At 31.1% G+C, this 55,632-nt stretch carries 47 protein-coding genes and 1 tRNA gene (1 of these 48 cut by a window edge); 19 read left to right on the top strand and 29 right to left on the bottom strand.

Annotated elements, in window-relative coordinates; translation table 11 throughout:
* Nucleotides 1–26 precede the first annotated feature (26 nt).
* Entirely contained in the window at nt 27–512 is a 486-nt protein-coding gene (locus tag ASC41_RS01525) for an Mpo1 family 2-hydroxy fatty acid dioxygenase (RefSeq protein ID WP_055434873.1), read from the bottom strand.
* A gap of 86 nt (nt 513–598) precedes the next feature.
* Between ASC41_RS01525 and ASC41_RS01520 the strand changes: the two genes are divergently transcribed.
* The 3 genes from ASC41_RS01520 to ASC41_RS01510 all read left to right on the top strand — a co-directional run bounded on the left by ASC41_RS01520 (nt 599) and on the right by ASC41_RS01510 (nt 3,134).
* Nucleotides 599–1,480, top strand: coding sequence for a sterol desaturase family protein (locus ASC41_RS01520; protein ID WP_055434872.1), 882 nt, complete (start codon nt 599–601; stop codon nt 1,478–1,480).
* On the top strand, nt 1,477–2,352 hold the full coding sequence (locus ASC41_RS01515; protein ID WP_083477111.1) for a DUF547 domain-containing protein: 876 nt from the start codon (nt 1,477–1,479) through the stop codon (nt 2,350–2,352). The genes ASC41_RS01520 and ASC41_RS01515 overlap by 4 nt, the downstream gene beginning before the upstream one ends.
* A gap of 92 nt (nt 2,353–2,444) precedes the next feature.
* Complete coding sequence (locus ASC41_RS01510; protein WP_055434871.1) at nt 2,445–3,134, top strand: TIGR04283 family arsenosugar biosynthesis glycosyltransferase; 690 nt, start codon at nt 2,445–2,447, stop codon at nt 3,132–3,134.
* A gap of 58 nt (nt 3,135–3,192) precedes the next feature.
* Here ASC41_RS01510 and ASC41_RS01505 read toward each other — a convergent pair whose 3' ends face one another.
* The 5 genes from ASC41_RS01505 to ASC41_RS01485 form a co-directional block, all read right to left on the bottom strand.
* The gene (locus ASC41_RS01505; RefSeq protein ID WP_055434870.1) at nt 3,193–4,458 is read right to left on the bottom strand and encodes a BamA/TamA family outer membrane protein; all 1,266 of its coding nucleotides are present in this window, start codon (nt 4,456–4,458) and stop codon (nt 3,193–3,195) included.
* A gap of 6 nt (nt 4,459–4,464) precedes the next feature.
* Complete coding sequence (locus ASC41_RS01500) at nt 4,465–5,190, bottom strand: hypothetical protein (protein WP_055434869.1); 726 nt, start codon at nt 5,188–5,190, stop codon at nt 4,465–4,467.
* Nucleotides 5,187–6,191 carry a glycoside hydrolase family 113 gene (locus tag ASC41_RS01495; RefSeq protein ID WP_055434868.1) on the bottom strand — a complete coding sequence of 335 codons (1,005 nt, stop codon included), beginning with the start codon at nt 6,189–6,191 and terminating at the stop codon, nt 5,187–5,189. Before ASC41_RS01495 ends, ASC41_RS01500 begins: the two co-directional genes overlap by 4 nt.
* Before the next feature lie 90 nt (nt 6,192–6,281).
* Nucleotides 6,282–7,202 (bottom strand): hypothetical protein, encoded by a 921-nt coding sequence (locus tag ASC41_RS01490; protein WP_055434867.1) that lies wholly within the window; start codon nt 7,200–7,202, stop codon nt 6,282–6,284.
* 29 nt (nt 7,203–7,231) lie between these two features.
* Entirely contained in the window at nt 7,232–7,948 is a 717-nt protein-coding gene (locus tag ASC41_RS01485) for a DUF547 domain-containing protein (RefSeq protein ID WP_055434866.1), read from the bottom strand.
* Between the two features lie 255 nt (nt 7,949–8,203).
* On the opposite strand from ASC41_RS01485, the gene ASC41_RS01480 reads away from it, so the two are divergent.
* From ASC41_RS01480 to ASC41_RS01445, 7 genes are all read left to right on the top strand, one after another.
* Nucleotides 8,204–9,511 (top strand): NAD(P)/FAD-dependent oxidoreductase, encoded by a 1,308-nt coding sequence (locus ASC41_RS01480; protein WP_055434865.1) that lies wholly within the window; start codon nt 8,204–8,206, stop codon nt 9,509–9,511.
* Nucleotides 9,512–9,520: 9 nt separating this feature from the next.
* On the top strand, nt 9,521–11,161 hold the full coding sequence (locus tag ASC41_RS01475) for a 4Fe-4S binding protein (protein ID WP_055434864.1): 1,641 nt from the start codon (nt 9,521–9,523) through the stop codon (nt 11,159–11,161).
* Between the two features lie 36 nt (nt 11,162–11,197).
* Nucleotides 11,198–11,689, top strand: a complete 492-nt coding sequence (locus tag ASC41_RS01470) for a toxin-antitoxin system YwqK family antitoxin (RefSeq protein ID WP_055434863.1) — start codon at nt 11,198–11,200, stop codon at nt 11,687–11,689.
* A gap of 416 nt (nt 11,690–12,105) precedes the next feature.
* Complete coding sequence (locus tag ASC41_RS01460) at nt 12,106–12,798, top strand: glycosyltransferase family 2 protein (RefSeq protein ID WP_055434862.1); 693 nt, start codon at nt 12,106–12,108, stop codon at nt 12,796–12,798.
* A 56-nt stretch (nt 12,799–12,854) separates the two neighbouring features.
* Nucleotides 12,855–14,288 (top strand): cellulose synthase family protein, encoded by a 1,434-nt coding sequence (locus ASC41_RS01455; RefSeq protein ID WP_055434861.1) that lies wholly within the window; start codon nt 12,855–12,857, stop codon nt 14,286–14,288.
* 148 nt (nt 14,289–14,436) lie between these two features.
* Complete coding sequence (locus ASC41_RS01450) at nt 14,437–15,867, top strand: MptA/MptB family glycosyltransferase (protein WP_083477110.1); 1,431 nt, start codon at nt 14,437–14,439, stop codon at nt 15,865–15,867.
* Between the two features lie 73 nt (nt 15,868–15,940).
* Nucleotides 15,941–16,705: a hypothetical protein gene (locus tag ASC41_RS01445; RefSeq protein ID WP_055434860.1), complete on the top strand. Its 765-nt coding sequence runs from the start codon at nt 15,941–15,943 to the stop codon at nt 16,703–16,705.
* A gap of 86 nt (nt 16,706–16,791) precedes the next feature.
* Here ASC41_RS01445 and ASC41_RS01440 read toward each other — a convergent pair whose 3' ends face one another.
* The 12 genes from ASC41_RS01440 to ASC41_RS01385 all read right to left on the bottom strand — a co-directional run bounded on the left by ASC41_RS01440 (nt 16,792) and on the right by ASC41_RS01385 (nt 28,862).
* The gene (locus ASC41_RS01440; RefSeq protein ID WP_055434859.1) at nt 16,792–17,163 is read right to left on the bottom strand and encodes a hypothetical protein; all 372 of its coding nucleotides are present in this window, start codon (nt 17,161–17,163) and stop codon (nt 16,792–16,794) included.
* Nucleotides 17,164–17,302: 139 nt separating this feature from the next.
* Complete coding sequence (locus ASC41_RS01435; protein WP_055434858.1) at nt 17,303–17,620, bottom strand: hypothetical protein; 318 nt, start codon at nt 17,618–17,620, stop codon at nt 17,303–17,305.
* A gap of 58 nt (nt 17,621–17,678) precedes the next feature.
* Complete coding sequence (locus ASC41_RS01430; protein WP_055434857.1) at nt 17,679–19,217, bottom strand: carbon-nitrogen hydrolase family protein; 1,539 nt, start codon at nt 19,215–19,217, stop codon at nt 17,679–17,681.
* Complete coding sequence (locus ASC41_RS01425) at nt 19,217–20,191, bottom strand: deoxyhypusine synthase family protein (RefSeq protein ID WP_055434856.1); 975 nt, start codon at nt 20,189–20,191, stop codon at nt 19,217–19,219. The genes ASC41_RS01430 and ASC41_RS01425 overlap by 1 nt, the downstream gene beginning before the upstream one ends.
* Nucleotides 20,181–21,119 (bottom strand): agmatinase, encoded by a 939-nt coding sequence (gene speB, locus ASC41_RS01420; protein WP_055434855.1) that lies wholly within the window; start codon nt 21,117–21,119, stop codon nt 20,181–20,183. Before speB ends, ASC41_RS01425 begins: the two co-directional genes overlap by 11 nt.
* A complete protein-coding gene (locus ASC41_RS01415) occupies nt 21,109–22,506 on the bottom strand; it encodes an arginine decarboxylase (protein ID WP_055434854.1) in 1,398 nt (465 codons plus the stop codon). The genes speB and ASC41_RS01415 overlap by 11 nt, the downstream gene beginning before the upstream one ends.
* 422 nt (nt 22,507–22,928) lie before the next feature.
* Nucleotides 22,929–23,654 (bottom strand): flavodoxin family protein, encoded by a 726-nt coding sequence (locus tag ASC41_RS01410; protein ID WP_083477113.1) that lies wholly within the window; start codon nt 23,652–23,654, stop codon nt 22,929–22,931.
* A gap of 221 nt (nt 23,655–23,875) precedes the next feature.
* Nucleotides 23,876–24,730 carry a pseudouridine synthase gene (locus ASC41_RS01405; protein ID WP_055434882.1) on the bottom strand — a complete coding sequence of 285 codons (855 nt, stop codon included), beginning with the start codon at nt 24,728–24,730 and terminating at the stop codon, nt 23,876–23,878.
* Nucleotides 24,731–24,896: 166 nt separating this feature from the next.
* The gene (locus ASC41_RS01400; RefSeq protein WP_055434852.1) at nt 24,897–25,847 is read right to left on the bottom strand and encodes a carbon-nitrogen hydrolase family protein; all 951 of its coding nucleotides are present in this window, start codon (nt 25,845–25,847) and stop codon (nt 24,897–24,899) included.
* Nucleotides 25,847–26,752, bottom strand: coding sequence for a geranylgeranylglycerol-phosphate geranylgeranyltransferase (locus tag ASC41_RS01395; protein ID WP_055434851.1), 906 nt, complete (start codon nt 26,750–26,752; stop codon nt 25,847–25,849). The genes ASC41_RS01400 and ASC41_RS01395 overlap by 1 nt, the downstream gene beginning before the upstream one ends.
* A 70-nt stretch (nt 26,753–26,822) precedes the next feature.
* The gene (locus ASC41_RS01390; protein ID WP_055434850.1) at nt 26,823–27,752 is read right to left on the bottom strand and encodes a mevalonate kinase family protein; all 930 of its coding nucleotides are present in this window, start codon (nt 27,750–27,752) and stop codon (nt 26,823–26,825) included.
* Nucleotides 27,753–27,779: 27 nt separating this feature from the next.
* Complete coding sequence (locus ASC41_RS01385) at nt 27,780–28,862, bottom strand: diphosphomevalonate decarboxylase (RefSeq protein ID WP_055434849.1); 1,083 nt, start codon at nt 28,860–28,862, stop codon at nt 27,780–27,782.
* A 242-nt stretch (nt 28,863–29,104) separates the two neighbouring features.
* Here ASC41_RS01385 and ASC41_RS01380 point away from each other — a divergent pair, with 242 nt between their 5' ends.
* Nucleotides 29,105–29,671, top strand: coding sequence for a TetR/AcrR family transcriptional regulator (locus ASC41_RS01380; protein WP_055434848.1), 567 nt, complete (start codon nt 29,105–29,107; stop codon nt 29,669–29,671).
* Here ASC41_RS01380 and ASC41_RS01375 read toward each other — a convergent pair.
* The 3 genes from ASC41_RS01375 to ASC41_RS01365 are packed head-to-tail and all read right to left on the bottom strand — an operon-like array spanning nt 29,668 to nt 32,089.
* Nucleotides 29,668–30,195, bottom strand: a complete 528-nt coding sequence (locus ASC41_RS01375) for a DUF1697 domain-containing protein (protein WP_055434847.1) — start codon at nt 30,193–30,195, stop codon at nt 29,668–29,670. The two genes, ASC41_RS01380 and ASC41_RS01375, sit on opposite strands and share 4 nt — an antisense overlap.
* Entirely contained in the window at nt 30,192–31,406 is a 1,215-nt protein-coding gene (locus tag ASC41_RS01370) for a BaiN/RdsA family NAD(P)/FAD-dependent oxidoreductase (protein ID WP_055434846.1), read from the bottom strand. Before ASC41_RS01370 ends, ASC41_RS01375 begins: the two co-directional genes overlap by 4 nt.
* A complete protein-coding gene (locus tag ASC41_RS01365) occupies nt 31,403–32,089 on the bottom strand; it encodes a glycerophosphodiester phosphodiesterase (protein WP_055434845.1) in 687 nt (228 codons plus the stop codon). Before ASC41_RS01365 ends, ASC41_RS01370 begins: the two co-directional genes overlap by 4 nt.
* A gap of 71 nt (nt 32,090–32,160) precedes the next feature.
* On the opposite strand from ASC41_RS01365, the gene ASC41_RS01360 reads away from it, so the two are divergent.
* Complete coding sequence (locus ASC41_RS01360; protein ID WP_055434881.1) at nt 32,161–32,964, top strand: NHL repeat-containing protein; 804 nt, start codon at nt 32,161–32,163, stop codon at nt 32,962–32,964.
* On the opposite strand, the gene ASC41_RS01355 is transcribed toward ASC41_RS01360, so the two are convergent.
* The gene (locus ASC41_RS01355; protein WP_055434844.1) at nt 32,961–36,671 is read right to left on the bottom strand and encodes a metallophosphoesterase; all 3,711 of its coding nucleotides are present in this window, start codon (nt 36,669–36,671) and stop codon (nt 32,961–32,963) included. The two genes, ASC41_RS01360 and ASC41_RS01355, sit on opposite strands and share 4 nt — an antisense overlap.
* Before the next feature lie 59 nt (nt 36,672–36,730).
* Between ASC41_RS01355 and ASC41_RS01350 the strand changes: the two genes are divergently transcribed.
* Nucleotides 36,731–38,002: a Pycsar system effector family protein gene (locus ASC41_RS01350; RefSeq protein ID WP_055434843.1), complete on the top strand. Its 1,272-nt coding sequence runs from the start codon at nt 36,731–36,733 to the stop codon at nt 38,000–38,002.
* On the opposite strand, the gene ASC41_RS01345 is transcribed toward ASC41_RS01350, so the two are convergent.
* Nucleotides 37,992–40,391 (bottom strand): GAF domain-containing protein, encoded by a 2,400-nt coding sequence (locus ASC41_RS01345; RefSeq protein ID WP_055434842.1) that lies wholly within the window; start codon nt 40,389–40,391, stop codon nt 37,992–37,994. The genes ASC41_RS01350 and ASC41_RS01345 overlap by 11 nt on opposite strands.
* Nucleotides 40,392–40,638: 247 nt before the next feature.
* Nucleotides 40,639–40,720, bottom strand: a tRNA-Leu gene (locus ASC41_RS01340).
* Between the two features lie 113 nt (nt 40,721–40,833).
* Here ASC41_RS01340 and ASC41_RS01335 point away from each other — a divergent pair.
* Complete coding sequence (locus ASC41_RS01335; protein ID WP_055434841.1) at nt 40,834–42,222, top strand: dipeptidase; 1,389 nt, start codon at nt 40,834–40,836, stop codon at nt 42,220–42,222.
* A 69-nt stretch (nt 42,223–42,291) separates the two neighbouring features.
* Here the strand turns inward: ASC41_RS01335 and ASC41_RS01330 are convergent, their stop codons facing one another.
* Nucleotides 42,292–43,650: a M28 family peptidase gene (locus tag ASC41_RS01330; RefSeq protein ID WP_055434840.1), complete on the bottom strand. Its 1,359-nt coding sequence runs from the start codon at nt 43,648–43,650 to the stop codon at nt 42,292–42,294.
* A gap of 113 nt (nt 43,651–43,763) precedes the next feature.
* Between ASC41_RS01330 and ASC41_RS01325 the strand changes: the two genes are divergently transcribed.
* From ASC41_RS01325 to ASC41_RS01315, 3 genes are all read left to right on the top strand, one after another.
* On the top strand, nt 43,764–44,129 hold the full coding sequence (locus ASC41_RS01325) for a BlaI/MecI/CopY family transcriptional regulator (RefSeq protein ID WP_055434839.1): 366 nt from the start codon (nt 43,764–43,766) through the stop codon (nt 44,127–44,129).
* A gap of 2 nt (nt 44,130–44,131) precedes the next feature.
* Nucleotides 44,132–46,855 (top strand): M56 family metallopeptidase, encoded by a 2,724-nt coding sequence (locus ASC41_RS01320; protein WP_055434838.1) that lies wholly within the window; start codon nt 44,132–44,134, stop codon nt 46,853–46,855.
* Between the two features lie 123 nt (nt 46,856–46,978).
* Nucleotides 46,979–48,079, top strand: a complete 1,101-nt coding sequence (locus ASC41_RS01315) for a DUF4407 domain-containing protein (protein WP_055434837.1) — start codon at nt 46,979–46,981, stop codon at nt 48,077–48,079.
* A 53-nt stretch (nt 48,080–48,132) separates the two neighbouring features.
* Here the strand turns inward: ASC41_RS01315 and ASC41_RS01310 are convergent, their stop codons facing one another.
* From ASC41_RS01310 to ASC41_RS01295, 4 genes are all read right to left on the bottom strand, one after another.
* Complete coding sequence (locus ASC41_RS01310) at nt 48,133–48,711, bottom strand: PhnA domain-containing protein (protein WP_055434836.1); 579 nt, start codon at nt 48,709–48,711, stop codon at nt 48,133–48,135.
* Between the two features lie 64 nt (nt 48,712–48,775).
* A complete protein-coding gene (locus ASC41_RS01305) occupies nt 48,776–49,777 on the bottom strand; it encodes a type I phosphomannose isomerase catalytic subunit (RefSeq protein ID WP_055434835.1) in 1,002 nt (333 codons plus the stop codon).
* A gap of 21 nt (nt 49,778–49,798) precedes the next feature.
* Complete coding sequence (locus tag ASC41_RS01300; protein ID WP_055434834.1) at nt 49,799–50,296, bottom strand: glycosyltransferase family A protein; 498 nt, start codon at nt 50,294–50,296, stop codon at nt 49,799–49,801.
* Between the two features lie 26 nt (nt 50,297–50,322).
* A complete protein-coding gene (locus ASC41_RS01295) occupies nt 50,323–51,507 on the bottom strand; it encodes a response regulator (RefSeq protein ID WP_055434833.1) in 1,185 nt (394 codons plus the stop codon).
* A gap of 180 nt (nt 51,508–51,687) precedes the next feature.
* Between ASC41_RS01295 and ASC41_RS01290 the strand changes: the two genes are divergently transcribed.
* Nucleotides 51,688–54,777 (top strand): hypothetical protein, encoded by a 3,090-nt coding sequence (locus ASC41_RS01290; protein WP_055434832.1) that lies wholly within the window; start codon nt 51,688–51,690, stop codon nt 54,775–54,777.
* Nucleotides 54,777–55,632, top strand: partial view of a hypothetical protein gene (locus tag ASC41_RS01285; RefSeq protein ID WP_055434831.1) — the 5' portion only. Its footprint extends 362 nt past the window's final position; the window shows 856 of its 1,218 coding nt (coding positions 1–856); the start codon lies at nt 54,777–54,779; the stop codon falls past the right edge of the window. Before ASC41_RS01290 ends, ASC41_RS01285 begins: the two co-directional genes overlap by 1 nt.

The following is a 55,632-nucleotide window of genomic DNA, read 5'->3' as shown; positions in this document are numbered from 1 at the left end:
TTTTTTTATATAGATTTCTATAATTCTTAAAACTTGATTTTTAATGCTTCAAACAAATGGCTCATTGTCCAAGCAGGACCAATCATTAAAAATTGAACATCTTTTAAAAATGATGGTTTTTTTCCTTCATGGTTATGTCCAACAAACTGTACAATCCATGCAATTACAAAAATAGCAACCATTATCACCCAAACTGGTGCAATATTAGCACTTGCAATTACATTTATTCCTAAAAGGACTAAAGCTGAAAAAACTAACATTCCTATAAAAAGCGTTACAGACAAACGTAAGTAATAAAACAAGCCCAAAACTATAATTAAAGTTCCTAAATGCATAAAAGGAGCTAACCAAGTTGGTACAACTTCTTGCAAAAAAGAACCTATTGGTATAGCAGAAAACAGTCCTATAAGGCTAAAGAAAATAGCTGGCACACAAAAGTAATGTACAATTTTATTAAATTTTGTTTGGTGACTTTCTCCATATTCAGCTAAAAGACTATCTATTTTTCTCATACTACTATTTATTAAATGAATGGTTTCAAAGAAACCTACAACAAAAATATGTTATTTTTACTTTAAATCTACGACAGAACTGTTATATGGAAAAATATTTAGACATCATAAAAAATGCTTATTCTGGCTATTGGAATTATCTTAAAAACGAAATTATTACAATAAACCATTGGGATAATTATTTTTATGGTTTAATTTTTATTTCAATTTTAGTTTGGATACTTGAAATCGCATTTCCCTGGAGAAAAGATCAATCTATTTTTAGAAAAGATTTTTGGTTAGATACATTTTACATGTTCTTTAATTTCTTTATTTTAAATCTTATAATACTCATTGCGTTAACAGACACTACTGCAGCTTTTTTTAATGATATTTTAGGATTGGTAGGACTTTCAGTCTCAAGTTTTCAGTTGTTTGATGTTGATGATTTACCATTATGGTTAGGCTTACTAATCTTTTTTATTGTGAGTGATTTTTCTCAATGGAATACACATAGATTATTACACCGTTTTACTTGGCTTTGGAATTTTCATAAAGTTCACCATAGTGTAAAAGAAATGGGATTTGCTGCACATTTACGTTACCATTGGGCAGAACCTATTCTATATAAATCTTTACTTTATATTCCTATTGCTATAATTGGTGGTTTTGATGCGCAACATGTTGCTATTGTTCATTTCTTTAGTATTACAGTAGGTCATTTAAATCATGCTAACTTAGGTTGGGATTATGGTGTTTTAAAATATGTTTTTAATAATCCGAAAATGCATATTTGGCATCATGTAAAAAAACTACCTGAACATGCAAGGTTTGGAGTAAACTACGGACTAACATTAAGCACTTGGGATTACCTATTTAAAACAGACTACATACCACATAACGGTAGAGATATAGAGCTTGGTTTTGATGGAGACGAAACATTCCCAAAAGATTTTATCAGTCAAGAATTATACCCATTAAAAAAATGAGATATTTAATATTATTAGTATTTGCTTTAATTTTATCATCGTGTTCCAGCACAAAAAAGATAGTAGATAACACTCCAAAACAAGAGAGTAAAGAAGTGGTTGAAGTTAAAAATGAAGCAACACCACAAGTTGAAGACATTCCTGTTACGACCGAAGTTCCAGAAAAAACTGAAGTTACTACCGAGGTTAAAGACATCACTGTACAAGAAACTATAATTGCTAGTACGGAAGCTTTTAATCACAATATATGGCACAAGCTACTAACACAACATGTATCTGATGCAGGGAATGTAGATTACAAAAGCTTTAAGTCTAATAGAAAGCCTTTGACCAATTACATTACATCGTTAGGAAAAAATATGCCTATAGACACATGGAAAAAAGAAGATAAATTAGCATACTGGATTAACGCTTATAACGCATTAACAATAGACTTAATTCTTAGAAACTATCCGTTACAAAGTATAAAAGACATCAAAGATCCTTGGGAACAACGTTTATGGAAACTAGGTGATAAATGGTATAATTTAGAAGAAATAGAACACCAAATACTACGTAAAATGGAAGAACCAAGAATTCATTTTGCTATTGTATGTGCTTCATTTTCTTGTCCTAAATTACAAAACGAAGCTTTTACAGCTTTAAACTTAGATACTCAATTAACGAATGCTACTAAAGAATTTTTATCTGATAAAAACAGAAACGACATCTCTCAAAGCGATCTTAAATTATCTAAAATTTTTAAATGGTTTAAAAAAGATTTCGAACAAAATGGTTCTTTAATAGACTTTTTAAATAAGTATTCGGATATTTCAATTTCAGAAAAAGCAAACAAATCGTATTTAGATTATAATTGGGATTTAAATAATTAAAACTTTGTCATTCCTGCGAAGACAGGTATTCACAAAACAAAAAACTTAAAAGCAGATTCTTGACTTCGCAGGAATGACAGAAGGTGAAACTTATGATTTCGATAGTAATTCCTATTTTAAATGAAGCCGATACTATTGAAAAACTTCTTTTTCATCTTATCGATAATGCTTCGTTACAAAACATACAAGAAATTATTGTTGTAGATGGCGGCAGTACAGATGGCTCACAAGAGATTGTAGAGTGTTTAGATTTAAAAGTCAGGCTTATTCACTCTAAAAAAGGAAGAGCCAAACAAATGAATATTGGTGCAAGTGTAGCAAAAGGTGAGATTTTATACTTTTTACACGCAGATTCCTTTCCTCCAACCCATTACGATAAATATATTATAGATGAAGTAAAAGAGAACAATCAAGCAGGTTGTTTTCGTCTAACCTTCAATAATAACCATTGGTGGTTACGTTTAGCAAGCTGGCTTACACAATTTTCTTGGCGTGCTTGTAGAGGTGGTGATCAAAGTCAGTTTATTACCAAAGCATTATTTGAAGATATTGGTGGATTTAATGAAAAATTCACCATTTATGAAGATAACATCTTAATTAACGAGCTTTATAAACGTAATGAATTTGTAGTTATCAATAAGAAAATAAAAACTTCTGATAGGCTTTACAAACGTCATGGCATATGGAAACTACAATATCATTTTTGGGTAATTTATCTAAAAAAATGGTTTGGTGCCAGTGCTAATGATTTACATGTTTATTATAAAAAAAACATAGCCTAACATTTTCATTTCAACTAAAACTAATTTGCCTAAAGTCGTATTATAAAGAAGCTTTTTTTTAAAAGTATTGCCCAATACCAAAAACTAAACCTTGTGTTTCTCCTTTGGTAATACCAAAACCGTAATCTATTCTAAAAATAGCATTAAATATACGTTTATGTATAAAACGTAAACCTAAACCTGGAAAAACTCTAATATTTTGAGACTTCCCAAAATCTCCAAAATCACCTCCTGGATTTCTCCATGAGCCGGCATCTACAAAAGCATTACCTTGAAGTGCAAACCAGCTTTTATCATAAATTGTATGCCTATACTCAGTATTAACAACAACAGCTCCTGTACCTCTATCTATTGTGTTTCCAACGCCTCTTAGGTTTAGATTATTATCTACAGAAAAAGGCGCAAAAGGCGTCTCGTCATTAGATGAAAAACCAACACGCAATCTACTTGCCCAATTACCTTTATCTCCCACTCTTTTATAATAATGGAAATCATTCCAAGCAATAATAAACTCTGGTAAGTCATTACTAGTAGATGTAACATACTGCGCATTAAAAACACTTTTAAAACCCGAAATGTATTGATAATAATAATCTAAATTATTATATTCATAAATACCTTTATACAATAGTTTCTTTACAGATAACTCTTGAGGTACAGATGGATTAGTTGCTCCACTTAAATAATTATATTCTTCAAGAAAATAATTAATTCCAAACTCAAAACGGTTTTTAAAATTTGGTTGATATAATGCAAGCAACTCATAAGATTTGTTTCTGTATTTATAATCAGACGTTGTATTATCGAAAAACACAGGTTCTTTAGTATTTAGATCTTGATGATTAATAGCCAAACCTAACTCTCTGCTAAATAGAAATGGTGCTCTTAAATTAATACCATAAGAACTAAAAATGTCTTTTTGATAAAAACCACCAAAAGCAATATTCTGTCCAAGTGCATTGAACTCATATAATCCTAATCTATATGCGAACTCATCATCGTTGGTAGTATAAATATTTACTGAAGGAATAATAGTAAAATTCTCTTCAATATTATAAAACACATTATAATTATCATCATTTGAAAGAAAAACTTGATAATAGGCATGAGCAACAGCTGGTAAGCGCTTTAATCTTTTAATATCCTCATCTAAAATTGTAGAATCCAATACCGCACCTGTTCTCGCTTTAGATATTTTTTTTACAAATGAAGACTTCAGTTTTTTATTACCTTGAACCTTTAAATCTAAAATCACTTTCTCTTGCGCAATAGTAACGTTGAAAAAAAAACTAAATAAGAAAAGAAGAGCTATACTATATTTCATTTTGTGTTAAAAGCTTTTTTGAGACACTAAATTAACCCAATTATCTAGGCTAACATCCATTAGTGTAAAATTATAATTTAAATTGTTTTCTAATTCTGGAAAACCTTCAGTTATATTTAAGACCACATTTGAAACATCGTAAAACTTAAAATTATTTTCATAAGTATAAGTTCCAGAAACCAAATCATCATTAATATTAGAAACAACTTGAAAGTATATGGCATTGTCTCCAATTGCATTTGCTTCCCAGGAAAAATGAGGCATTAATGCTTCCTCTAAATCAATAGTAATAGCAGCATTCCAAACGGTTGCCTTTTCTATTTGTTTTGTACGAATAGGATTGGAAATTTTAATCTCGTTATTTAATTCGTATGTAACAACAATCCATTTTTCTGTAGAAGTCTGCCTTGTAAAAAGACCTAAATAACCATTAAAAAAAGCATCACTTTCCATAACAACACGTTTATACTTAGAATACTCAAATTTATTAACAGTAGCTGTTTCAGTCTCATAAAAACGAACATCTGTTGCTCCTGTTTCCGGATAATAAAAAGTTAAAATAGTATTGCTATCATTTTCAGCACTCGCAGCACAAGCAATTACAGATCCCATTTCTGTAATTCGATTTTTCATATACTCAGATAACACATTTGAATCTAATGCAATATCATCGTCATCATTAGAGCATGAGACAAAAAATAAACTAATTACTATTAATGTTAATATTCTCATTTCTGGTTTTCAAAATGTGATTTAATTATTTTCTCTACAGGCTTGTTTTGTGGTGTAAATCTATTGTCCTTCTCACCACCAACATTAGCATGGTCATGAAACCATTTCCATACAAAACCACCTGCAAACCAATCTTCTTTCCAAAAAGCATCAAAAAGAGCTTTAGTAGCATTATTCTGTGCTTCAAGATTTACAAAACCGTCACTTCTATCAGATTTCCAAGGCTCTTTACCTGTATAATCTATACTTCTGTACCCATATTCTGTAAACAAAATTGGTTTTTTATTTCTATCTGATACTTCTTTTATTACTGGCTTATGCATTCTCCACCCTTCTAAACACTCTTTTACAGTTGGTGTTTTGCTATCGCTAACAGGAAAATATGCATCTACTCCAATATAATCTAATTCGCTCCAAAAAGGAGTACGTTTAAACTCATCCCAATTGGCTGCGTAAGTTAATTTCCCTTTGTAAACCTTTTTTATATCTACAATTAATGTATTCCAAAACTCTGGTCTATTACTTACAAATTGCTCTAATTCTGTACCAATACAAAAAATATCTGCGTTAATATCTTGTGCCAACTTAGCATACTCTAAAATAAAACCCGAATAAGATTCTTCTAACTTTCGCCAATTATTTTCGGTTTCCATTTGTATATAGCCCGTAAATTGACCTCTTGATACCCAAATTTGAGGTTTAAGCATTATTTTTATGCCTTTAGCATCTAAACTTTTTGCATACTGCTCTACACCTACTCTACTCTCACCGTACCATTGTTGTTTGGTATTGTAAATAACTTCTGGATTATTTAAATTTTTAATAAACCCAAAAGGCATCACTGCTGCAAAATTGGCGTTGATTTCTACCACAGGATTTACATGCTCCTCTGTAATTGCTGTTCTAGAAGCGACAAAACTTACACCATTAATTTTTGTTTGCGATGTGCAAGATTGCAACATACAAAATAGAGATAAAAAAAGAAGTTTAATGTATTTCATAGAGTTCAATTATTCACGAAATATAAGAAAAAGATCCCGCTAATAAAGCGGGATAATTTATCTATACAATTTTATTTAAAATGTAACTTATTAGAATAAAGCTCTAACACCTAAGCTAAAAGTATTCCCCAATCCTTGAAAATTATTACCTCTTACAATTTTACCATAAGATGCTTCAAGATTTAATGTTTGTGTTAATTGGTACTTTCCACCAAAACCTAATTGTGTATAATTTTGTTCAAATTCGTTACCCAAATCTATTAAAAATGCTTGTTGTGCATTAACAAATAATGTAGACTTAGCTGAAGGAAAATAACTTAAAAAAGCACTTACAGGCAAAAACAAACTATTGTTTGCAAAACGCTCTCCAATATTAACGGCTTCACCACTTTCTATAGCATCTGTACTAGATTCTCCAAAGTTAAAACCAAAATCGGCCTCTGTGAATATTTGCCAATCTCCACCTCCAAAAGTTTTATCGTAGAAAAACTTAGTTTCCCAAAACGTACTTCTTTTATCTAAATATGCAGAAACTGCTTCATCTTTAAATATTGGTAAGTAAAGAGAACTAGTAATAGAAAAATTAGGCACACTTGCAAAAGGTTGAACTCTTATAGATGGTGCAATAGTTGTAAAACCACTTCTAGAATCGGTACCATTATTATCGAAATCGAAAACACTAAATGCACTTTGTCCTCCGTAATTATTTGCTCTAACCTGTACAATTAAACCAACGTTAATTCTAGAATCATTACTTACACCTGTGTAAACCTCTGTAGTATTAGTAAAAAAGTTTTGTCTGTCAATATCAAAAGATTCTCCTGTGCCTTCTCCTGTACTTTTTGTTTGCGTATAAAGACTATTAAAAAATTTAATATCCCATTGTCCTTTATTTAATAATTTACTAGGTGTAAATTCTTGTACATTACTTCTTGTAGTTTCTTCATCTTCTTGCGAAAATCCTAAAAAGTTAATCGTTAATATTAACGTTAGTGCTATAATTTTTTTCATTTTTCTGGTTTTATTTTAGTCTTAATTTATTATTGTTTGTTTATTCTCCAATCGTATTCAAAATACGTTAGCTTATAATCTGTTGGTATTTTCTCTGTTCTAATAGTATTAATGTATTCTATCTCTGTTTTACCATTCATAATAAAATCTTCTTTATACCATTCTAAAATTTTAGAACCTGCAACACGCTTCTTTTTAGCATTCACTTTAATAAAATAAGTACCATTTAAAGCTAATTTTGCTTGTTTTTGTAATTGAGTCTCTAATGTACTTGGCAAATAAGCTTTATTTATTAACGGAGGACAACCTACGGCTCCACAGACTAATACAAAATGAAAACGAGGATCTTTAAACTGAGCTCTTAAAAGTTTATGTTCAATATCGTTTAACACTGTACTTTTACCACCTAAACTATGTTTTGTTTTATCAAAAAAACCCTTATCATCTAAAGGTGATTTTGTAGGATAATTATCTACTAAACCTTTAATTACAGATAAGTTGTATGCGTTTATCCAAAAGGCTTGGTAATTTTTAGCATCACTTTTAGCTACATTAATTCCAGCTGCTGTTTTTAATGCTTCGTTAAGAGCACTTCTATCTTTTTTAATGGCATCGTAATCCACTTTACCATTTAAAACATTCGCTTTAAAAAAAGCATCTGCTTGTTTATAAAATACATCTAGGTTTTGCGCTTTCGCGGAAAAGCCTCCTAATAAAATTAATGCTACTACTATTATATTTTTCATTTCAGTCTTTTTTAATCTTTTAATATTTCTGAAAAACTTCAGATAAAATTTACGTTCTAATCGTTATAACTTTTGCTTCAGTCTATAACCCTTTCAAAAACTTTCAAAAAAATGTTAAAAAAATTAACGTCTCATCCATCCTATCAACCTTACAATCACCAGTAATTTATATCTATTCTAAATACCATTTTAATATTAAGTTTTTATCTTGTAACTCGACCTAGTAAGAATAGAATTAAAAAACAAACCAACAATATGGAACATGTAGTTATTATAGGAAATGGAATTTCGGGTGTAACTGTTGCCAGACACATTCGAAAAAATTCTGATAAAAAGATTACTATCGTTTCTGCCGAAACCGATTACTTTTTCTCGCGCACTGCATTAATGTACATATATATGGGACACATGAAGTTCGAGCATACGCAACCTTACGAGAATTCGTTTTGGAAAAAAAACCGTATCGAACTTAAAAAAGGTTTTGTAGAAACAGTAGAAACAGAATCTAAAACACTTCGTTTTGCTGGAGGAGACACATTACAATACGATAAATTAGTAATTGCAACTGGTAGTAAACCTAATAAGTTTGGTTGGCCGGGACAAGATTTAGATGGTGCACAAGGTCTATATAGTAAACAAGATCTTGATAGTATAGAGCGTAATGCTCCAGATAATAAAACCTGTAAACGTGCAGTAATTGTTGGTGGCGGATTAATTGGTATTGAATTAGCCGAAATGTTAAACTCTAGAAGCATACCTGTTACCTTTTTAGTAAGAGAAGATAGCTTCTGGAATGGTGTTTTACCTAAAGGTGAAAGTGCCATGATTAACAGGCATATTAAAAATCATCACATAGATTTACGTTTATCGACTAACTTAAAAGAAATAAAATCTGACGAAAACGGAAAAGTAAAATCTATAGTCATTACAGAAACAGGAGAAGAAATAGAATGTAACGTCGTTGGTTTAACTGCTGGAGTTGCACCTAATATCGATTTTATTAAAACATCTAATATCGAAACTAACAGAGGTGTTTTAGTCAACAGGCAATTAGAAACAAATATTCCAGATGTTTATGCTATTGGCGATTGTGCCGAGCAACGCGATGGTGGTATTGGACAACGCAGACCAATTGAAGCCGTTTGGTATACTGGCAGAATGATGGGAGAAGTATTAGCACAAACCATTTGTGGTAATCCTCTTGAGTATAAGCCAGGACATTGGTTTAATTCTGCTAAGTTTTTAGACATTGAGTATCAAACTTACGGTTGGGTATTTGCAGATCGTGGTCGCCCTGAATACGAAGAACATTTTCATTGGATTCATGAGGATGACACAAAATGTATAACCGTAGCTTACCATAAAGACACTAAACAATTTTTAGGAATAAACACTTTTGGTATTAGAATGCGACACGAAACATTCGATCGCTGGTTAACCGAAAAACGAGATGTAGATTATGTAATAAAAAATCTACCAGAAGCCAACTTCGATCCAGAATTCTATAAACATTTTGAAAAAGACATTCTAGCATCTTACAACAAACAATTACAAACAGTATAATCCAATAAAATGAGCAATAAAATAGATCACAGTATGTCTTTAGCATCACCAGATGCTTTAAACATAACCACAAAACAAAAGATAGCTTTAGCCTTTGGCCTAATAGGATTATTTATACTAGTACTCGCTTTATTTAATGTAGATTTCCCAAATAGAGCTGTTTTTTTAACACTGTCATTAGGCTTAGTTATAGGAGGTACTATTGTATATTCTAGAGAAGCTTACCTAACTAAATTAGAAGGTATAAAAAACGATGGTGTTTGGTTTAAATCTTTAACATCACGAGGTGTTTTAGGTTGGTCATTAGGTATTGTATTAACCGTATTTTATATTGTACTTTACTTTTTTCCTGCATTATTAGGATTAGGAACCAATGGAGAAGCAAATACAGGACTTATTGCTCTTTTCGATCCTTTAAGTAATCTCTTAAGTGGTAACAATGCCAGTCAATGGTTTGTTTACGGAACTTTATATACCGTTGCTATTTTAGCTTTTGGATACAAGTTTATGTTAAAATACAGACATAACCGTTACCAACAATTACGTACAGGTTCGGTAATGTTTTTTCAAACAGCATTCGCTTTTGTAATTCCAGAATTAATGGCGCGTTTAAACTCAGATGATTTTTCGTTACCATATAACGATCTTAAAAACATGTGGCCTTTAAATTATTATGCTTTCGATCAATGGAGAGTAGACCAATTTATAAATGCACAAACAGTAGGATTATTTTTCTTAATCTTAGGTGTTGTAATGGTTTTTGTAATCTCGCCTTATTTAACATACAAATACGGTAAACGTTGGTATTGTTCTTGGGTTTGTGGTTGTGGCGGATTAGCAGAAACAGCAGGAGATTCTTTCAGGCAGTTAAGCAACAAAGGTGTTAAAGCATGGAAGTTTGAAAGATGGATGATTAACTCTGTACTTGTATTCTCTATAGTAACAACAGTAGCAGTAATCTCTACATATTTAGGTTACGACTCAGAAAAATACTGGTTTACTAAAAATGCTTTTTTAATTAGTATTGGTGTATTCTTAACCTTATTATTAGCAGGAATACTTTATTACAAAAGAAAAGAATTAAACAAAAGTGCTTTTAGAGGCGCTATTGGTTACTACATTTTAACTATTGCTTTTTTAGTATTCTATTCATTTTTCGACTTAAGTCAAATAAAAATTGATGCTAGCTATTTCTCTTTTGGTTTAAACCAAAATACTTATAGTTTTGATAGTGGATTAAGAAGCTTTTACGGGTTTGGAATTGGCTCTATATTTTCTGGAGTTATTGGTACAGGATTCTATCCTATTTTAGGAAACAGAGCTTGGTGTAGAATGGGTTGTCCAATGGCAACTATTATGGGAATCCAACAACGTTTATTCTCTAAATTCAGAATTACAACCAATGGCGGACAATGTATTTCTTGTGGTAACTGTTCTAACAGTTGCGAAATGGGAATAGATGTTCGTGCTTATGCACAAAAAGGAGAAAACATAGTACGTTCTAGTTGTGTAGGTTGTGGTGTTTGTAGCGCTGTTTGCCCAAGAGGTGTATTAAAATTAGAGAATGATAGTATGGATGGAAGAATTAATCCGACAGAAGTATTATTAGGAAACGATGTAGATTTAATGGACTTATTAAACAAAAACTAAATTTCCTTTATATATCTAATCGCGTTTTAGCTTACAATGAAAAACACACTATTCGTATTAATACTATTTATAAGTTTTAACGCTTTCGCGGAAAAAACCTATATAAAAACACATTATAAAGATGGTACTTTAAAAGCTGAAGGTTGGATTGAAAATGAACTTAAAACAGAGCATTGGAAATTTTATTACAGCAACGGAAACTTAGAAAAAACAGGTGAATTTAATAACAATTTATATGTAGGTTTTTGGAAATTTTATTACGATAATAAAAACTTAGAATCCGAAGGTCATTTTACAAACAGCAATCGTACAGGTTTTTGGACTTACTTTTATAGAGATAAAACGATAAAAAAAATTGGTGAGTTTGATAATGGAAGCGAAACCGGATTCTGGAAAGAATATTTTACCAATAGTAATTTAATGCGCGAAGGTTTCTATAGTAAAGGTTTGTTTACTAATTATTGGAAATTCTATCACTTTAGTGGTAAACTAAAAAAGAAGGTAACTTTGCAAACGGAGAACCTGTAGCATATTGGGCGAACTACTATAATAATGGTAACCTACAATCTGAAGGTCATTTAACAAATGGACAAGAAGATGGTTTTTGGTCTTATTATTTCGAGAATGGTAAGCTAGAAAAAAAAGGCGATTATAAATCTGGCTTAGAAACCAACTATTGGAAATTCTATAGAAATAATGGTACTAAAGAAAAAGAAGGTCATTTTGTAAATGGTGCAAAAGCCAATTGGTGGTTGTTTTACGATAATATGGAAAAAATAAACCATAGGTGTCAATTAAAAAACAATCTAAAAAATGGCTATTGTTTAATGTACAAACAAGAAAAACTAATAGCTGCAAGTAAGTTTTCCGAAGGAAAAAAAATTAAAACGTGGACCGATTTGGCCACTTTTAAGAAAGAAAATAAATTAAGTGATCTTAAATAAATGCCCAAAATAAAAGTAATTATACCTGCTTATAACGAGCAAGACTCCATAGCGAATGTTGTAAGAGATATTCCAAATAGTGTAGAAGAAGTTATTGTTATAAACAACAACTCTACAGACAACACAGTTATTAATGCTAGAAATGCAGGAGCAACAGTACTTACAGAAACCAATAAAGGTTATGGTTATGCGTGCTTAAAAGGCATGGATTATATTGCTAAACTTAGTAAAAAACCAGATATTATTGTTTTTCTTGATGGCGATTATAGCGATTACCCAGAAGAGTTAACAAAACTTGTAGCACCAATTATAAACGACAATATAGATTTTGTAGTTGGGTCTAGAGTTAAAGAACTTAGAGAAGGTGGCTCAATGACACCGCAACAAGTTTTCGGTAATTGGCTAGCTACTTTTTTAATGAAGCTGTTTTTTGGAGCAAAATTTACAGATTTAGGGCCTTTTAGAGCAATTAAATATAAAGAGTTATTAGCTTTAAACATGCAAGATAAAACTTATGGATGGACAGTAGAAATGCAACTTAAAGCTTTAAAGCAAAAACTCTCTTATATAGAAATACCTGTAAGATATAAACAAAGAATAGGCGTTTCTAAAGTCTCTGGAACCTTAAAAGGTACTATATTTGCAGGTTTTAAGATATTAGGTTGGATTTTTAAATACAGTTTCAAAAAGTGATATATTTAAACTTAGTCATTATTATTATTTACTCTATAGCATTGCTACTTATTTTCATGTATGCATTGGCTCAATTAAATTTACTATTTAATTATCTTTCTGCTCAAAAAAAGAAAGTAAAAACACCTTTTTTAGATTTTAACAATCCAGAAAAAGTTCCTTTCGTTACTATACAGTTACCTGTTTTTAATGAGGAGTATGTAATGGAACGCTTACTTGAAAACATAGCTCTTATAGATTACCCAAAAGAGAAATTAGAAATTCAAGTGCTAGATGACTCTACAGACAACACCGTAGAAACTACACACTCTCAAATTGCTGCGCTTAAAGCAAAAGGATTAGACATCGTTCATATTTGTAGAACAAACCGAGAAGGTTTTAAAGCAGGTGCTTTAAAGGAAGGTTTAAAAATTGCAAAAGGAGAATTTATTGCCATTTTCGATGCCGATTTTTTACCACAAACAGACTGGTTAAAAAAAACAATTCCACATTTTACAGATAGCAACATTGGTGTTGTACAAACACGTTGGGGACACATAAATAGAAATTACTCTACACTTACAAAAATTCAAGCCTTTGCTTTAGACGCACATTTTACACTAGAACAAGTAGGCAGAAACTCTAAAGGTCATTTTATCAATTTTAATGGTACTGCTGGTGTTTGGCGTAAAGAATGCATATTAGACGCCGGAAATTGGGAAGGCGACACCTTAACCGAAGATTTAGATTTAAGCTATAGAGCACAACTTAAAAATTGGAAATTCGAATATCTTGAAGATGTTGTAACTCCAGCAGAATTACCTGTGGTTATTAGTGCCGCACGCTCACAGCAATTTCGTTGGAATAAAGGTGGTGCAGAGAATTTTAGAAAAATGATGTGGAGAGTCTTAAAAAGCAAAAACTTATCTCCTAAAACAAAACTTCATGGTTTACTTCATTTATTAAATAGTACCATGTTTTTAAATGTACTTATTGTAGGTATATTAAGTATCCCAATGCTTTACATTAAAAACGAATATGCACACTTAAAACCTTACTTTTATGTAATGAGTTTCTTTGTGGTAAGTACCATCATTTTCTTTATTTGTTATTGGCATATGTACAAACGCTCATATGGCGGAGGCTTTAAAAACTTTGTTAAATATATTGGAATGTTTTTTACTTTTTTCTCAATTGCAATGGGCTTTAGCTTGCACAACTCTATAGCTGTTATAGAAGGACATATAGGAAAACGCAGTGAATTTGTACGAACACCTAAATTTAATATCAAAACACTTAAAGACAGCTGGAAAGGCAACAAGTATATAAAAAATAACATTTCAATTAATGTTATTTTCGAAGGCTTACTAATGTTATATTTTGCATTTGGTATGTACAGCGCTTTTGTAGTTGGAGATCAAGGCGGAGATTTTGGTTTATTCCCTTTTCACCTTATGCTTTGTATTGGTTTTGGTTTTGTATTCTTTAAATCTTTAACCTCTAAAGCTTAATTTTATTATGAGCGTTTACAGACAAAAAAGTCTGCACCACGCTTTCCGCTATATCTTTTTTGCTTTTAGTGGCAAAAAAGGATGCCGCATCAATCGTTAACGCTGTCTACCAAAATTCAGCTCTTAAATTAATAGAATAGCTTTAACCGTGTTCAACTCAATAGTATTAAAAACAAAAAAATTACCGCTATTATTAGTCTTAATAAGCGCAGTACTTTATTTTGTTTTTGCATACAACCTTGAACGTACAGCACACTTTAAACTCATTATATTATATACTGCTGTATTCTTTATATTCTATAAACTTGTACAGCTAAATAAATATAATTTTAAGTTTTTAGCACTTACAGCTTTTATATTCCGAGCTATATTTATACTTGCAATACCCAATCTTTCTCAAGATTTTTATAGATTTATTTGGGATGGACGTATTATTCTTGAAAGCCTAAATCCTTATCTCTATACACCAGAATTATTTATCACAAATAATCAATTTCCAATTGCACAAGCTGAAGAGTTATATGCAGGAATGGGACCATTAAACGGAAGCCATTTTACAAACTATCCTCCAATAAATCAATTATGCTTTATTATCGCAGGTTTTTTTGCGAATAAAAGTATTGTTGGAGCAGCAATGGTTTTAAGACTGTTAATTATTGCTGCCGATTTTGGAACGCTCTATTTTGGTAAAAAACTATTAAAAAAACTTAACCTTCCGGTTCACAACATTTTATGGTACATACTTAATCCATTTATAATAATAGAACTTACTGGCAACTTGCATTTTGAAGGTGTCATGATCTTTTTTCTTGTTTGGAGTTTATACTTATTACATTGTAACAAATGGAAATGGGCAGCTGTTGTTTTTGCTTTATCAATTACAACTAAACTAGTTCCGCTTATGTTTCTACCTTTATTCTTTTGGTGGTTTTCAAAACGCAATACAACATTAAACCAAACAGAATTAGCTCTTAACACAACCAAAAACAAAAAGCGCGTTTCCTTTTTCGCAGGAATAACAAGGCTCATTAGTTTTTATTCCATTGTAATACTTACAACACTACTTCTTTTTGCTCCATTTTTCTCGACTCAATTTATAAATAACTATAGTAAAACTGTAGGCTTATGGTTTGGTAATTTCGAGTTTAACGCAAGTATTTATTACATTGCTAGAGAAATTGGCTATTGGTTTAGAGGTTACAACGAGATTGCAATTATTGGCAAAGCACTACCTGTTATTACCGTTTTATATATTCTTAGCTTATCTTTTTTTACAAAAAAAATAAACACAAAAAAACTAATTACAACTATGCTTTTTAGTTTTACTATTTACTTGTTTCTAAGTACAACTGTACATCCTTGGTACATTGCAACCATTTTAATTTTAAGCGTGTTTACTAATCACAAATTCCCATTGGTGTGGAGTTTTATTGTTATTATTAGTTATCTCGCTTATGCGAATGCAGATAACACTGAGAATCTTTGGATTATTGGACTAGAGTACTTAATTGTTTTTAGTGTTTTTATTAAAGAAATATTCTTTAGTAAGAAAAAACTATCTTCTAAAATTGAATCTTAAATTTATACCTTAGTTTTGTTATTAAGCGTTTATAACAAATTTAAAAACAGTAATTCTCCCAACAAACCATATAATGAATTTAAAAAATCTGACTTTAATATTACTAATTTTCACAATAATTAGCTGTAGCACAGAAAGCACTGTAAATCCAGAAAACTACATAGAATTAGAATATCAAAAAAAACCTACTAACGATAAAGTTTTAAGTAAAATACAAACAAAAATTAAAGGCTCTAACGATAGTATTGGAAAATTTATTAAAAATCATGAGCAAAGATTTACTTACTTCTTTTCATCAAAAACAGATTTAGATGCTCTTATAAAAATGTATCCTGATACCATACAAATTAAAAAAGCATTCTTAAAACAGATTAACGACAAACACTTTGTTTCTAATTTCGAGAGCTTAGTAAATGTTAAAAAACAAAATAAACCATTCTATTCTACAGAAGAAGTTATGGAAGTTGCTTCTCGATTTTTTCTAATTGTAAATTCTAAAAATACACTAAAATTAAAAATTTGTTCTAGCGAAAATGAGTTTAACGATTTAAACAGTACTAAGGATGTAACATTAATAGAAGCTATAACTTACGAAGCTATAATAACTGCCTTTGATGAAGAAAAAAGCGGACAACCAAAATTTATAGCCAATACTAGATCTTACTTTTTAGAAGCAATAAAAAATCCTGATAGTTTAAATAATGATGCTTTATCAAAATTAGCTAAAAACAAATTATATAAAATGATGGAAACAGATAAAAGCTTAAAACAGTTTATTAATGCGTATTACATAGATAATTCAAGCAATTTACCATTCGTTATTAAAAAAAGTGAATAAAATAAAACTACACTTAACAAGTGTTTTTCTACTGTAAAAAACTAAAGGCTACCAATTGGTAGCCTTTAGTCTGAGTATAAAGTAAATTACTTTTTTATTTTTTCCAATTTTGTAATTGTTAGAATTTCAGTTTCACTTTCAAAACCATCCTCATCCTCTTCTGTTTCAACTACAATTGAATAAGTTACTTTCATGTTAGTACCTATTAATGCTTCAGATTTTAAATCGAATGCTTTTAAAACATCTTCATTAACATTTTGAAACGTTATTGTACTTTCATCTTCATCGTCGTTAGTAAAAATAAAATTATAACCGTAATCTTCAGCACCATCATAAATAGCTGAGATTGTTTGCTCTTCTTGATCTATAGAAACTTTTTTAGTTTCAACTTTAAAACTTGATAGTGCTAACATAAAGAAAGCTACCATTACTACTTGTACTATATTTTTTGACTTCATTTTGAATAGTTTAATTGTTATTTAAAAATCTTTGAAAACTACATTTTACTTCTAGTAAAACACCGTAATCTCTTGCCTAAAATAGTATTATAATATGTTCGCTTTTTATCGTTTTAAAATTATTAAAATAGTTCTATTTTTAAAAATCATCATCACTTTCATCCATTTTTGGATCTTGTACAGCCTCTGGATCATTATCATCGAAATCTTCGTAATCGTCCTCGTCGTAATTATCCATAGTAACTTCTAACTTTGCACTTACTTTTACCAAATACTTTGTGTCTTCGGTAATAAGCTCTACAGCTTCAATAAGTTCGTTCTTTGCATTTTTAAAAGATACAATATCACGATCATCGTAACCATCAGGGAATTTATCTACTAACATCGCTAGAATTTCAGGAGTCAATTTTTTAAAATCGACTATCACTCGCTTTAAATTTTCGTTTCTGTTTTTCATTACTATTTTTGTTTATTTCCGCAGAAGCGAAAATCATATTTTTATTAATTTAAAAATACTATTTATTATCATTAACTCTAACAACATTATAAAAATCTTTACGTCTATCCTTTAAGTTTTTTACTGCACCAAAAGAATGTAATTCTCTTAGTAAACTTAAATCTACATCCGCAACTAAAATCATCTCTGTATTTGTAGTTGCTTCAGCTTTAATTCCATTGCTTGGAAACGAAAAGTCGCATGGTGTAAATACGGCAGATTGCGCATATTGGATGTCCATGTTATTTACATTTGGTAAATTACCTACACTTCCTGCAATGGCAACATAACACTCGTTCTCGATGGCTCTTGCTTGCGCACATAAACGTACACGAGAATATCCATTTTGAGTATCTGTTAAGAACGGAACAAAGAGAATATCCATACCTTCATCTGAAAGTAATCGAGACAACTCTGGAAACTCCGAATCGTAACAAATTAGTATCCCTATTTTACCTGCATCTGTCTCGAACGTTTGTAATTTATTACCACGCTGCATTCCCCAAACTTTAGCTTCATCTGGTGTAACATGTATTTTTTCGTAACGTTCTAAACTTCCATCTCTACGACATAAATAACCTACGTTAAAAAGGTTATCGTCTATTAATTCTGGCATACTACCAGTAATAATATTAATATTATAAGAGATAGACAGTTGCTGCATTTTCTCTACAATAACCTTAGTATATTTTGCTAATTCTCTAATAGCATCTGGCTCGTGTAAATGGTTATACTTTGCCATAAGCGGTGCATTAAAAAACTCTGGGAATAGTGCAAAATCCGATCTGTATGCCGCAACACTATCCACAAAATACTCTACCTGTTGCATAAGCTCCTCTAAGCTATTGTAGGTGCGCATTTGCCATTGTATTAAACCTAATCTAACAACAGTTTTTACTGTACTTGCCTTCTTATTTTGTTTAACATAATAAACGTTATCCCACTCCATTAAAACAGCATATTCGTTTGATGCTGTATCGCCTTCTAAATAACCTTTTATAATTCTTAAAGGATGAAAGTCGTTAGAAATTTGAAAGTTTAAAACTGGATCATGAATTTCTTTACGCTTAACCTTTTCTATATATTCTTTAGGTGTAAGCTCACTTTGAAACTTATGATAGTTTGGCATTCTACCTCCAAAAACAATTCCTTTTAAGTTTAATTCTTCGCAAACTTCTTTTCTATAATCGTATAAACGTCTACCTAAACGCAAACCTCTATATTCTGGCTTAATAAAAACATCTATTCCATAAAGCACATCGCCATCTGGATCGTGGTTTTTAAATTTATCGCCCTCAATAATATCGGCATAAGTATGGTTATCTTCAATCTTATCGTAGTCTACAACAAGAGACAAAGCGCAACCAGCTAACTTTCCATCGATTTTTATAACTACTTGTCCTTTTGGGAAAATAGTAGTTAAGCGAGCGATGTGATCTTTCTTCCAAAAAGAATCAAGTACACCACCATAAGACTCAAGTGTTGCCGATTTTAATTCCTCAAAATCGTCAACAGTTAAGTACTTTAATTCTATATTTTCTATTTTATGCTCTTCCATTACTCACCTAAAAGGTATGCAAATATTAAAGGTGCAACAATTGTAGCATCACTTTCTATTATAAATTTAGGTGTATCAATATCTAGTTTTCCCCAAGTAATTTTCTCATTTGGTACTGCACCAGAATACGAACCGTAACTTGTTGTAGAATCACTTATTTGACAGAAATAACTCCAAAATGGTGTTTCTGGACGCTCCATATCTTGGTATAACATTGGTACTACACAAATAGGGAAATCTCCTGCAATTCCACCTCCAATTTGAAAGAAACCAATTCCTTTAGATGAGTTATCAGTATACCAATCTGCTAAAAATGTCATGTACTCAATACCAGATTTTACAGTACTAGCTTTAAGTTCGCCTTTAAGCACGTAACTAGCAAAAATATTACCCATTGTACTGTCTTCCCAACCTGGGCAAACAATAGGTAAGTTTTTTTCTGCTGCAGCATACATCCATGAATCTTTTAAATCTATTTCGTAGTATTCTTCTAAAACACCAGATAATAACATTTTGTACATGTACTCGTGTGGTAAAAAACGCTCACCAGCAGCTTCTGCATCTTTCCAGATTTTTACAATATGCTTTTGCAACCTTCTAAATGCTTCTTCCTCTGGAATACAAGTATCTGTAACACGGTTTAAACCTTTTTCAAGTAAATCCCACTCATCTTGAGGTGTTAAATCTCGATAGTTAGGCACACGTTTGTAATGTGAGTGCGCAACTAAATTCATAATATCTTCCTCAAGGTTTGCACCTGTACAAGAGATAATTTGCACTTTGTCTTGTCTAATCATTTCTGCAAAACTTTTTCCAAGTTCTGCAGTACTCATAGCTCCTGCAAGAGACACTAACATTTTTGCACCACTTTCTAGTTGTGCTTCGTAACCTTTTGCTGCATCAACCAAAGCTGCCGCATTAAAATGTAAATAATGTTTTTCTATAAATTGAGAAATTGGTCCTTTAGTACTCATCGTCTTCGTTGTATTTGGCACTGTTATTTTTTTCTTTTAAAGTCTTATATTCATTATCAAAGTCGTTTTTAACATCTTCACTTTTAAACTTATAACTCAGCATTTTGTAGTACAATTTAGCTGCTAAAAAATCTGAAGATTTTTCGTCTTTATTAGGGCATAATTCTACAATATCAAATCCTACAACATTTTTCTCTTCGAAAACCTGCTTTAAATACTCTAATGTTTCATACCATAATAAACCGCCCGGTTCTGGAGTTCCAGTACTTGGCATAATTGAAGGATCGAAAACATCTAAATCTATAGTAATAAAAACATTTTCTGTCATTTGATCTATTGAAGAATCCACCCAAGTATCATCGATAGCCATTTCATGAGCAAAGTATGTTTTTTCTTTGTCCATAACCGTAGTTTCTATAACATCCATAGAGCGAATACCAACTTGTATTAAATTTGTAGTCTGGCTAGCTTCGTATACTGCACAAGCGTGGTTACATTTAGAACCTTCGTATTCTGTACGCAAATCTGCATGCGCATCTAATTGTAATACAGTAAGGTTTTTATACATTTCGTTAAAAGCACGAATAGTACCTATAGAAATTGAATGTTCACCTCCAAAAATAGTAACGAACTTGTTCTTTTTTATGTAGCTTTTTGTTGCCTTATGTACCGCTTCTACCATTGCTTCTGGAGAAGTATTTTCAGTTACAGAATCTGCAAGATAAACACCTTGTTTATAAACTTCTGTTTCTGTTTCAATATCGTAAAGCTCCATGTTTTCTGATGCATTTAAAAATGCTTCAGGACCTTTATCTGCACCTTTTTGCCAAGTGCTAGTACCATCGTAAGGCACAGGAATTAATACGATTTTTGCTGTATCAAGTTTCGAAAACTCTTCCGAAATACCTGCATAAGTTTTACTTTGCATAACCTAAAATTTTAAGTAAGTCTTCACTTTTTTGTTGTTCACTAAATAGTTTTGTTGTTATATTTCCGTCTGCATCTTTATCTATTAAAATGTGTTTTGGTGACGGTATTAGGCAGTGTTGCAAACCTCCAAAACCACCTATAGTTTCTTGGTATGCACCTGTGTTAAAAAAGCCAATATATAATGGTTTTTCTTTGTTGTATTTTGGTAAATAAATAGCATTCATATGTTGTTCACTATTGTAATAATCGTCACTATCACAAGTTAAACCACCAAGTAAAACACGCTCGTAACTAGATTCCCATCTGTTAAGAGGTAGCATTACAAAACGTTTGTTAATTGCCCAAGTATCTGGCAATGTTGTGATAAAAGAAGAGTTTATCATGTTCCATTTCTCACGATCGTTTTGTTGTTTTTGGTACAAAATTTCGTAAATGGCTCCACCACTTTCTCCAACTGTAAAGCTTCCAAACTCTGTGAAAATATTTGGCACATCTACACCTTCTTCTTCACAGGTTGTTTTAATTTGATTTACAATTTCATCTACTAAATACTCATAATCGAAATCGAATACTAATGAGTTTTTAATAGGAAATCCACCACCAATATTTAAACTATCTAGACTTGGACAAATTTTCTTTAAGCTAGTGTAAACCTTTAGACATTTTTGTAATTCGTTCCAGTAATAGGCATTATCGCGAATTCCTGTATTAATAAAAAAGTGTAACATTTTAAGGTTTACTTTTTTATTATCCTGAATTTGGTTTTTATAAAAAGGTACAATATTCTTGTAACCAATACCTAAACGCGACGTGTAAAACTCGAATTTTGGCTCTTCTTCAGATGCTATACGAATACCAATGTTATATTTTCCTTTTACTTGCTCAGACAATAAATCGATTTCCTCGTAATTATCTATAATTGGAATACAGTTTTTCTGTCCGCCATTTATTAATCGTGCAATGTTTGTAATGTATTGTGCACGCTTAAAACCGTTACTAATTATAAAAGTATCGTTATTTATTTTTCCTTCAGCTTTCAGATTTTCTACAATATCAATATCGAAAGCAGATGATGTTTCTATGTGTATATCGTTTTTTAAAGCTTCATTTAAAATGTGCTTAAAATGTGAACTCTTAGTACAATAGCAATAATTATAATTACCCTTATAATTATGCTTTTCTATTGCATTTGCAAACCATTGTTTTGCACGCTGAATGTTATTAGATATTTGTGGTAAATAAGTGAATTTTAAAGGCCCACCGTATTCTTCTACTAATTTCATAAGATCGATACCATGAAATTGTAATTGGTTTTTTTCTAGTGTGAATTCCTCTTGTGGGAAATCGAAAGTTTGATTGATTAAATCAATATATTTAGTATTCATTATTATTTAATAAAAATGTTAAAATTGAAAACAATTAAAAAAAGGACTGAAATTTAGTTCAGTTTAAATAATAGTGAAGAATTCAGACCTGTATAATTAGGTCTGTTGTAGGCACAAAGCCATAATTATGCTGGCTAGCAACAATTGTAGTTAAAGCGGAAGTTAGCTCTAAAATTCGGTTGCTTAATCGATAAGCTGCTTTTGAAAATGACTTCCTAATGTCCAAAAGCCCGAACGTATAAACATGGTTCAATTTGTTCAGCTATAAAACTTGCAAAAAACAAGTGTTATTTTTGTCGTGACAAATGAAATACTTTTTTTTGAATTACAATGAAAAAAGTTATTATTTTTTACAAAACCATTTCAAACACTCCTAACACACTAATAATATATGTGTTAGCACAATAAAAATCACCTATTATTTATCTGTATTCTGAATTTTCGAAAGCCCAATGTGTACCATCATCCCATTCTTTTCTAGAATTCCCATAATTATCATAACCATTATTTGCTTTCATCATTTTGGCTAAATGCAGTAAATTATATGTCATGAATGTGGTATTTCTATTTGTAAAATCAGAATCGAAACCAACTGGAGATTTTAATTTCTCTCCACCAAATTCTGTATCACCATAACTTGGTCCTGGACCTACTTTACCTATCCAACCAGAATCTGCTTGTGGCGGTATAGAATAACCGACATGTTGCATAGCATAAAGTATTCCCATTGCACAATGTTTAACACCATCTTCGTTACCAGTAACCATACAACCTCCTACTTTACCGTAAAATATGTATTGTCCTTTATCATTAGTTTGAGAACTCATTGCATACAAACGCTCTATTAATTTTTGTGCTTCAGAAGATTTCTCTCCCAACCAAATTGGAGTTCCAATTATAAGTACATCTGCAGCCATTACTTTTTCAAAAATTCCTGGCCAACTATCTTTATCGAAACCGTGCTCTGTCATGTCCGGATAAACGCCTGTTGCAACATCCTCGTCTATTAATCGAATAGTTTCGAAAGTTACATTCTCTTTTTTTAGAATGCTTTGAGAGACTTTCATTAAAGTATCTGTATGACTTTTTTGAGGTGATTTTTTTAATGTACAATTTATGTACAATACTGAAAGATTAGAAAATTTCATAGTCATGTTTTAAAGTTAAGAACGCACTATTTTTTAGTACCAAACCAAATAAATGGCTTTTGAATGCTATCTAAAATTACATAAAAATAATGGCACTTCTTGTCTTAATACCAATCCTTAAGACTGTTTTAACTTATTGTTTTACAATTGTTAACATAATTTTTTAAAACAAAAAAAACCGAGCATCGCTCGGTTTTTATAATCTTTCTTGACGTAATAGTTTACATCATCATTAACATTTGCACTTCCTGCTCTGTTAATATTTTCCAGTTACCTCTAGGAATATCTTTTTTAGTTAAATGTGCTATTTGCACGCAATCTATTCTTACTAATTCATGTTTAAAATAATCGAATATAGTATGTAACACAGTGTTACCTGTATTCTTAATTTTTATACCTATTTCGTTTTTCTTATCGTTTACATAGTCAATTTCTTCTACAGTAATTAACTTTCCTTCAATACGAACACCCTCACGAATTTTCTTTAAATCGTCTAGTTTTAAATTGCTATCTAATTCTAAATGAAATAAACGCTCAACACCTTTATTAGAACTTGTAAAACGAGATACAACTTTAGAATCGTTTGTAAACAATAATAAACCTGTAGAATTTCTACCCAAACGCCCTATTGGCTTTATACGAGATGGTGTAGCATTAGCTACAAGATCCATAACTGTTCTACCTTTATGCTCACTTGTTGTGGTTGCAAAACCTTTTGGTTTATTTAATAGAACATAAGCTTTTTTCTCAGGAGTTATTCTTGATCCATCGTAACGAACTTCATCATCTATTTTTACTTTATAGCCCATTTCTACGACTACCTTTCCATTTACACTTACTAAACCAGTTGCAATGTGCACATCTGCATCACGACGTGAACAGACACCTGAATTAGCAATATATTTATTTAAACGAATCTCGTCTGAAACAGCTCCTTTTTTAGGCTGAACTGCTTTTTTTCCTTTAGAGTTCGATTTATTTATTCCAGTATTATCTTTTCCTGAATTATTTTTGTAAGCTTTCTTTCCTCCATTTGGAGCAGATTTTCCTTGTCTTTGTCCGCCTTGTTTACTCATTGCTTCTAATTTTATTCTCAACTATTTTTGAGGGTGCAAAGATAGTTTATAATTTAACATCTACTATACTTAATTAATGCTTTGTTTAATTAACCCTTTAGTATAACTTATTGATTTCTAATTACAAAACAACACTTTAGTTTACCTGAGAAAATAAAGAGAGTAATTAATCTTTATATTCTACAGTAGATTGTCTTTCTCTATTTACTGAAAGTTTTGTTATATCTGGGCGTGAATAGTGACCTACTGGGTCAAAATTTTGACGCTCTTCGTAAACACGATTAAAATCTATTTCTTGAATTATTAATCCTTCTTTATGCAATACTGGCTCTACAATCCACTCTCCATCTGGTCCAGCAATACAACTGCCTCCATTTGCTAAAACATCAGGACATTTTTCTAATACTTTATCAAGGTGTATCATGTTCTCAGGAAACATTTCCTTGGTCATTAAACTAGATACTGAAACCACAAAAGAACGCGATTCTCTTGCTATAAAGCGTGTAATATCCTTTGTATTGTGGTCGCTTCCTGGCCAAACTGCAATGTGTAGATTTTCTCCCAAACCATACAAAGCTGTTCTTGGTAAAGGCATCCAGTTTTCCCAACAATTAAGTCCGCCAACTGTAAATTGTTTTAGACTATGCACCTGTAATCCATTACCATCTCCGGGAGACCATGTTAATCTTTCGTCGTAGGTAGGTTGAAGTTTTCTATGTACCGATTTTATTTCACCTAATGCATTAATATAAACAAGTGAAGCATATATTGAATGTCCTCCTCTATTTTTTGCACGCTCCATAATACCTATATATACAGCAATATCATGAGCTTTCGCTAATTTACATATACCGTCAAGCTCGCCTGCTTCTATTTGAATAGAGTTTCTTACATACTCTGCATGTAATTCCTTACTTACTTTAGTATCCCATTCTGCACCACCTGTTAAAGCTACCCAAAATGGATATCCTGGCACTAGTGCTTCTCCAAAAACAATAAGTTCGCATCCATTTTTACCTGCTTCAATTATAGAGTGTTCTACTTTTTTTAGTGTTTCAACTTTATTCAATAACACAGGAGAAATTTGTGCCATTGCAATTTTTAAAGTGCTTTCCATTATAAAATACGATTTAAAACTAAATTAACATCAATTAGTAAAATACCAAATACACCAGCCACAATAATAACTTTCAATATATTATGTAAAATAACATAATGTGTTTTTGTTGTTGATTTCCAAAGAAAAATTAAGAAAATAATAAGTAAAGCTATAGCTAAATAAAAGTAATATGTCATGTAACCAATTTCGAATTTGGTAATTAACAGGTATAGTGGAATTAGTGTTAAGACAATTAAAAAAGTAATCATTTTTTTAGACGTCTTTTCACCATATACCACAGGAATGGTTCTGTAATTTAACGCCAAATCTCCTTTCATATTTTCTAAATCTTTTGCTAACTCCCTAATAGCAATAATTAAAAATAAAAAAGAGGCATGAACAAAAATAACTGTATCAAAATTTTTATAATAGATAAAAATAGCAAAAAACGGAGCTATAGTTAAAAGAGCTGATACAATATTACCAACTATGGGCATTTTTTTTAATTTGTGAGAGTAAAACCAAATCGCAAAGATATAAGCCGAAAAGAATAACACAGGATTAAACGACACATAACTTGCCATAACAATTGCCGAAAAGTTTAAAATGAAATAAAACGACAATTTGGTGTTTTGACTTACCAATTTATCTAACATAGTTTTGTTAGGTCTATTGATTAAATCTTTTTCGGAATCGTAAAAATTATTGATAATATAACCTGCTGCAACAACTGCAGCCGAAGCCAATACAAGCATTAATAAATTTAAATCTAACAACACCTTTTTAACAGGGATATTGTGTGCGAATATGTAAACAGATGTTAGGTATTGCGCAATTACAATAACAAGAATATTGTAACCACGAACAACGGAAAACAAACTAAAGAACTTGAGTAGAATGTGTTTCTGCTTTCTAGTGAACATAAACTTTTATCGATAATTTTATGTGATATTGGGTATTCTCTGAACGTCTAGATTTTACAAAAATTGTAGTCTAAAAATTATACACTACTTCAAGCTTATAATCTTTAAGAGATTTTTCTGCCTTTATAATATCTTGAGTAAAACCTAAAATATAACCACCACCACCAGAACCGCAAAGCTTAAGGTAATAATCGTTAGTATCAATACCTTTTTTCCAAAGCTCATGAAACTGAGCTGGAATCATTGGTTTAAAATTGTTAAGCACCACTTTAGACAATTGCTTAGTGTTACTAAAAAGAGACTTTATATCTCCTTTTAAAAAATCTTCAACACAAGCATCTGTATGCTTAATAAATTGTGTTTTAAGCATATTACGGAAACCTTCTTGTTTCATGTTTTCCATAAAAATGCTAACCATTGGAGCAGTTTCTCCTGTAATACCACTATCTAATAAAAACACGGCTCCTTTTCCAGATGTGCTTTGTGTTGGTATTCCTGTAGCCTCAATATTATCTTTAGAATTAATAAGTATTGGCAAGCTTAAATAACTATTTAAAGGATCTAATCCAGAAGATTTACCGTGAAAAAAAGATTCCATTTCAGAGAAAACAGTTTTTAATTGTAGTAATTTCTCTCTCGTTAAATTTTCAAGAACAGTAATTTTATTAAGTGCATACTTATCGTAAATAGCAGCTACTAAAGCACCACTACTTCCAACACCGTATCCTTGAGGTATTGACGAATCGAAATACATTCCATCAGCTACATCAGCCTTTAGTTTCTCAATTTCAAAAACCACTAAATCTTCACTTATATTGTCTAAATATGTAGCAAATTTTATTAAGCTCTCATTAGATTTCTTAGATTCTTCATTAGGATTTTCATCCGTCTTTAAAGCGCCATTATAAAAATTATATGGTATTGATAATCCTTTAGAATCTTTAATGATTCCATATTCTCCGAAAAGTAGGATTTTTGAGTAGAAAAGTGGACCTTTCATATGTTATTTAAGTTCTTGGTTTTAAAGTTACAATTGTTTTGCACCAAAACCAATTCTATCGCAAATATAATGACCGTTTTGACAATATGCAACTAACTCTGTTTTAATGAACTCAATAATTGCTTTAGTTTCATTCTCTGGATACAAAATATGTACATTTGCACCTGCATCTAAGGTAAAACTAATATGTAAGCCTGTTTCTTTTCTAAAACTCCATATTTTATTAATTATTTCGAGAGTATTCGGTTTCATTAATATGAAATAAGGCATACTCGTCATCATCATAGCATGAAGCGTTAGTGCTTCGCTTTCAACTAGAGCAATAAAAGCGTCTAAATCTCCCGATTCTAGAATAGCTTTAATTTTTGTTATATTCTCATCTGCTTGCTTAAAACGTTCTTGAGCAAAAGGATGCCCATGCATTAAACCATGTCCAACAGTACTGCTTACTTGTTTTTCTCCTTTATCTACTAATAAAATGGTGTCTTGATAATTTTTAAAATTCTCATGAACTTTATAAGGGTATTTTACACCAAATAAATCGCTACTTCCCTCAATATCATCATGCTTTCCCCAAACAACCAAATCGCCTTCTAAACTCCTACAAGCACTTCCTGAACCTAATCTTGCTAAAAACGACGCTTTTTTAATAAAATCTTCCTCTGTTATCTCAGGATTCAACTCTTTTTCAATACTCATTAAACACAAAGCTAATGCACTCATTCCTGATGCAGAAGACGCAATACCTGAACTGTGTGGAAAAGTATTTTCTGTTTCAATTTTAAAATAAAACTCTTTTAAAAAAGGCAAGTACTGTTCAATTCTTGTAAAAAAAGTAGTGATTTTTGGCTCAAAATCAGGTTTATGAACCCTATCTAAAAACACTTGAAAAGAGAAGTTTTCCTTATTCTTCTCTCTTTTAGAATACGTTAATTTCGTTATTGTTTTACAAGCATCTAACGTAAAACTAATAGATTGATTCTCTGGTATTTGGTTTTCTTTCTTCCCCCAATACTTTACCAAAGCAATGTTACTTGGAGAAGACCAAGAAATTGTACCATTAATCTCTTTTATTGATAAATTTGTAGGAATAAACTTATTTATAGGCATACGAAAATGAATTTCCACAAATATAGTTTTTAATTCTATTTAAAAATCTCTATTTTGCCATCATAACCTACATTCATTCGGTTTAGTGATGTTTATCGATGAAATTTTACATAAAATCTAAAATTTGATTGTAAGTTAGATTAATTAATTCTTAGCAAAATAAACTAACATTAGCTTTTAGAGATCCCTTAAATTCTCTCAACTCGAAGCTTTAACAACCCTATATACAGGGTAAAACTATAATGGATAAAAAACAAAGAATTATTCTTACAATGCTAGAGCTAGTAGTTGAACAAGGTGTAAATGCAACACCTATGTCTCAAGTTGCTAAAGAAGCTGGTGTAGCTGTTGGAACTATTTATCACTACTTTAAAAATAAAGAACAAATTATTGAAGAAATTTACTCGATGATTTGTCAGGATTTTGGAGTTGTAATGATGGCTAACGTGCCAGAAGAAGATGTAAAAAAACAATTTGAAACTATGTGGATTAACCTATACAACTACTTTGTAGGAAACCCTTTAGCTTTTAAATTTATAGAGTTTGTTGGAGTGCCTCCAATTATTACATCAGAAATTAGAATAAAAAATATCCCTCATTTCATTCATATTAGAGATTTCTTCTTAGCAGCTATATTAAGCAAAGATCTTAGAGATGTAAACTTAAGGTTAATAATGCAAATGGTTTTTGGAAATGTAATTTCTGCAAATAGACTTAAATTTAAAAATGAGCTAGAAATGACAAATAAACAGATTAAAGATGCAGTAGAAATGTCTTGGGATTCCATAAAAAATACAGAAAAGCATTAATCAAGTTTTAATAATTTGCTAATTGTATTATAATTTCTTGAAGTAGCGTTTACTTTAAGCTTTTTCTCAATGCTAGCCATATTAAATTTTGTACGACCATAACCCACTGAAGAGTAGAAATAAATACAGTTATTTACAATTGAGAATGTTTCATTTTCAATTATAATTGCTTGTACCTCTTTAACAAGATTAGCATCTGGAACTTGATCTAATAGAATAAAATAGCTTTTAACTTTTTTCTCTTCTGAAAAGACACAAGAATCAAAAATAAGCTGAAGCTCTTCTTTTGTTTTTACTAATACAGGTACATTGAAACCAAAATGAGACTCAATACCCTTACTAATAGCACCTTCTAAATTTCTATTATTATTTTCTGAAGACTGAAAAACCACATTACCACTTTGTATATATGTTTTTACATCTTTAAAACCGATACTATCTAATACATCACGTAAAACTGCCATTGGTACTTTTTTATGACCTCCAACATTTATTCCTCTTATTAACGCGATGTATGTTTTCATTTCTTAAAAATATTTTGAGATACAATATAAGCGCCTGTCCAAGCATTTTGAAAATTAAATCCACCAGTAACGGCATCAATATTTAAAACCTCTCCTACAAAATATAAATTCTCATGTAATTTACTTTCAAAAGTTTTAAAATTTACTTCCTTTAAATTTACACCACCGGCTGTAACAAACTCTTCTTTAAATGTACTTTTACCCTCTACATTAAAAATAGCTTCTGTAAGTTGATTTGCTAAATTTTCTATTTGCACTTTTGTACAATCTGCCCATCTTGTTTCTGTGTCTATTTGAGAAGCTAACACTAATTGATACCACAATCGTTTTGGCAAATCGAATTGCGTATAATTTATCACTTTCTTTTTATTAAGCTCTTTCTTAATCTCATTTAATTGTGATATTGCAATATTATAATCTGTATTTATAAAATTAACTTCAATAGAAAATTTGTAAGCTCTTTCAGCTAATTCTAAAGCACCAAATGCAGAGAGTTTTAAAATAGAAGGTGCACTCATTCCCCAATGTGTGATAAGTAATGGTCCGTCGGACTCTAAGTTTGAATCCACAACTTTAACACTAACATTTTTAGCAACAACACCAGGAATATCTTTTATACGATCGTCTTTTATGTTAAAAGTAAAAAGAGATGGAACAGGAGGAGTTACGGTATGTCCAAGATCCTCCAATACTTTCCATATTTTAGGATTACTTCCTGTAGCTACAATAAGTTTCTTACAAGTAAAATGATTTGTTTTTGTGTTAACTACCCAACTATTTTCTTTATGCTCTAGACTTATTACTGGATCACTTTTAAGCACCTCAACGTTATGTTTATTAGCTTCAGAAATGAAACAATCTATAATAGTCTGAGAACTATTAGAAACAGGAAACATGCGCCCATCTTCTTCAATTTTAAGCTCTACACCACGCTCTTCGAACCAAGCAATTGTATCACCTGTCATAAACGTATGAAAAGGACCTAATAATTCTTTTTCTCCTCTTGGATAATTAGCTACTAATTCTTGAGGAATAAACTCTGCATGTGTAACATTACAACGTCCGCCTCCAGAAACCTTAACCTTGGTTAACACCTCTTTTCCACGTTCTAGAATGGTTACTTTAGCATCTGGATTTTGCTCTGCTATATTAATTGCTGCAAAGAAACCAGAGGCGCCTCCTCCTACTATTATTACGTCTTTTTCTATCATAATCTATCTGGAAAATCGCCAATAATAGCATTTACATTATACGATTTCATTCTTTTAACTGCTTGTGGTGTATTCACCGTCCAAGTATTTATTTTATAACCTTGTTCTTGTGCTTTTTGCACATTATTTTTACTTAATAACGAGAAATTAGGATGTATTGCAACTGCATTAATTGTTTTAGCAAAATCTATAGCCTCATCAAGATTTGCTTTTGTAAGTACTCCTAAAGGAATATTTTTGTCACTATTATAAACGTCTGTTAATTCTTTATTTTGAAAACTTGAAATTATAAAATCTGAATATTCCCATCCAGAGTATTCAATATATTTATTAATAATTGCAACAGTTTCAAAAGCTGTATTTCTACCTTTTAATTCGATATTAATAATACATTTTTCATCTATTAAATCTAATATCTCTGTTAGCGTTGGTATTTTAAAATGCTCTAACACATTAAATGCCTTTAGTTCTGAAAGTGTAAAATTTGAGACTTCTCCGGTTCCATCTGTAAGCCTATCTACTGTAAAATCATGAAAAACAATTAACTCTCCAGATTTACATTTGTGCACATCTATCTCAATTCCATCTACTCCTAGCTCAATTGCTTTTATAATCGATTCTGTAGTATTCTCTGCAATATGTCCTTTTGCTCCCCTATGTCCAAATTTTAAAGGCTTTGACATTTTAATAATAGTTTATGATTTAATTTCTAATTTTGGCTTGATATATGCGCTACAAATATAAATTACAATTTATGACATTTACATTAAAACCTATATTCATTTTAAGTTTACTTTTCTTTTCTTGCAACACTGGCAACCTAGAAGTTTTAGCAGATATTGATGGATCTTTAGAGGAGGTTTCGGCTATAGCCATAACAAACAACTCTAGTCTATATTGGGTAATTGAAGATGCAGGAAATAGCAATATTTTATATGCTCTTAATAATAAAGGTAATATTGAAAGAAACATTACAATTACTAATGCTAAAAATAAAGATTGGGAAGATTTAGCAACAGACTCTAGTGGCAATATTTATATTGGAGACTTTGGAAACAACAACCATAAAAGAAAAGAATTTAAAATTTACAAGGTTTTAAAATCTGAACTTAACAAAAATAAAACTGAAGCAGAAATAACAACTTTTACACTACCTAAAGATTTAAAATCTCAAGATTTTGAAAGCTTTTTTATATGGAACAATGCTTTCTATATTTTTTCTAAAAATAATAAACACACAGATGTTCTTAAGGTAGAAAACAAGAAAGGTGAGTATGAAGCATCTTTTATAACAAGTTATAAATTTGACAAAAAAAGCAACAAAATTACATCGGCAGATATTAGTAATGATGGCAAAAGCATAGTGCTTTTAAACCATGAAAAAGTATGGCAGTTATCTAATTTTAAAGATGAAGATTTTTTTGGTGGAGATATAGAAGCGTTACCTTTTAAACATGATACACAAAAAGAAGGTGTTAGCTTTTTAAATAATAAAACCATCATAATTACTGATGAAACCAATAAGCATGATGGTAATATTTATAAGTTTAATCTTTAAAATGCAATACCAAAACCGAAAGAGAATCTTAAGCCTTCAACACTATTAAAGAAGTTAAATGTTCCCTGAACAGAATCTGCTGCAGACACCCAAAAACCACCTCCGTAATCATTATGCCACTTATCTGAGAAATCTCCTTTAAGCCAAACTCTACCCACATCTCCACCTGCAAACACTCCAATTTGCAATGGTAATGTTGAAGTTTTAAAAGATTTAAAACTGTATCTAAAATCGGCACTACCTACAAGAGAGTTCCTACCGGTAAAACGCTCTGTTCTAAATCCTCTTAAACCGTTTTCACCTCCAATATTTGCGGCTTGATAAAAAATAAGATCATCTCCAACCCTTACTTGTCCTCGTAAATCTGTTTTTAAAACTAATCTTCTATTTTTTGACAAAGCATTATAAAAACCTAAATTAGAATTAAAATAACCATAGGTGTTTTTTGTGTCGTCTGGCTCTGTTTTAATACCTGAATCTATATTAAATGTCATACCACGAGTTGGTACAATTTTGTTATCGAAACTGGCATAATTATAATTTGCTTCTAAAGCTGTAAAAAAGCGTCTATTATAGAAACTGTTATTTAGACTTGAAGGTGAAAAAGTTTCTATAAATCTATTTGTTGTTTCTCCAATTTCTATTCCTTCAAAAACTAATTTAAAACCATAATCACTACCAAAATCACCTTTTTTAATAATACCAACGCTAGCTAAATAAGTACTTGTTTTTACTCTATTATAATCTAAATCTAGTTCATCGTCATTGTTTACTGTTTCGTTTCCATATCCAAAAAAGTTATTCGTAAAATTCTCACTAGTAACTAATCCTGCTACATGCAAATTCCAATCTTTAAAAAGGTTTGCAAACTCTCCATCGTATCCAATACTAAATCCATCAGTTGCAAAAAAGTAACCACCTTTAAAACGGTGTTGTTGAGAATATGGATTACGCTGGAAGCCTTTAGTTGTTTTAATCATTGAAACACCTAGAGATATACCATCATCTGGATTGTATGCTAAACTTGGTGTAATTGTACCTGTTTTAACTATACTCTTGTTAAAATCGAAAAGGTTATTATTATATACATCTGTGAAGTTTATTTTCGCTCCATTATTCTCCTGAATTGTATTGGGTTTAGATAAATGATCGTAAACTCTTACTCGTCTTCCGTTTTTAATAATATAAGTATCGTTGTTTTGACCACCAATAATTCTTGTAAAAATTAAATTATTAGCTTTACCCGTAACTTCAAAAACATCATCATCGTCTAAACCATAAATCCATAATTCTTTTGTAACATCTTTATTATAAGTTCTATCTACTAAAACCTCACCTTTTTTACCATCGATAATTCTTGAAATTTTAACATTGGTTTCGTTATCACCAATTCTATTAATCTCGAAATAATCATCTTTATCTGTTCCGGTAACTATTACTAATTCGTTTAAATAATTATAGTATCGCTCTGTAATATCCAAAAGATTATCTCTTCTTCCTTTAAGATGCTTTTGAATTTCTTTTAAAGACTCGTCTTTAGCTTCAGTTGGTATTTTAGAAAAAGCATCGGCAATCACTTCATCTGTAATATTTTTCATTAAATGTTTAGCTTGCTTTATCCATGCAGCTTTATCTGAATCTTGAATTAAAACTTTATCCAGTTTAATTCCTGCGCTATTCATCCACTTTATATCTTTTAGTTCAGAATCGTAAACCTGTAGTTGCTTAGTAGAACCTGACAAAACCTTTAAAACATCTAATAATGCGCCATCGAAATTAGAAAACACTTGATCTCTATCTCTTGGAATTGGTTTAAATAATTTATCTCCATTCTCTTGATTAAACTGAGCCCATCGCCATTGATCTTGGTGTCTATCCCAATCTCCCAGTAACATATCGTACAATCTTGCTCTTATGTATGAGTTTTCGTCTATTTTATACTTTTCGTCTTCTCTTATTTTTGCAATAATATCATGAGTACTCTCTATATCATCGGCATAACCAAAGTTTTTTTCATCACTATAATTTTCTTCAGGACGTTCTTCAATCATATACAACTCACCTCCATACTCGGTATTATAGTCTCCCAAAAACTTATGTTTTGGAATATAATACAACTTTGGATTGGTATGATATACACCTGCAGCATGCGACAAATCTGGAACTGCAAAAAAGGCGTAAGGATGCGCTGCTGTATAAAAATCTAAAACAAGATCTTCTACTTTAGTTTTTTCAAAATCATTTTCTATATACGTTTCTTTAAACAATACTGTTTGCAAATATTGAGTCGCGCTTTTTCTTAATGCTCTCATATTTAATTCTCGACCATCTTTAGTTCTTAATCTTAAAGAACGTGTTTGATGGCCTCCTCCTGCTCTTACAATTTCTAGCCCTCCATAAAGAGTATCTAAAGTAGCTACTTTAGCAACTATTTCTGTACTATAAAGTTCGCGATATCTGTCTCCTAACAAGGTTTTATAAACACCAGTTTTCTCTGTTTCTGCTTTTGTGTAAATTGAAGTTTTAACTGTTTGCGAAAAAGTGTCTGGTAATGCATCTGTATTAAAAACATCTCTATTTTTTGGCAACACCTCTTTGGTAAACATTAATTTAGGATTCCCGTCTTCTGACACATACATACTAACCCATGTACTACCATCTTTAAAAATTGTTAACTCTGCGAAACCTTGTTGCCCAACAGAAAACAACCCATTTTTACTTAATGCAGCAGCAGATGTTTTTGCTCCAGAACCCGAAACAATTTGTTTAATCCCATTATTCTCAATGTACTGTAAAGAGTGCTCGTGTCCGGAAGCAAATACAATATTATCGTACTCTAATGCCATAGTTTCTATACGGTTCATTAGTTCGTTATACCTTTCGTTATATCTATCTTGAATAGATACGCCACCTTGTGTTCTTACCTGAGTTAATAAAGATGATAAAATAGGTAAAGGGATTTTTTTTTGAGTAGGATAAAGATGCTTACTAGCATCGTAAAAACCACCATGTGTACCGTTTGTATACATGGGATGGTGCATGGCAAAAACGACACGCTTATTTTGTGCTTTTTTAAGTTCACCTTCTAATTCTTCAAAAAAGCGTTTTCTTGTTTTTATTTCACATTTATCGTTAATCGTTGGATTTTTATTCCAGTTTTCAAGATACCACTGGCTATCCACAATAATTAATTGTACTTTTTCACTAACGTCTATACTTTCTATTGGGCAACCATTTTCTGGTTGAAATGTGTTTTTACCCAATACTTCTTCTATATATTTTTCTTCTCTTTTTACGCCTGAGACTCCATCTGCATACCAATCATGATTTCCTGGTATCATAACCGTGCTCCCTCTAAATCCTTCCACAGACTTAATTTGCGCATCTAAAGCATTTTCCGCATTTTCACGTCCAGAATTTTCTTTATCTACCAAACCATCTGGATAAACATTATCTCCTAAAAAAACAACAAAATCTTTCTTAGTGTCTTGATTTAAAATATGCTTATTAAAAGCTTGTAAACCCAAGGACATTTCATCTTTTGGAGATTTACCCGCGTCACCAATAAGATAAAACTTCCTATTTATTTCTTTATTTGGTAATGGATTAATAGCATTAACCTCATCACTATATTGAGCCTTGAAAGTGGCACAACTTGAAACGATTAATAAAATTAAAATTGTTAGAGTTATGTTATTTTTATTCATAAGGGAATTTACCGATTTTTTTTTTAGTAATTTGGTTTTCTTAAAATCTCAAAGATAATATGTCTATAATTATTGAAAAAGCAGAAAAGTTTGTTTTGGACCTTTTTAAAGAAAATCTTCCAAATACATTTATTTATCACGATTTTACACACACAAGACGTGTGTTTAAAAGTACAAAAGAAATAATAAAAAATTCTGAAATAAATGTTAATGAAGAACAAATTCTACTTTTAGCTGCTTTATTTCATGATACTGGATATATTAACGTTAGAGAGGGACACGAAGAAGAAAGCGTTAAAATCGCAACAGAATTTTTAACCTCTGAAAATATTGACCAAGATATAATTGCTGGTGTTAACAAATGTATTATGGCTACAAAGTTTAAAGATTCGCCAAACTCTAAACTAGAAGAAATTATTCGTGATGCAGATTCTTCTCATTTTGCTAAAGAGTATTTTAGTGAAGCTAGCGAATTCCTAAGAAAAGAATACGAAGTGCAGGATATAAAAAAATATACTGCAAAAGAATGGAGAGAGGAAAACATAAAAGTATTAACCCAAATCCATCGCTATTACACGCCATATGCCATTAAACATTGGCAGCCTATAAAAGATAAAAATATAGCTAAGCTTATGAAAAAGAAGAAAAAAGGCAAGGCACAAATGGATAAAGAAAAACTAAAAGCAAAGTACAAAGCACAATATAAAAACGAAAGCCCAGAGCGTGCTATTCAATCTTTTTACCGAACTGCTTTACGTAATCATATTAAATTAAGTGATATTGCAGATACTAAAGCCAATATATTACTATCTGTAAATGCTATTATTATCTCTGTGGTTTTAGCTAATTTAATTTCAAAATTAGACACTAACCCTTATCTCACTTGGCCAACAGTAATATTCACTTTATTTAGTGTAATTTCTATGGTCATGTCTATTATTGCAACAAGACCAAATGTTACAAGTGGTCAATTTACAAAGGAAGATGTAGAAAATAAAGAAGTTAATTTAACCTTTTTTGGAAACTTCCATAAAATGGATCTTAAACAGTTTGAATGGGCAATTAACGAAATGATTAACGACAAAGAGTACATTTACAAATCGTTAACTAAAGATTTATACTTTTTAGGAATAGTGCTAGAACGCAAATACAGATTGCTTAGAATTACTTATACCGTTTTTATGATTGGTATAATTATTTCTCTAATCTCTTTTGGAATTGCTGTTAAAAATAATCCTGGAGTTAACTTAAACGACGTGTTAGACACTACATCTCAAATACAAACAAAATTGCCTAACACATTAAAAAACGATTATGTGGTTAAGATTTAATCTGTTCCATTAAATCGTTATATGTATAATATTCTTTTTCGCTAGATTGTTTTTCCTTAGACTGTTTTTGGTATAAAATATTAACTCGTAAAGCTTTTAAACCTGTAACACCTTGTAAGTCTTCTAAATCAAGAATTTCAACTTCATCTCCAAGCTTACGCTTAGACTGTAAAAAGTTAATGTATTGCAAATACTCTAACTCATCTTCTTTCTGAGAGTATACAATAGTTAATTTCCCTTTAGTTGTAATACGTTCTGTTGTACCTTTTATATTGGCTTTATCTACTCGCTTTTTTACGACTTCGTATCTTGCATTATATGTCCCGTCAACATCAAAATGCTTCTCGTCTGTTCTAAACCTAATCGATAACGGTTGGTTAAACACTAAAATCATGGAAGCAACATCTAAAGCTATTGGGTATTTATGTTGTTTATTATAAAACGCAATTTCCATATCAATCATAACTTGCATTTGCCACAAACGCAGGTTATAAAGATAAATTTCGCTAAAAGAATCCTCTTTGGTAATAGATTCTCCAATGTACATATTGTGCTCTACTCCATCAGTTTTAAACCGTTCGAAAAAGTGAGGATACATTACCTGTGCATTAATTTGCTTTTTATCTAACAGAGACGACATGTTTTTGTTAATTAAACTTATAGTATCATCGTAGTTTTTTCTATAGTAATAAAGCACATCAAGATCTTCATCAATCTTGCTATAATAATCCTCAATATCCTCTGTTAAATATGTTTTTGTTCTTAATTGAAATTTAAAAAACGTTTCTATTTCATTTTTAAAAAATTGAGTAATTATTTGTTCACTGTCTACTTTAAAATCAGTTTTTAATGCTTTTTTGTAGATTTTTATTTGAAATAAAAGTTGTTCAAAAATTGGTAATTTTTCTGTTTTAAAAGCTTGTTTTATAATTCTTTCAACCATTTTAAGCTGAAGTGATAAATCTTTTTGAGTTGCATTATTCCTAGCGTCAGATGATCCTTTCACATCTATTTGTCCAAACAAAGGATATACATTACTAAAGGTAATTCTATTAAATGTTGGGTTATCAGTCCCATCATATTCCTCTTGCATGAATTTTCTTGCTGCATTCTCAAATTTCCATTTTACACTTGGATGGATTGAAGTACATTCTCTTTGAATGATGGCTTGAATTAAATTCTCCTCATCTCTTTTAGAACGTTTTACTGCAGATAATATAAATGGCATAACATCTACCAGTTTATTAGAGTTTATACTATTTAAAGCTTTAGGTGTTTTAGATACCAACTCTAAAACTGCTAATAACTCACCGTTTTCTGCTATAGGAGCAAAAATGGCACTTTTTACACCTTGTTGTTTTAAAATTTTTACTTGAGGTGCCTGACCTTTAGATTTTTTAAAACTCCTATCGACATCGGATATAGCGAAGTTTGTTTTCTCTTTTATTATTTTATCATAACTGTAATGACAAAATAAATTATCACACTTAAACTCTTCTTTAGCCTTTAATAAATAACTACTAATGCTAGAATCGTGCACTTTCATTAATGTATCTTCTTCCTTATTATATATAGAAAAACCTACTTCTAGATCCGTAATATTTAATAATGATCTAAACACCTTCTGAAAATCACCCATAAAGCCTTCGTCTTTACGTTTATTATTTCCTATTAAGGTGGTTTTAATGCTAGATATTGCTTGATCATCTGTAACATCAAAAATATTAGAAATTACAAATCCTTTTGAAAGGTAACTATTAGGTGGGAATTTTTCTTTCCAAATTTCTATATTATCAAAATTGTCTAATAATTCTTCAAAATCTTCTTCTGTTAATTTTGGAGCTTTATCTGTGGCAACAATTTCCATAAAATCTGCATTATACAAAATCTTATAAGTTCTTACAATACCATTAGCATCTGGAATCTCGTAGTATAATGGTCGCCTAAAATTAGCATTAAACTTATAACAAAGACTCATTATAATGGTGCAACCTAAAATATACCAATCGTTTTCTGGCATATTTTTTATTACTAATTGAAAATCTGGTCCAGCAGTTTTTATAATATTCTCAAAACGTTTTGATGCATTGAAAATAAAATTATGATAAGGTACACTTGCTGTTTTTATTTCATTTAAGCTTAAAACTTCACTAAAAGAATCTTGCAATAAAATTTCGATTTCCTTTTCGTGCTTTTTTAAAACTGAGGTTTTACTAAATCCTTCACTTAATATTGGATATAAATTACGTATTTCTAAAACACGATTAGCCTTAGCTGCAATAAATGGATCGCTGCTATTAGCTAATTCCTCATAACGCTCAATTAATTTGTTAAAACTAATCTGTAACGAAAAAGGTAAATTAATATTGTCGTTTAGGTCTTGAATCATTGTTATAAAATATGTACAAAAATACGCTTTATAATGGTTAGTCGCGTTTTCATTGAGTAAATGACGCGTTTTTTAATAATAAAAGCGTCCAGCAGTATATTTCTTCTTTTATCTGAGTTGGAAATTTTTTTATTCTATCAAAAAAATAAAAAAGTTATTCCTATAAATTAAACAATAGCACTCTTAAAGCCTCACTATAGTTATAAAAAAAAAGCCTCAACACAATGTTGAAGCTTTTTTTATTCTGTACGGGCGGAGAGACTCGAACTCTCACACCTCGCGGCACTAGATCCTAAGTCTAGCGTGTCTACCAATTCCACCACGCCCGCAACTTATCCCGATAATTCGGAGTGCAAATATAAACAATAGTTTGAATATTCATAATAACTATAAACAAAATTATCATCCTTTTTGTATTTTTACATAAACTCAATTATTTTCAATGAAAAACATAACAACTTACGTTCAAGAAAACAAGCAACGTTTTCTTGATGAATTAATAGAATTACTAAAAATACCATCGATAAGCGCAGACTCTGCTTACAAAAAGCACACTATACAAACTGCAGACGTAGTTGCTAAAAGTTTAAAAGAAGCTGGATGCGATGTCGTTGAAATTTGCGAGACAGAAGGTTACCCAATTATCTATGCACATAAAATAATAGATAAAAACCTTCCAACCGTTTTGGTTTATGGACATTACGATGTACAACCACCAGATCCATTAGAGTTATGGACGTCACCACCATTCGAACCTGTAATTAAAGAAACAAAATTACATCCAGAAGGTGCTATTTTTGCACGTGGTGCTTGCGATGACAAAGGGCAAATGTACATGCACGTTAAAGCCATGGAATTTATGACAACGCAAAACCAACTACCATGTAACGTTAAGTTTATGATAGAAGGAGAAGAAGAAGTTGGAAGTGTAAACCTTGCTAAATTTGTAAAACAAAATCAAGAAAAACTTTCTAACGACGTTATTTTAATTTCTGATACTGGAATGATTGCTAAGGATACACCTTCAATTACGACAGGATTGCGTGGACTAAGCTACGTAGAAGTTGAAGTTACAGGTCCAAACAGAGATTTACATTCTGGCCTTTATGGAGGAGCTGTTGCAAACCCAATAAACGTTTTAACAAAAATGATTGCTTCGTTACATGACGAAAATAATCACATTACTATTCCTGGTTTTTACGATAATGTAGAAGAGCTATCTTTAGACGAGCGTGCTCAAATGGCAAAAGCACCATTTTCTTTAAAAGATTATAAAGAAGCACTGGATATCGAGTCGGTTTACGGCGAAGAAGGTTACACCACTAACGAGCGTAACTCTATAAGACCAACTTTAGACGTTAACGGAATTTGGGGAGGCTACACAGGCGAAGGCGCAAAAACTGTAATTGCAAGCCAAGCATTTGCAAAAATATCTATGCGCTTAGTGCCAAATCAAGACTGGGAAAATATTACCGAATTATTTAAAAACCACTTCGAAAGCATCGCTCCTAAAGGTGTTACTGTAAAAGTAACACCTCATCATGGTGGACAAGGCTACGTAACACCAATAGATAGTATTGGCTATAAAGCAGCAAGTGCAGCATACGAGGAAACTTTTGGAAAAACACCAATACCACAGCGTAGTGGAGGAAGTATTCCTATTGTTGCATTATTTGAGCAAGAGCTAAAAAGTAAAACTATTTTAATGGGCTTTGGTCTAGATAGTGATGCTATACACTCACCAGACGAACATTTTGGAGTGTGGAATTACCTAAAAGGAATTGAAACTATTCCTGGTTTTTACAAGCATTTTACAGAAATGTCTAAATAAAAATAAAATGCCACTACTTTTTACTTTCCATAAGGTAAAAAATAGTGGCATTTTTTAATTTAAGTGCTTCTATTCTTTAATTATCTTTTGGCTAATCTCTTTTCCATCAACTTTTAAAGTAACAAAGTAAATACCATTATTTAAACCAGAAAGCTTCAATTTAGTCGAAGTTTCTTCAATACTTTGTTCCATTACTACCTGACCGTTTATATTAATAATATTTAATTCCGCATTATTAAACACCGGTAATTCAATATTTAAAATGGTTTTAACTGGATTTGGATATATTTTAAAGCCTTCAGCATTAAAACGTTCAATACCTAAAGTATTTACAAAAACACACTCACTAGTTTCTATACAACTACCACTAGTAATTTCCACCTTATAGTTACCATTAGTAATTGCTGCAAACGACTGATTTGTTTCTCCAACTATATCTATATTAGTATCACAATTTATCCATTGGTATGTTGCTCCTGTTTGATCTGCTGTTAATAGTGTTCCGTTTTCTGTTACGGTATTTTCTATATTAATTAATCCGGCTTTTGTAGCTGTATAAGCCATTACTAATTTTGTTATTTCATGATAGTAAGGCAAATCTAGAGTACTCACTCTATCTCCTGCGCTATGATAATGTTGCGTTTGGTCTCCAGTTTCCCAAGATTCTCCAACTAAAAGTGCTGAATATCCATTACTCCAAAATTTAGAATGATCACTAGCAGATGTTCCTGGATTTACAACATTAGCTGTTAAATTAAAATTATAGGTGTTTAATAAAGAAAGCAAATCATCTTTCATGGCAATAGAATTTGCAATAGGTCTAACATCTATATCAAAATCGTTATCACTAGCATCTATATCGTTATGTGCCATCATATCCATGTTTAAAACACCAAGTATATTATCGTTATTTGCATTTGCTAAATTCGAATAATGTTGTGCACCTAGTAAACCAGACTCCTCTTCGTCCCACAAAGCATAAACAATAGTATTATCTGTACATTGTGTAGACAAAATTCTAGCTATTTCTAAAACAGCTCCAGTTCCACTTACGTTATCATCTGCACAATAATTATCTACAGAATCGTAATGTGCGCAAATAATATAAATGTTATTGGGGTTTGTTTTACCTAACTGAGTCGCAATTATATTTCTTCCATTAGTATTAAATGCTTGATCTGTTATTGTAATATTATTTAATTTCTGAAACTGCTCCTTTAAATAATCTGCTGCTAAATCATTATTAGCTTGCTCTCTATTAATAATGGTAACTGCATTACCATTAACGGTTGTTGGCACTTCTCCACTAAACTCGTTTAAGGTAAGCGTAAGATTATCTAGACTTACTTGATTTATTAAATCTCCTACTGTTTGAGCAGAACTTTGTAATGAGAAAATAAATATTAGAACAACAATTATATGTTTCATTTTGAGTTTTTTTTGGCTAAAGATACTCTTTATTAAAACATTCTCATGCTCTACATTTGTAGAATAGAATTATTTGCTCTACATTTGTAGAGAACAATCTAAAAATGTAGAACATGCAGCTTACAAAAACCGAAGAAGATTTAATGAATTATTTATGGAAACTAGAAAAAGCTTTCATGAAAGACTTATTAGTAGCTTATCCAGAACCAAAACCTGCAAATACAACTGTTGCTACACTTTTAAAACGCATGACAGATAAGGGTTTTATAGCTTATAATTTGTTTGGCAACTCTCGTGAATATTACCCTTTAGTAAAGAAAAAAGATTATTTCTCTAAACATGTAAACGGCTTAATTAAAAACTTCTTTAACGATAGCAGCTCACAATTTGCTTCGTTTTTCACAAAAGAGACTAATCTTTCTAAGCAAGAATTACAAGAACTACGTGCAATAATAGATACTGAAATTAAAAACAAGTAATTATGGAAATCTTAATCTTAAAATCGGCAGCATGCTTAGCTATTTTAATAGCCTTCTATAAATTGTTTTTAGAGCGTTTAAGCATTCATAAATTTAAACGTTTTTATTTATTAGCGGCATTGGTCATTTCAATTGTGATTCCGTTTATTACGTTTGTAGAATATATAGAACCTATTTACAACGTTGAAACTTTGGTAACAAATTCGTTTACTATGCCTCAATATTTTCCAACAGAAACAATAATAGAAGAACCAACAAATTATTTACCAATACTATTATGGAGTATTTATGGGCTTGGTGCTTTACTTTTTGCATCAAAATTTGCTATAAACCTATTTGGTATCGTTTCGAAAATTAATAGAAACGAAAAACAAAAACACAACAATTTTATTTCAGTTTTATTAAACGATTTAATTGTACCTCATACCTTCTTTAGCTACATCTTTTTGAATAAAACAAAGTTTGAAACAAAGGCAATACCTGAGGAAGTATTATTACACGAGCAAACACACGCCAAACAAAAACACACATTAGATATTTTATTTATTGAGCTCTTACAAATTGTATTCTGGTTTAATCCATTACTCTATATAATAAAAAAAGACATAAAACTTAATCACGAATTTCTAGCAGACGAAGCTGTTTTAAAGCAAGGTATAGACTCATCAACTTACCAAGAAACATTGCTTCAATTTACTTCTACTGCAAACCAAATGCCTTTAGCGCATGCCATCAATTATTCATTAATCAAAAAACGATTTACAATTATGAAAACACAAACCTCAAGAAAAGCCATATGGCTTAGAAGTTTATTATTACTACCTCTTTTAGGTGGATTACTTTTTAGCTTTAGCGGAAGAGAACAGGTTGAGAAGGACGCTGAGTCTATTACAATAAAAACTCCAACTATTCAAGAGTATAAAATCAGTAAAAAAGACTACGCCCAAATTTCATATAATTATTATCAAAACAAAAGTGAAGACAATCTAAACGCTATATTAATGTCTCACAAAAAAATGGTTGAAATTTATACAAATTTAGAGTACAAAGACAAACTAAAAGTTAACTCTCCCGTAAACCTATCTAACGAACTAAGTATAAAGTCAATTACAAGAGAAGAAAAAACAACGACTAACATTCCTGTTTTAGAACTTAAACAAAATCCATTAAACTTAATCCTAAATGGAAAACAAACATCTTTAACTACAATTAAAGAAGATTTTATTAAAGTAACTAATGGAGATAAATCTGTTTTAAAAATTGAAGCAAAAGGAGCAGTAGATTACGATATTATAAAAAGTATAATGTCAATAATCTCTAAAGATTATCTAATAAACATCAAATTATCTGAGGAAGCCTATATACATGACAATACAGATTACTCAAGTCAAAACCCAACACTTACAGTAAACGGAATTACTTGTGATGGTTGCCAACTAAACCTATCTAAAGAAGGCATTAAAAACATTATTCTATCTACAACTACTGGAGAAAATATTTTAAGCTTTAAATTTAAATATCCAGGAAAGCCAACAGAAAGTATTAAAGGAAATGTTTTAAATGAAACAGCAGTAGCTTATATAACAGCTGCTAAAAAAGGTGATGTTGTTCAATTTTTTGATATTAAAACAGCTACAAAACAAAAACTAAAACCTGTTATAGTCACAATTGTAGACAAAGATGATATAAACTATTCTCATTCCCCAATAGTAAAAAAAGGTGAACAATCTATATTACCACCACCTCCACCACCTCCAACAAAAGCACCTCAATATATAAAAGGTAAAAAGCTAACCTTGAATGAAATTATTGATAAAACACCTGAAGGAGTAGAATCTGGTTTCGAAATGTTAAAAAATGGTGAATCGCATTATTTTACTGTGTATCAAGGCAGAAAAACATATTATAATAAAGATGGCTATATTACTGATGAAAACGGAAAAATATTACCTCCACCACCTCCTGCGCCTCCAGCTCCTCCAAAATCTACTGTTGAGCATGCAAAAGAAATGGCTAACATAAATGCTGATTTCTATTATAATGGCAAATCAATTTCATCTGACAAAGCAATAAAACTTTTAGAGAACAACTCTAAAATGAACATTTCAACCCATAGTAATAATGGAAAAAGAACTGTGAATCTATCAAACAAACCTATTACGACAGTAAATGGTAAAGTTGTTAATAATGAACCCCAAACAGGATCTCTAGATATAAATGGAGAAAGACATTTTTATTCTATAAAAAATGGAATAACCCGATACTATAATACATCTGGCGCTGAAGTTGATAAAAATGGTAAAGCGTTAAAAACTTCTAACAAAAACAATAAAGATTCTTTTTTTGAAGACAGAAAAAGCACCTACCAAAATGAAAGAAAAGCTAGGATTCAGGAACGTAAGAAAATCCTTGAAGAAAGAAAAACATTGGTTGAAGACAGAAAAAAAGAAAGAGAAACATTGCTTGAGGAAAGAAAAGAAATACTAGAAAACAGAAGAAATCAAATTAGAAGACCTCTATCTGAACAATTTAAAGGCATGGAAGCTAACGGAACAACCTTTTTCTACGAAGGCGAAAAAATCTCTGAAGCAAAAGCTATTGCACTTGTAAAAGAAAATCCAAAATTAAATGTATCAATGCAAACTAATAATGGAGTGTCAACAGTTCATTTATCTAAAAAAGGGATTACCACGGTTAATGGTAAACTAGTGAAAAAAGAAGAATAGTCCTTCATTTATTTTTAAGATTGATTAAAGCCTCTTCACAGAGGCTTTTTTTTTGTTAAATAGTGTAACAAAAAGCATGTTTTAGCGTTCTAATAGTCTAATCATCAATCAAAATCAATCATCATGCTTAAACACTTTTTTATTACCTGCTCTGGTGCAGATACAGACATTCTTAAAAGCAGTTCTAACGGCGAACAAAACAAATACGCAGGCATTGGCGCTACTGTATTTTTTACCGCTGTTATGGCTTTTATAGCTTCTAGCTATGCGCTTTTTACTGTTTTCGATAATCTCTTTGCAGCCATTGGCTTTGGCTTTGTATGGGCTTTACTTATTTTTAATTTAGACCGTTTTATTGTTTCAACTATAAAAAAAAGAGGCAGTATTATAGATCAAATTATTCAAGCATTACCAAGACTAGTATTAGCATTAATTATTGCTATTGTTATTTCTAAACCTTTAGAATTAAAGATTTTTGAAAAAGAAATTAACCAAGTATTACTAGAGCAAAAAAACGAACTTACGCTTGCTAACCAAGACCAAATTGCACTTCAGTTTAATCCAAAAACTAAAGTTTTAGAACAGGAAATTTCGACTTTAAAAAATGAAATAGTCACAAAAGAAACCGAAGTTAATGCACTTTACGCTGTTTATATTAATGAAGCCGAAGGTACTGCCGGAACAAACCGTTTAGGTAAAGGACCTGTTTATAAAGAAAAACGTGATAAACACGATACTGCTTTAGCAGAATTACAACAACTAAAAACTACAAATGCTGAAAAGATTACAGCTACAGAAATTGCAATTACCAACCTAAAAACAGATTACGATACACAAGTAACCACATCGCAACCAATAATTGATGGTTTCGATGGTTTAATGGCTAGAGTTAATGCTTTAAACACTTTACCTTGGATACCTTCTTTCTTTATCTTCCTACTATTTTTAGCTATTGAAACTTCTCCTATTTTCGCAAAACTACTATCACCAAAAGGTGAATATGATTTTAAATTAGAAGATCAAGAAACAGCTATTAAAACTTTAGTAGACCAAAAAGTAGCAGAACGCAAACTAGCACTAAAAACAGATTTTATAATTAACGATCGTGTTTACACAGACATTGCTGAAGAAGATGAATTGTATGAATACAAACGTAAAAAAGCACGGGAATTAATGCAATTACAAGCTGATGCTTTTTATAACGGACAAAAGAAGTTACTGTAATAAAAAAAGGCTTACCAAATTGGTAAGCCTTTTTTATTATAATTTAAAACGATCTATAATTTTTTAACGTATTCTGTTATAATTACAATTTGAGTTGGACCTACTTTACCTTCAATAAAAGTAGCATTGTCTCTATCTAAACGAATGTTTCTAACAGCAGTTCCTTGTTTTGCAACCATACTAGAACCTTTTACTTTTAAATCTTTAATTAAAACAACAGAATCTCCATTATCTAAAATTACTCCATTAACATCTCTATGGATAATTTTATCTGCTTCATCTTTATGCTCGTCTGTTAGTCTTGCAATTGCTAAAGCATCATCATCAAGATACATCATGTCCAACAAATCTTTAGGCCAGCCTTCACCTCTTAAACGTTGTAACATTCTCCAAGCCATAATTTGCACTGCAACGTGCTCGCTCCACATACTATCGTTTAAACACCTCCAATGGTTAACATCCATCTCTGTCTTTTTTTCTATTTGATCCTCGCAATTTGCACATAGCAAAACGCAAGTATCTACAGTTTCTGTTAATGATGGTGGAATATTATATTGTCTTGTATCTTTATTAGAAGTACATAACTCGCAAGTTGTATTGCTTCTATCTTGTAACATTTGAAGTACGCTCATTGGTATATTATTTTTGATATTTACAAATATAACAATTGCTTTGTGTTATGCCATAAAAAGAGGACTAAGATGCGTGTTGTATACTTTCAGACAAAGTACTCTTTACATAAACCTCTAGTAATTTAGCATTATTTGAATTAAATGTTACTTCTTTTGTATTTGCTGGAATTAATATAGTTTCTCCCATTTTTACAGTCTCTGTATGTAAACCTGCAGTAACTTCCGCTTCTCCTTCTACGCACATAAAAACTACAAATGAGTCTAAATTAGAATACTCCTTAACTTGACGCTTTGTAATGTTCAATATATTAGTTGTAAAATACTCACAGTTAACCAAGTTTGTTTTAGTATTTGGTTGTAAAGTATAATTTGCTTTTCCGTTTGAGTCGAATTGCCTTGTTGCTTTTTCTGCTAATTGCGTGTGTAACTCTCTTTTATGTCCAGAATCGTCTGTTCTATCCCAATCGTAAACACGGTATGTAATATCTGAAGTCTGTTGTATTTCGGCAGCTAAAACACCTGCTCCAATAGCGTGTATTTTTCCAGCTGGAATAAAAAAACTATCGCCTTTTTTAACTTGCTCTCTGTTAAAAACAGCATCTACATTACTAGCATTAATATGGTTTAAAACTTCTGGATTTACGCTTTTATCTTTAAGTCCTAATACAATATCTGCATTATCATCACTATCCATAATGTACCACATTTCGGTTTTACCAAAACTATTATGATGCTTTTTAGCCATTTTATTATCTGGATGCACTTGTACAGATAAGTCTGTTTTTGCATCTAAAAATTTAATTAGTAATGGAAAGTTGTAACCAAAATTAGCGAAATTATCTACTCCTAAAAGTTCTGCTTCATGATCTGATATTAACGTTTTTAAACTCGCACCTTTATAAACACCATTACTTACTTCTGAAATATTTCCGTTTACGTCAGATATTTCCCAGCTTTCACCAACATTATCTTTATCGGTATCTTTCCCTAAAAGGTTTCCTAATTTATTACCTCCCCAAATTTTCTCTTTTAATATTGGACTGAATTTTATTGGATATACTTTCATAATAATTGATTTAGAATTGATTTAGAATTGAGTTAAACATTGACGGTCAATAAATTGATTATTTACCTTTGTTTTTTTCAAATACTCTATTACAGAAAATAGACTTTGAAATAGAGTAAGCTTTATATCACGCCTTTTTAGAGCTTCAGCATTATAATCGACAATAACCTCATGGTTTTCACTTATTGCTTTTATTAAACTATTTAATCCTTTGTATTTAATATTTAGTAAATTGACAGAAATATAACCTAAATGCTTTAAGTTAAACTGACTAAACATAAATCTTGCACCTGCTCTTACTGCTGAAACGTCTGACTTAAATTTTCTTATATCCACTACAGATACATTTTGTAATCTAGCCTCTTTTATTTCTTGCAATGCTAAAATTGTATTGTCCTTACTTGCATTATTCACTAAACAAAATTGAATATCTTTAGCTTGACTAAGTTGTTTTATAAAAATGGTTGTGTCTATGTGTTTTTCGTTATTATGAAAAATTATTATGATACCTGTTTTCATGATTTAGGGATTTAGAAAGTTGGTGATTAAACTACTTTTAATTCAGTTGAAATAGCTTTTTTTACATTTTGCTTTTTGTTTCTATAAACCCAAGCAATTTGACCTAATTGTCCAACAATTTTTACTGAGTCCTTCATTGATAGTTTAGAACCATCTGCATGAATCCATCTTTTTAATGGTTGCTCACAAAGCATTGCTTTTGCTTCTTTTAATCCAAAGTGGATACTCATTCTTTTAAAAATTTCTACATCAAAAATCCATTGTGTTACAAACTTTTTACCAAAAGCGATATCAATTACATCTTTATGAAAGATTTTAGCACCACATTGTGTGTCTTTAAAGTCCATTTTTAAAATCTTTCTGATAATAAAATTAATAGTTAAACTAATTACTTTTCTAGCAGATTCTTTAGTAATATTTGCTCCCATTCTAGAGATGCGAGAACCACTTACAATTTTAAAGTCTGAAGTTTCGATAGTCTTTACCAAATCATCAAAATCTGCTAAGTCCGTAGATAAATCTGCATCTAAAAAGCCGATGTAATCTAAATCTTCTTTTTTAGCCATGTGTAACATTCCTAAACGTACAGCTTCTGCTTTTCCTCCGTTTTTTTCACAATCATAAACCGTTATAAAATCTTCTCTTCCTTTTTGTAATTCTTTTAAAACTTCTAATGTTTTATCTTTACTTCCATCGTTCACAAAACATAAATGGTATCCTGAGTTTTTATCTATATAAGTAATAAATTCCTCACTTAATAAACGCTCTTCTTCGTTATAACAAGGGATAACAACACCAACACAACGTTCTTGTATCATTACATCACTTTTAATCACTGTGTTTGGTCCTTCTGGAGCACCAATTAATCGTTTTACACGTGCACTAATTTCGTTTAAGCTTAATGGTTTTTTCATATAATCATTAATACCTAAATCAAAACCTTCAGTAATTGTTTCGTCTTTAGTATCTCCCGATAAAACCATGATTGGAGTTTGAGAGTTTTTTGTAATTCTTACATATTTTACAACTTCCAAACCAGAAACACCTGGCATGTTAATGTCAACAATAACAAGATCTGGATTAAAAGACTCAAATAACTCTAAACCTTTATTGGCGTCTGTCTCTATTTTTACTTCGTAACCTAATTCGATTAATCTTTTTTGTAAAGGCAGTAATACTAATTGTTGGTCATCTATTGCTAAAACTTTCATAATAAGTGTGTTTACGTGTTGTTGATGGTACAAATGTACAAGAGAAGACAGCCCTAAATTTGTAATTTAGTTTAACCTATAGCTATGTGTCGACGAATGGTAGATTGCTGTAGATAATTAAAAATCAAACCCCTATTATATTTATTTATCTTTACCGTATTATTACTGCTTAGGCTTTATATGAAGGAAACCTCAAACAAATTCTTAATCACCGCCATTCTTTTAGCATTGGCGTTTCATGGTAGTGCCATATTTTTTACTTTGGAAACTACTTATGACGCATTAATACACCTATTTTTTGCAGATCATTATGCAAATAGTTGGTTTGAACCTTGGAACTACGAGTGGTACACCGGTTTTACCGTACAAAGTTACCCTCCTTTAGTACATCAAACCATTGGACTACTGTCCATGATTGGTGGCTTAAAATTTGGAATGTTTAGTGTTGCCTTAATTGCAATTGTACTATTTGTTACTGGTACATATCGTTTTTCTTTAATGATAACGGCTAATAAAACAGTCGCAGGTTATGCTTGTGTATTAGCTGTTTTTAGTTCCTCGTTTGTAGAAACACTGCACATTTTTGGACAGTTACCCAGTATAGTTGGTGTGTCAGTATTAATGCATGCACTACCTGAAATTTATTTATGGCTAAAAACTGGTAAGAAATGGTATTTAGCAACCTCCTTATCTTTAATAGCTGTAACGGTAACCTCGCATCATGTTACGCCTATTTTCGGGATGATATTTTTTATCTTTCCTTTAATAGGAATGGTAATTATGGATGTTTCGCGTGAGCAAGTCAATACCATGAAAGAAGTGACTTTCAAAATATTTTTGAATAGCTTTTTTAAACTTTTTAAACGTATTGTAAGCTTCGGAATGCTATCATTAGTCTTAATCGTTGGATGTATTTTTCCATATTGGCTAAACTCCAAAGCCAACCCGATTACTCAGGTTCCCATTCCGCATGGTTCTCGTGATAATTTCTTAGAAATCACATCCTCAGGATTGGTGTTCTTTTTAATTCCGTGGGGAATTTTACTAATATTATTACCCTATATTTTTTATAGATATTACAGCAAACGCTATCTGTTTTTTGGATTATCAATAACCATTTGCACTATTTTAGGGACCGGAGGAACCACTCCTGTGCCTTTAAAAATGTTAGGCGAAACCGCATTTAATATTTTAACCTTAGATAGATTTACGCTTTGGGCCTCCATATTATCTATTCCTTTAATGGGCGAATTTGTGTATCGTTTTGTTGAAGGTGATTTAAAAGAGCTTATTCAGTCTAAATTTGGTGCTGTTTACCATCGTATTATTGGCGGAATATTAGCCGGACTTATGGTATTTATGATTGTATTTACCATGAGTTTAAATTACTTTAGACCGTCACAACCACAAAAAATTAAGATGTTACCTATTGTTAATTTCTTAAATCAAGATGATCACGATAAATGGCGCTTTTTAACGCTAGGTTTTGGAGATCAAATGGCTTGGTTAAGTGCACAAACTAATGCTATGACAGTGGACGGAAACTACCATTCTGCAAGACGATTACCAGAATTAACCACACGACCAATCGAGCGTTTAGAAAACTCAAAATTTAAAGGAGTTGCAGGAATTGGATCTTTACAGCAATTTTTAACAACACCAGAAAAATATAATCTTAAGTACATATTTTCTAACGATAAGTTTTATGATCCCATCCTATACTTTTGTGGCTGGCAACGCTTACGACAATTAGAGAACGGAATTATGGTTTGGGAGCGACTTAACATCCCTCCTGTAGCTGCTATTTTACCTAAAGAGGATGTTGCTAAATGGGTCAAAATAATGTGGGGAGTCATACCGTTTATGACGGTTTTAGTTGCGTTTGTATTAAATATTCAAATGTTATGGGTTAATGCTTTAAAAACACGCGTAAAACCAATTACTGAATTTTTAAAATTTCCGACTACTTATAATAAGTTTAATAGAAACGTATTACGCATCACGCATCTTTGGTCATTAATTCTTGCTGTAGCTGTGTTTTATGGCATCTATTTATTCTACCTAAAAAACGATTCGCAACGCAGTCCAGAAAATGCCATTATTGCCTATTATGATGCTTTAGACTTTAAAGAATTTGAAAAAGCACATAGCTTAATAGATCCCGAAAACCAGTTGCCAATAGCGCAATACATGCTAGAGATATCGGTAACCGATGGTCTACTAAGTAGCTATGCTAAAATGGATGCTATTGAAACCGAAATTACAAAACGCAACGATAGTACTGTCTCTGCAAAAGTGACTAGCCAGTGGATTACGCCTTTAGAAAAAATTGAAAAAATAGACTATAAATCCCTTTCAAGACGCAAAGGTAAATGGTATTTACAACCAGACGATTTAAATAACGATTTACCACCAGATCAACTTTATTCTGATAACGCAACCAAGTATTTTAATCAAGGTCGTAGGCGTATTACAACAGAAGCAACCCATCATGAAGATATTTTAAAGCAGCCTGTTTTAGAAGTCGTTGCTGCTAAATTAGTACAGTATGATGGTAGTTATGCTATTATTGGAGAAGTCCAAAATGTAGACAATGTCCCAGCAGATGTTATTTTAAAAGGTACGCTGTATAATGACGACAACAAGCAATTAGCAACGTACAATGCAAAGTACCACGTCAAGCATAAATTAATGCCTAAAGAATCTAGTAGTTTTCGTATTAATTTTGAAGGTATTGCTTGGTCCAGAACTCAAGATTCTATTCCGGACACATTTAATCCAGATGAATTTACACCTATCGAATTTGAAGAACAACCAACCAAATTCAACTTGCAAGTTGCAGGAAATGTATCGGGCTCTGACTTATACAAAAACGTGGTGTTAAGTGCCATTAGCATTAAAGACAGTATTATAAACGGAAACTTATTTAATAGTGGCATCCAAGAGATTACAATACCTCAACTTTTAGTAACTTACTATGACGAAAATAAAGACATGGTTTGGGTAGATCATCTATTTGTAAAAGAAGGTGTAAGGCAACAACGTAAGCAAGATTTTGAATATCATATATTACAAGATGGTCAAGTAAAAATAGTAAATACAGACATGAAAAACATTTTTGTAAATGGTTTGCCAAACGATGCTATTGCGGGTAAAGTTGTCCCTAACAGAATTGAAAACCATAGCGACGCCCAATTGCAAAAAATTGACCATCCTGATTTTAGTTATATAAAAATAGAAATTAACACATACATAGGAAGCCCAAATTAATGCAACTTAAACGTACATACATATTTGTTTTAGGTTTGATTTTATTATCATCGTTTGCTATTGTGCAACATAATGACGCTACTAATCCTAGTAAATTAGTCACAACGCAAACAGATTATAATGTTGGTAAACCTATTGTTTTAAAGTTTACAGTTTCAGACGATCAAAAACCATTATTGTATTGTTCTAATAGTTATGGCTCTACTTTAGTTTCGGCTATAGCCGAAGATGGTACACTTCAATATATAATTCCGGAAAACATAACCAAAAAAATTGGTGTTGTAAACTGGGCATTATTAGACAAAAACAAATCTGCTACCGGTCAATTTAATATTAATCCAAAAGCAGAAGTCGCAACTATGGAAACCTATATTGGTCCTCCAAGTATTGAAGCCGGAGGAACCGATTACACCATGTTGGTTGTTATACCTACAGATTCTTTAGATAATCCTGTACCAACAAATACAAAAGTGAATGCGAGGTTTCAGTTTTTAGCTTCCGAAGAAAACGACGATATATTTACTAATAATTTAATTTCCTGGAGAAACATTAATTCTAAACGAGAAAGCGGACGCATGTTAGTCTCTTCAGAAAGTTTGGGAATTAATTCTAAAGAATTCACCATTAATGTATGGGCAGCAATTCCTACAGATTTTAAAATTTCGGCAAAAAGACCACACAACTACGCAGACGGAAATCAAGTAACCACTTTTAATACCTCTGTAATTAAAGATAAGCAAGACAATGTGGTTAGTGATGGTACATTTGTTACCTTTTTTATAACCAACGACCACGGAAATATTCTAAAAACTACTGGTACCACCATTGAAGGTGTTGCACACTCTAAAATTATTC

Origin of the sequence: Lacinutrix algicola (genome assembly GCF_001418085.1) — a bacterium.
GTDB lineage: Bacteria > Bacteroidota > Bacteroidia > Flavobacteriales > Flavobacteriaceae > Lacinutrix > Lacinutrix algicola.
This window is presented reverse-complemented; position numbering and strand designations above follow the sequence as displayed.

What these genes read in the sequence shown, in the direction of transcription:
- ASC41_RS01380 (WP_055434848.1), top strand. Translation starts at nt 29,105, where the DNA reads ATGGATAAAAAACAAAGAATTATTCTTACAATGCTAGAGCTAGTAGTT.
- ASC41_RS01505 (WP_055434870.1), bottom strand. Translation starts at nt 4,458, where the DNA reads ATGAAATATAGTATAGCTCTTCTTTTCTTATTTAGTTTTTTTTTCAAC.
- ASC41_RS01495 (WP_055434868.1), bottom strand. Translation starts at nt 6,191, where the DNA reads ATGAAATACATTAAACTTCTTTTTTTATCTCTATTTTGTATGTTGCAA.
- ASC41_RS01455 (WP_055434861.1), top strand. Translation starts at nt 12,855, where the DNA reads ATGTATGCATTGGCTCAATTAAATTTACTATTTAATTATCTTTCTGCT.
- ASC41_RS01290 (WP_055434832.1), top strand. Translation starts at nt 51,688, where the DNA reads ATGAAGGAAACCTCAAACAAATTCTTAATCACCGCCATTCTTTTAGCA.
- ASC41_RS01375 (WP_055434847.1), bottom strand. Translation starts at nt 30,195, where the DNA reads ATGAAAACATACATCGCGTTAATAAGAGGAATAAATGTTGGAGGTCAT.
- ASC41_RS01385 (WP_055434849.1), bottom strand. Translation starts at nt 28,862, where the DNA reads ATGCCTATAAATAAGTTTATTCCTACAAATTTATCAATAAAAGAGATT.
- ASC41_RS01490 (WP_055434867.1), bottom strand. Translation starts at nt 7,202, where the DNA reads ATGAAAAAAATTATAGCACTAACGTTAATATTAACGATTAACTTTTTA.
- ASC41_RS01440 (WP_055434859.1), bottom strand. Translation starts at nt 17,163, where the DNA reads ATGAAGTCAAAAAATATAGTACAAGTAGTAATGGTAGCTTTCTTTATG.
- ASC41_RS01365 (WP_055434845.1), bottom strand. Translation starts at nt 32,089, where the DNA reads ATGTCAAAGCCTTTAAAATTTGGACATAGGGGAGCAAAAGGACATATT.
- ASC41_RS01345 (WP_055434842.1), bottom strand. Translation starts at nt 40,391, where the DNA reads ATGATTCAAGACCTAAACGACAATATTAATTTACCTTTTTCGTTACAG.
- ASC41_RS01485 (WP_055434866.1), bottom strand. Translation starts at nt 7,948, where the DNA reads ATGAAAAATATAATAGTAGTAGCATTAATTTTATTAGGAGGCTTTTCC.
- ASC41_RS01295 (WP_055434833.1), bottom strand. Translation starts at nt 51,507, where the DNA reads ATGAAAGTTTTAGCAATAGATGACCAACAATTAGTATTACTGCCTTTA.
- ASC41_RS01320 (WP_055434838.1), top strand. Translation starts at nt 44,132, where the DNA reads ATGGAAATCTTAATCTTAAAATCGGCAGCATGCTTAGCTATTTTAATA.
- ASC41_RS01335 (WP_055434841.1), top strand. Translation starts at nt 40,834, where the DNA reads ATGAAAAACATAACAACTTACGTTCAAGAAAACAAGCAACGTTTTCTT.
- ASC41_RS01330 (WP_055434840.1), bottom strand. Translation starts at nt 43,650, where the DNA reads ATGAAACATATAATTGTTGTTCTAATATTTATTTTCTCATTACAAAGT.
- ASC41_RS01480 (WP_055434865.1), top strand. Translation starts at nt 8,204, where the DNA reads ATGGAACATGTAGTTATTATAGGAAATGGAATTTCGGGTGTAACTGTT.
- ASC41_RS01315 (WP_055434837.1), top strand. Translation starts at nt 46,979, where the DNA reads ATGCTTAAACACTTTTTTATTACCTGCTCTGGTGCAGATACAGACATT.
- ASC41_RS01430 (WP_055434857.1), bottom strand. Translation starts at nt 19,217, where the DNA reads ATGGAAGAGCATAAAATAGAAAATATAGAATTAAAGTACTTAACTGTT.
- ASC41_RS01470 (WP_055434863.1), top strand. Translation starts at nt 11,198, where the DNA reads ATGAAAAACACACTATTCGTATTAATACTATTTATAAGTTTTAACGCT.
- speB (WP_055434855.1), bottom strand. Translation starts at nt 21,119, where the DNA reads ATGCAAAGTAAAACTTATGCAGGTATTTCGGAAGAGTTTTCGAAACTT.
- ASC41_RS01520 (WP_055434872.1), top strand. Translation starts at nt 599, where the DNA reads ATGGAAAAATATTTAGACATCATAAAAAATGCTTATTCTGGCTATTGG.
- ASC41_RS01310 (WP_055434836.1), bottom strand. Translation starts at nt 48,711, where the DNA reads ATGAGCGTACTTCAAATGTTACAAGATAGAAGCAATACAACTTGCGAG.
- ASC41_RS01435 (WP_055434858.1), bottom strand. Translation starts at nt 17,620, where the DNA reads ATGAAAAACAGAAACGAAAATTTAAAGCGAGTGATAGTCGATTTTAAA.
- ASC41_RS01395 (WP_055434851.1), bottom strand. Translation starts at nt 26,752, where the DNA reads ATGTTCACTAGAAAGCAGAAACACATTCTACTCAAGTTCTTTAGTTTG.
- ASC41_RS01370 (WP_055434846.1), bottom strand. Translation starts at nt 31,406, where the DNA reads ATGATAGAAAAAGACGTAATAATAGTAGGAGGAGGCGCCTCTGGTTTC.
- ASC41_RS01325 (WP_055434839.1), top strand. Translation starts at nt 43,764, where the DNA reads ATGCAGCTTACAAAAACCGAAGAAGATTTAATGAATTATTTATGGAAA.
- ASC41_RS01300 (WP_055434834.1), bottom strand. Translation starts at nt 50,296, where the DNA reads ATGAAAACAGGTATCATAATAATTTTTCATAATAACGAAAAACACATA.
- ASC41_RS01500 (WP_055434869.1), bottom strand. Translation starts at nt 5,190, where the DNA reads ATGAGAATATTAACATTAATAGTAATTAGTTTATTTTTTGTCTCATGC.
- ASC41_RS01475 (WP_055434864.1), top strand. Translation starts at nt 9,521, where the DNA reads ATGAGCAATAAAATAGATCACAGTATGTCTTTAGCATCACCAGATGCT.
- ASC41_RS01400 (WP_055434852.1), bottom strand. Translation starts at nt 25,847, where the DNA reads ATGGAAAGCACTTTAAAAATTGCAATGGCACAAATTTCTCCTGTGTTA.
- ASC41_RS01390 (WP_055434850.1), bottom strand. Translation starts at nt 27,752, where the DNA reads ATGAAAGGTCCACTTTTCTACTCAAAAATCCTACTTTTCGGAGAATAT.
- ASC41_RS01410 (WP_083477113.1), bottom strand. Translation starts at nt 23,654, where the DNA reads ATGAAATTTTCTAATCTTTCAGTATTGTACATAAATTGTACATTAAAA.
- ASC41_RS01460 (WP_055434862.1), top strand. Translation starts at nt 12,106, where the DNA reads ATGCCCAAAATAAAAGTAATTATACCTGCTTATAACGAGCAAGACTCC.
- ASC41_RS01405 (WP_055434882.1), bottom strand. Translation starts at nt 24,730, where the DNA reads ATGAGTAAACAAGGCGGACAAAGACAAGGAAAATCTGCTCCAAATGGA.
- ASC41_RS01510 (WP_055434871.1), top strand. Translation starts at nt 2,445, where the DNA reads ATGATTTCGATAGTAATTCCTATTTTAAATGAAGCCGATACTATTGAA.
- ASC41_RS01350 (WP_055434843.1), top strand. Translation starts at nt 36,731, where the DNA reads ATGTCTATAATTATTGAAAAAGCAGAAAAGTTTGTTTTGGACCTTTTT.
- ASC41_RS01305 (WP_055434835.1), bottom strand. Translation starts at nt 49,777, where the DNA reads ATGAAAGTATATCCAATAAAATTCAGTCCAATATTAAAAGAGAAAATT.
- ASC41_RS01355 (WP_055434844.1), bottom strand. Translation starts at nt 36,671, where the DNA reads ATGAATAAAAATAACATAACTCTAACAATTTTAATTTTATTAATCGTT.
- ASC41_RS01445 (WP_055434860.1), top strand. Translation starts at nt 15,941, where the DNA reads ATGAATTTAAAAAATCTGACTTTAATATTACTAATTTTCACAATAATT.
- ASC41_RS01425 (WP_055434856.1), bottom strand. Translation starts at nt 20,191, where the DNA reads ATGAGTACTAAAGGACCAATTTCTCAATTTATAGAAAAACATTATTTA.
- ASC41_RS01415 (WP_055434854.1), bottom strand. Translation starts at nt 22,506, where the DNA reads ATGAATACTAAATATATTGATTTAATCAATCAAACTTTCGATTTCCCA.
- ASC41_RS01360 (WP_055434881.1), top strand. Translation starts at nt 32,161, where the DNA reads ATGACATTTACATTAAAACCTATATTCATTTTAAGTTTACTTTTCTTT.
- ASC41_RS01515 (WP_083477111.1), top strand. Translation starts at nt 1,477, where the DNA reads ATGAGATATTTAATATTATTAGTATTTGCTTTAATTTTATCATCGTGT.
- ASC41_RS01525 (WP_055434873.1), bottom strand. Translation starts at nt 512, where the DNA reads ATGAGAAAAATAGATAGTCTTTTAGCTGAATATGGAGAAAGTCACCAA.